We start from the raw sequence: 57,671 nt of genomic DNA on the forward strand, positions 1-57,671 counted from the left end.
CGTGCAGAGCGCGAGGGTGATCAGAATCGACTCGGTGGTACCCAAGCCGTGCCAGACGAAAAGTGAAACCACCAGCGCGTTCGCCAGCGAGGCGGTGGATCCGACGGAGAGATCGAACCCGCCGATGGTCAACGAGATCGACACGCCAATGGCAATCACCGTCACGATGGCAATCGAGCGCAGAATGTTGATGATGTTGTTCGGATCGAGGAAGCTGTCCGACGCCAGGCCAAAGACGGCCACCAGCGCGACGACGGTCAACAGCATGCCCCACCTGTAGAGAAAATCGAAAATCTGCTGGCGGCCAGACGCCGCCGCGTTCACTGAAAGGGCCTTGCTCACGACGCCGTTCCTCCGGTTGAATAATAAAGTAGTGTCTCTTCGCGGGCCTCGGCCCCGGCGATTTCCGCCACGATGCGCCCGTCCCACAGCACGCAGATGCGGTCGCACAACCCGACCAGTTCGGCAAATTCGCCCGAAGCGTAAATCACCCCTTTGCCCTCGCGCGCCAGGCCGTCAATAAGCTGGAACAGATCGGTTTTGGCCTTCACGTCCACGCCTTTGGTCGGCTCGTCGAAGATCAGCACGCTGGCGTCATTGCGCAGCCATTTACCGATGGCAACCTTCTGCTGGTTGCCGCCGGAGAGACGGCGCAGCACCTGCCCCGGCCCACGCGCACGCACGCCGACGCGGGCTATCACCTCTTCCGCCCAGCGCCACGCCTGACGATGGCCAAACAGGCTCCAGCGCGAGAAGCTGTTATCCGCCGTTACCGCCAGGTTCATGCTCACCGGTTCGTCGATAAAAATGCCCTCTTTGCGCCGCTCCTCCGGCACCAGCGCCAGACCGCGCAGCACGGAGTCGGCCGGGTCGCACGGCTGCCAGGATTGATGATTCAGCTCACCGCGCGCCACGCGGCTTTTGGTGGCGCCAAACAGCGCCTTGCAGAGTTCGGTTTTCCCCGCGCCCGCCAGCCCGGCAATCCCGAGGATTTCGCCTTTGCGCAGGTGCAGGGAGATATCTTTCAGCAGCGCGTCGTCATGCAGACCTTCCACCCGCAGCAGCGTCTCTTCGCCGTGCGGCGGACGCGCGGGCGGATAGATATCGCTCAGCACGTGGCCGAGCATCTTCTCGACGATCGCTTCGCCGCTAAGATCGGCCATCGGGCCGGACTCGATCAGCTTGCCGTCGCGCAACACCGTCAGGGTGTCGCAGATGGCCTTCAGCTCGTGAATGCGGTGAGAGATAAACACCACGCCGATGCCCTGCTGCTTTAAGCGTCTCACTACCCCAAACAGGCGCTCGCTCTCATGCGCGTCCAGCGGCGCGGTGGGCTCATCAAGAATCAAAAAACGGCAGTGATGGGACAAGGCGCGTGCCAGCAAAATCTGCTGCTTTTCGGCCAGCGAACAGCCGTCGATGGAACGGCGAACGTCCAGCGTCACGTCGAGCTGCGCCAACGCCTGTCTCGCCTGCTGGCGGATCGCGCGCCAGCTGAAGCGATGCCCCGGCTGCGCCAGCTGGTCGAGCATGATGTTTTCGGCGATGCTTAACCCCGGGATCAGCGCCACGTCCACCTCCTGCTGCACGAGGTGGATCCCCAGCCGTTTGGCGTCAAGCGGTTCGCGGATGCTCACCGGCTGGTTGTTGATGCTGATCTCGCCCTCATAGTGGTCGTGCGTGCCGCACAGCACCGCCATCAGCGTCGATTTCCCCGCGCCGTTGGCGCCGGTCAGCGCGTGTACGGATCCGCCGGTTAAGGTGAAATTCACGCGCGACAGCGCCTGAAAGCCGGAAAAGGCCAGGCTGATACCGCGCATCTCAAGGCGACTGAAAACCATCCGCGTAAATCCTTCATTACTCTTCTGATTTATCGAATTTTTCACAGCTCCGGTTGACTGACAACGACGGAAAAGGCATAAGTTAAAGCGAAATATTATTAGCCATCCGGATGTCCAGACATAACATCGGGTTAGCGCTTCCGCAAAAAGGACACCATCATGAGCAACACCGATATCCGCGTCGTGCCTGGCCCGGCGAACTACTTCTCTCATCCCGGAAGCCTTGCGCGGCTGGATAATTTCTTTACCCCGGAACAGCTTTCCCGCGCGGTGTGGATTTACGGCGAGCGCGCTATCGAAGGCGCGCGCCCTTTCCTGCCGGAGAGCTTTAACGCGCCAGGGGCGAAACGCCTGCTGTTTAAAGGCCACTGCAGCGAGCGCGACGTCACCCATCTGGTGAATGAATCCGGCAGCGACGCCAGCGTGGTGATTGGCGTCGGCGGCGGCGCGGTGATGGATACCGTCAAGGCCGTGGCGCGCCGCTTAGGGGTGCCGTTCGTGGGCATCCCCACCATTGCCGCCACCTGCGCGGCGTGGACCCCGCTCTCCGTCTGGTACAACGATGCCGGTCAGGCGCTGCATTTTGAGATCTTCGACGACGCCAACTTCCTGGTGCTGGTGGAGCCGCAGATCGTCCTTAACGCCCCGGCGGAGTATCTGCTGGCGGGCATCGGCGATACGCTGGCGAAGTGGTACGAAGCGGTGGTATTGGCACCTGAGCCGGAGAACCTGCCGCTGACCGTGCGGCTGGGCATCAACGGCGCGCTGGCGATCCGCGACGTGCTGCTGACGCGCAGCGAAGAGGCGCTGGCCGACCAGCAGCGCGGCGAACAGACGCAGGCGTTTCGGGACGTGGTCGATGCAATCATCGCCGGCGGCGGAATGGTTGGCGGCCTGGGCGAGCGCTACACCCGCGTGGCGGCGGCGCATGCGGTACACAACGGCTTAACCGTGCTGCCGCAGACGGAAAAATACCTGCACGGCACCAAGGTAGCCTACGGGATTCTGGTGCAGAGCGCCCTGCTCGGCCAGGACGACGTGCTGGCGCAGCTGGTCGCGGCGTACCAGCGTTTTAACCTGCCGACCACGCTGCGCGAGCTGGACGTCGACATCAATAACCGCGACGAGCTGGATCGGGTCATAGCCCACACCCTGCGCCCGGTGGAGTCGATTCACTATTTACCTGTTACGTTAACGCCTGACGTTCTGCGCGCCGCGTTTGAGAAAGTGGAATCCTTCAGCCGTTAATCGCCCCGACAGGCTATACCTAATGATGATTCTTACCACTCTCGTAAAGAGGTCATCATGCAGATCGATTTAACAGGTAAAAAGGCGCTGGTTACCGGTGCCAGCCGCGGGCTGGGTCGTGCGATTGCCCTGTCGCTGGCGCGCGCCGGTGCGGATGTGATTATTACGTATGAAAAATCTGCCGATAAAGCCCAGGCGGTCGCCGATGAGATTAAGGCGCTGGGGCGCCACAGCGAAGCCGTGCAGGCCGACAGCGCCAGCGCGCAGGCGATTCAGGATGCCGTCACCCATGCGGCGCGTTCTCTTGGCGGGCTGGACATTCTGGTCAACAACGCCGGGATCGCGCGCGGCGGCCCGCTGGAGTCCATGACGCTGGCGGACATTGACGCCCTTATCAACGTCAATATTCGCGGCGTGGTGATCGCCATTCAGGAAGCGCTGGTGCACATGTCCGACGGCGGGCGCATTATCAACATCGGAAGCTGTCTGGCAAACCGCGTGGCGCAGCCGGGCATTGCCGTTTACTCGATGACCAAATCGGCGCTGAATTCCCTCACCCGCGGGCTGGCTCGTGATTTAGGGCCGCGCGGCATTACCGTTAACCTGGTGCATCCCGGCCCCACCAACAGCGATATGAACCCGGAAGACGGGGAACAGGCTGACTCTCAGCGTCAGCTTATTGCTTTGGGTCATTACGGTCAGCCGGAAGACGTCGCGGCGGCGGTCACGTTTCTTGCCAGCCCGGCGGCCGGGCAGATCTCCGGTACCGGCCTGGACGTGGACGGCGGTTTGAACGCCTGATCGCAATCTCCCTGCAAGCCTCTGTCGCCCGGCAGAGGCGTTTCCGAGCGCCCTCGACGGTTCGCGTTTTGCCGCTTTCTCCGGTTATTTTACCGCTCTACAGTATCCCATTAGAAATTCGGAATTTATCTAATAGCCTTATTATTTCCTTATACTTTGTGTGGGCGTACAGTGGAGGTACGGATGAAGATTGTCTGGTCAAATGGTGCAAAAAAGGCATTTTCCAGAATTGACGAGCGATATCAGCGTCGAATTGAGGTAAAGCTCTCCGAGCTGGATGACAGCTCGGCTCCCCGACCCGATATCAAAAAAATATCGACGACAGAAAATCATTTCCGGCTTCGCATAGGCGATTACCGCATCGTCTATACGCTTCGGGACGATCCCGATGACCATTGTTTTGTTTTGGCCGTCAAGCGCAGAACTTCAACGACTTACCTGCATGAGGAGAGTGCCAACTATGGCTGTACAGCTAATCAAGGACGATAATGGGAAAACGCAGTACGTCGTTATTCCCTATCACGAATATTTTCGAATGCTCTTACAGATGGCAGAAATTGACGACGAAACCGATGACGATCTGGAGGATATTGAGGTCGAACACGATAGTCTGGATGACGTGGAATTGCCGGGAGAAGTATGCAGCATCATGACCTGGCAGAACGTCAGCCTGCAGGCCGCGTGGCGTATCCTGCGCGGCATGTCCCAGCAGGAGGTGGCGGAAAAACTCGGCATCACCCAGTCCGCCGTGTCGCAGCTGGAAGCGCTCGACTTCCGTCCGCAAAAGCGCACCCGTGAAAAGCTGGCGGCGATCTACGGCTGCAAGCAGGAACAGATCAGCCTCTATTTACCGAAAGAGGGTTAACAGCACTTCGCCCCGCCCTTGCCGCCGTAGCGGGCATCCTGGCGGTCGCGGAAAAATTCTTCGTAGGTCATGGGCGTCTGGTCCGGATGGTTAACGCGCATATGCTCGACGTAATTGTCGTAGTCCGGCACGCCAATCATCATCTTGGCGGCCTGGCCCAGGTACTTACCTGCTTTGGAAAGGGTGTCGAACATAATCAGTGTCTCGTTTGTTTCCGGCCCTCTCCCGAAGGGAAAGGCCGGAGAAGAAATGTGTGCCGGGTAAGGCGAAGCCGCCACCCGGCACACAGGTTAGTGCGCCCCTTTCGCCTGGGTCACAATCTCTTCCAGGTTTTCAGGCATCGGCTCGTACGGCGTCTCTTTCGCCGTTGGCTTATCGTTTTTCAACGCCGCCAGCGCGGTCTTCAGAGAATACAACGCCAGCACCACGACCACCACCATAAAGAAGATGGTCAGCCCGGCGTCCAGACGGTTGTTAAACACCAGCTGAGACAGCTGGGACTCGGTGTACTGCGCCGGGATCTTACCGCTGTCGATCATCGCCTGGAACTTGTTGGCGATCGCCAGGAAGCCCACCTTATTGTCCGGGCTGAAGGCCTTCTGCCAGCCCGCCGTCAGGGTACAGATCAGCAGCCACGCGGTTGGCACCAGTGCCACCCACGCGTAACGCTGGCGCTTCATCTTGAACAGCACCACCGCGCAGAGCATCAGCGCCATGCCCGCCAGCATCTGGTTGGCGATACCAAACAGCGGCCACAGGGTGTTAATTCCGCCCAGCGGATCAACCACGCCCTGGTGCAGGAAGTATCCCCACGCCAGCACGCACAGCGCCGTCGCCAGCAGGTTAGCCGGGAGCGAATCGGTACGCTTCAGGTTCGGGGAGATCACCCCCAGCAGGTCCTGCAGCATAAAGCGCGCCGCGCGGGTACCCGCATCTACCGCCGTCAGGATAAACAGCGCCTCGAACAGGATGGCGAAGTGATACCAGAACGACACGTCCATCAGCCCGCCCAGCGCGCCGTGCAGGATGTAGGCCATCCCCACTGCCAGCGTCGGCGCCCCGCCCGCACGGGAGATAATCGACTGCTCGCCCACTTCACTGGCGATGCTCGTCAACGTATCAGGGGTAATCGCAAAGCCCCAGCCGCTCACTACCTGCGCGGCGGACGCCACCACGTCAACGGTACCAGCCGGTGCCAGTACCGCCATCGGGCTGTTCATCGCGAAATACACGCCCGGGTCGATGATGCAGGCAGAGACCAGCGCCATGATGGCGACAAAGGATTCCATCAGCATGCCGCCGTAGCCGATCAGGCAGGCCTGATTTTCATTCGCCAGCATCTTCGGCGTGGTGCCGGAAGCGATCAGCGCGTGGAAGCCCGACACCGCGCCGCAGGCGATGGTGATAAACAGGAACGGGAAGAGGTTGCCGGTCCAGACCGGGCCGGTACCGTCGATGAATTTGGTTAACGCAGGCATGGTCAGGGTCGGGCGCATAATCAGAATGCCGATCGCTAGCCCGACGATGGTGCCGATTTTCAGGAACGTAGAGAGATAGTCACGCGGAGCCAGCAGCAGCCATACCGGCAGCACCGCCGCCACAAAGCCGTAGCCCACCAGCATCCAGGTCAGCTGGACGCCGGTAAAGTCGAAGAACGGCGCCCAGGTCGGGCTTTCCGCCACCCAGCCGCCGGAGATAATGGCGAACACCAGGAATACCAGGCCAATTACCGACACCTCACCAATGCGGCCCGGGCGCAGGTAGCGAATATAGATCCCCATAAACAGCGCCAGCGGAATGGTGAAGGCAACGGTATAGGTCCCCCACGGGCTGTGGGTCAGCGCTTTCACCACGATCATCGCCAGCACCGCGAGGATGATCACCATGATCATAAAGGTCGCCACCAGCGCAATTACCCCGGCGGTTGCCCCCATCTCCTCTTTCACCAGCTCACCCAGCGAACGCCCGTCGCGGCGGGTCGAGACGAACAGCACCATAAAGTCCTGCACCGCGCCCGCCAGCACCACGCCCGCGAGGATCCAGATCATCCCCGGCAGGTAGCCCATCTGAGCCGCCAGCACCGGCCCCACCAGCGGACCCGCTCCGGCAATCGCCGCAAAATGGTGACCGAACAGCACTTTTTTGTCGGTCGGCACGTAGTCCAGCCCGTCGTTATGGCGGACGGCAGGCGTCATGCGCGTAGCGTCAACGGCCAGAACGTTCTTGGCGATATAGCGGCCATAAAAACGGTACGCGATCAGATAAATGCAGACGGAGGCGACGACGATCCAGAGCGCATTGATCTGTTCCCCCCGGTTGAGGGCGATATAGCCCAGGGCAAAGGCTCCCACAACGGAGAGCCCTGCCCATATAAGGTATTTCCCTGAGTTGTTCATAGTTGTTGTCCGTTGTTGTGAAACAGTGAGATGTTACATTTTGTTTCTAGAACAACCGGAAAAATTTAACAACTTTGAAACGCAATAATGCGTGGTCAAACCAGAGATTTACACCACAGTGTTAAGCCGATCACTTTGATCTGCCTGGCTTAGCCCAACACCATCGTGCTCAACCGACAGGTGCAGCACCGCCGCCCCTGCTCGTCGAATACCACAATCTCCCAGCTCTGGCTCGAACGCCCCAGATGCAGCGGCTGGCAAACGCCGCGCACTTTGCCGTGAGAGACCGCACGATGGTGCGTGGCGTTAAGCTCCGTCCCCACCACGCTCTGCCCGTCGCGGGTCATCAGAAAACCGGCCATCGACCCCAGCGTTTCCGCCAGCGCCGCCGACGCGCCGCCGTGCAGCAGGCCAAACGGCTGATGGGTGCGCGCATCCACCGGCATCTCCGCTTCCAGCGTGTCGTCACCGATACGGGTATAGACAATGCCGAGATGCGCCACCAGCGTATTCAGGCTGGTTGCGTTCAGCTCCTCGAGCGGTAAATGACGTTTCCAGATCATCTTACGCTCCCAGCGTGGAGCCGCCGTCCACCACCATATCCTGCAGGGTGATATGGCTGGCGGCATCGGATGCAAGGAACAGCACCGTGCTGGCTATCTCCTGCGGACGAGCTATTTTGCCCAGCGGAATGCCAAGCTTGAACTGCTCGCCAAAGCCGCGAATACGCTGCTGCTCCGCGTCGTCGCTTTTCCACAGGGTGCGCTGCATATCGGTGTCCGTTGAGCCCGGCGACACCAGGTTACAGCGCACGCCGCTGCCCGCCAGCTCCAGCCCGACGGTCATAGCCAGGCTTTTCAGCGCCGCCTTCGACGCGCCATAGGCGCTCATGCCGATGCGCGGCGTGTGCGCCGCGTCGGACGCCACGGTGACTATCGCCCCGCCCTGCTGACGGCGGAACTGGCCCATCGTCTGCTGGAACAGGTTGAACGCGCCGCCGACGTTAACCGCGAAGGTCTGCTGCCAGTCCTCCTGCGAAAGCTGGTCCGTCGCCCCCATGCGCAGAATGCCCGCCGCATTGACCAGCACGTCCAGCCGTTCAAGCGACGCCAGCGCGCGCCCGCACACCTCATGCACCTGCGCGGCATCCGCCACGTCCAGGGTTTCAGTGGCGAACGGATAATCGCCCAGCGGAAACGCCAGATCGAAGCCGGTCACCCGTGCGCCCGCCTCAACAAACGCCAGCGCCGTCGCGTAGCCAATCCCCTTACCCGCGCCCGTCACCCAGACGGTTTTACCGGTGAAATCCAGACCCATCACTTCACCTCGCGGGAGAGCAGCGCCCACCAGGCGTCGATTGTGGGATTTTTTGCCAGCATCACGAAGTCGATATCGCCGTGCACTTTGCGCCAGCGGGCGGCCAGCGCCATCATGCGCACCGAGTCCAGGCCGTAGTCGATCAGGTTTTCGTCATCCATCGGCTCGTCGGACTCGTCCAGCAGCGGCAGGATCAGCTCGCGCAGCGCGGCTTTGATCGCCGGAACGGACGGCAGCAGCTCGTTGGTCATCACTACGCGGCCCAAGCGCCCTGCCACGTAGTTCAGCGACATCAGATGCTCGTCGCGGGTGAAATCCGCCAGCGCGTCGGCGATAAAGAACGGCTTGATGTCGCGCATAAAGGCATCGGTGGCGGTGGTCATGCAGCCGATGTGGGCGTAGACGCCGGTAATCAGCAGCTGGTTGCGGCCCGTCTCTTTCAGCATCTGCTCCAGCGGCGAGCGGTGAAACGCGCTGTAGCGCCACTTCACCAGCACCGTGTCCGCTTCGTCCGGGGTCAGTTCACTTACAATGCGCTGCTGCTCCGGTGAGCGGGTCAAGCCTGGCCCCCACATGTCGTTCAGCAGTGCGCGGTCTTCGTCGCTCTGCTCTTTCGGCTGGGCGGTGTAGTAGACGGGAATATTGTGCGCTTTGCAGTAAGCGCGCAGTCTGGCGATATTCGCCACCACCTGCTGCATCATCGCGCTGTTTTCGCCCCAGAAGTTCAGGAAATACTCCTGCATATCGTGGATTAGCAGCGCGGCGCACTCAGGCTCGAACGCCCAGTTCACCTTGTTGGCCGGCAGATCTGCGGCGGTCGGCAGCGCGTAAGCGGTTAATTTTGGAATGGCCATACTCTGTTCCTCAGCCCCGGGCGCGTTCAGCAAGCCACAGGCGCAACTGTTTCTTATCGACTTTACCGACCGGCGTTAGCGGGAGCGCATCCACGCTCTCCACGCGGTCCGGCAGCTTGAATTCGGCAACGCCCTGCTCGCGCAGGAAGCGGCGCACCTCGACCGCGCGCAGGGGCTGTTTCACCACCAGATACGCGCAGCTTTTTTCGCCCAGCAGGCTGTCCTCCATGCTCACCAGCGCGGCGTGGATCACCGACTCGTGGCGCAACAGCAGGTTTTCAATCTCTTCGGCGGCGATCTTCTCGCCGCCGCGGTTGATCTGATCTTTCTCGCGCCCCTGCACGGTGATGTAGCCCTGCTCGTCAATGGCAATCAGATCGCCGGAGCAGTAAAAGCCGTCGGCGTCAAAGGCGCTGGCGTTGTGTTCCGGGCTGTTGAAATAGCCGCGGAAGGTATACGGCCCGCGCGTCATCAGACGCCCAACCTCACCGCGCGGCAGCGGGTTTCCGTTCTCGTCCGCCACCCAAACTTCGTCGTCCGGGCACATCGGGCGGCCCTGGGTGTTGATGATGCGTTCCGGCGCGTCGTCGAGCGCGGTGTAGTTCACCAGCCCTTCCGCCATGCCGAACACCTGTTGAAGCTGGCAGCCGATTTCCGCCGGAATGCGCGCCGCGAGCGTGGCGGAGAGACGTGCGCCCCCCACCTGCAGCAGCCTGAGGGATTTAAGCTGCGCGCTTCCCGCGCCGTCGGCAATCGCCTGCAGCCAGAGGCTCACCGCCGGAGGAACCAGCGAGGTGACGTTAATCTGATGCCGTTCAATCAGCGGGAAGCAGAGCGTGGCGCTCGGATCGTTCGCCAGCACCACGCAGCCGCCCGCGGTGAAAACGCCTAACGATCCCGGCGAACTCATGGCGTAGTTATGCGCCGCGGGCAGCGCGTTCAGGTAACGCGTATCGGCGGTGATGCCGCAAATCTCGTTGCTGCGGCGAATGCTGTAGTCGTAATCGTTGTGCGTGCGCGGGATCAGCTTCGGCGTGCCGGTGCTACCGCCGGAAAGCTGGAAAAACGCCACTTCGTCGGCGGGCGTTGGGTTCGGGATGAAATTGTCCGCCGGACGCGCAATCGCCGCTTCCAGGGCGTGTTCGTCCTTATCGCCGCGCAGCAGCACGACGCGAACCGAGCGGTGCGCATCCACAAAGGTGTTAAGAAAATCATCGCCCGCAAACAGCCCGTGGTCGCGATCGGCAATCAGCGCGGCGGGTTTGATCTGCTCCGCGTAAGCGTTCAGCTCGCTGCGCTGATGGCTAAAGAGCGCGTTCACCGGCGCGACGCCGATTTGCAGCAGCGCGAAGAAAGTGATGTAGAACTCGGCCACGTTTCCGAGCTGCACCAGCGCCGTCTCGCCGCGCTGCAGCCCGCGCGCCTGAAGAGCGGACGCCAGATTGTTTACCGCCTGATTAAACGCGCGGTAGGTGATGTGCCGCTCGCCGTCGATAATCGCCATGGCATCGCTGTCCGCACGATCCGTCAGGATGTGGGTCAGCGGCAGATCCTGCCAGTAGCCTTTTTCACGGTAGCGACGGGCGAATTCCTCAGGCCAGCGGGTAAAGGGAATAGTCATGAGCGTTCCTTAGTGCAGGCCAAACACGTTAAGCATGGTGGAGAGCTTCACGCCCGTCTCGCGCCACTCGCCCACCGGCGAGGAGGCCGGCACAATGCCCGCGCCGGCAAACAGGCGAACGGTGTTTTTATGCAGACGCGCGCAGCGGATGGTCACCACCCACTCGCCGTTGCCTTCGCTGTCGCACCAGCCGACGATGCCGCCGAACAGCTCGCGGTCGAACGGCTCCAGCTCGGCAATCAGCTCTTTTGCCGCCTGATGCGGGAAGCCGCTCAGGGCCGGGGTCGGGTGCAGCAGGCAGGCCAGCGTCAGGGCGTTTTCGTTGTCACGCGCGTCACCTTCAACCGGCGTCGCCAAATGCCACAGCGTCGGCGTGGTGATGAGCTGCGGGGAAGACGGCATGCTCAGGTGGTGGCTGCGCGGTGCCAGAATGGCCTTCATCGCCTGGGTTACGAGATCGTGCTCGTGACGGTCTTTTTCGGAGGCGAGCAGCTTATTGCCCGCTTCGCGATCCAATACGTCGTCCGGCTGGCGGCGCGCGGAGCCTGCCAGCGGCAGCGAGCTAAAGTGCGCGCCCTCTTTACGCAGCAGCAGTTCCGGGCTGGCTCCGAGCAGCACGCCGCCGTCCTCCAGCGGAACGTGGAAGTTAAAGCTCGCCGGGTTCTGGGCGATCAGCCGCTCCATCAGCGCACCGCTATCCATGTTTTTATCGGTGGCGATATCAATCAGGCGCGACAGCACTACCTTATTCACCTGCGGCGTGGCGGTGAGCGACGCGGCGCGCGCGACCATCTCTTCGAACACGGGCTGAGCGGGGATCTCGGTGCGCTGTTCCACCTTCAGCGCCTGCGCGCCGGAGAAATAGCGTGCGGACTGCTGACGTGCCGGACGGGAAAAGGTCTGCCAGCGCTGAGGAATAAACAGAGAAGATGGCTTGCGGGTATCGAACGGAATAGCCCCTACCATCACCGGATGAGCGATGCCGTTAGCTTTCGCATTCCGGAAGGCCTGGGCTAATTTTTGCTGGAAGTGCCCCGCCGGATCGTCGCCGCCGACGGCGGGTTCAGAGAAGCGGGCAAAACAGCCTGAGGTAGTAAAACTGCGGTAAGGCGACATAAAGAAAAAGCTGTCTGATTGCAGCGTGGTCGCGGTGTGCTGAACTTCCTCAGCCAGGGACGTGTCCATATCATCCTCCTTAAAATGATAAAAGAAGCAATAATGATTATCATTTATATTTTCGTCGGCTAACCTAATCCCACATCGCTTCGCTGTCAACCGTCGGACAAATAACTTATGCGACAAAAGCTTGCATCCCTTCGCGGCAACCATGAAAATGAGAAGCATTATCTTCAACAAAAACAGGATGTCGCGCTGTGAAATTCCCTGCCCTATTCCGTAATACCCTGCTTTTATCTGGACTTTTTGTTTTAGGACTTGCCTCAGCCGCTGCCGCCGACTGGCCGCGTCAGGTGACCGACAGCCGAGGCGTTCACACGCTTGAGAGCAAACCGACGCGCATTGTCTCCACCAGCGTGACCTTAACCGGCTCCCTGCTGGCGATTGACGCCCCGGTCGTCGCCAGCGGCGCCACCACGCCGAACAATCGTGTGGCGGATGCGCAGGGCTTTTTGCGCCAGTGGGGTGATATTGCGAAACAGCGCAAGGTTGCACGGCTGTACATCGGCGAGCCGAGCGCCGAAGCGGTCGCCGCCCAGATGCCGGACCTGATTTTGATCAGCGCTACCGGCGGGGATTCCGCACTGGCGCTGTACGATCAGCTCTCCGCCATCGCCCCAACGCTTATCATCAACTACGACGACAAGAGCTGGCAGGCGCTGCTGACCCAGCTGGGCACCCTCACCGGGCAGGAAAAACAGGCCGCAGAGCGCATTGCCGCCTTTGATAAACAGCTCGCGCAGGTGAAACAGCAGATGAGGCTGCCGCCGCAGCCGGTGAACGCCATCGTCTACACCGCCGCCGCGCACAGCGCCAACCTGTGGACCGTAGAATCGGCGCAGGGCAAGCTGCTGCACCAGCTGGGCTTTACGCTGGCGGAGCTGCCCGCCGGACTGCACACCTCAAAAAGCCAGGGCAAACGCCACGACATCATTCAGTTGGGAGGGGAAAACCTGGCGACGGGGCTGAACGGCGAAGGGCTGTTTGTGTTTGCCGGCGACCAGAAAGACGTGGATGCGATTTACGCCAACCCGCTGCTGGCGCATTTGCCGTCGGTGAAAAACAAACGGGTCTGGGCATTGGGAACGGAGACGTTCCGCCTGGATTATTACAGCGCGATGTTGGTGTTAGACAGATTGAATGCATTGTTTAAGTAGGCATTTCCCCTCCCTCTCCCTGTGGGAGAGGGCCAGGGTGAGGGCGTCAGGCCGCCCCGTCGTTCAACACAACCTCCTGCCTGAACCGCCGCAACTCCACCAGCGCCACTAACAAAATCCCGCCAACCATCGCTAACGCAAACCCGCCGCAGCTCGCCGAGGCCACCGGGGTCATCATCGCGCCCAGCCCGCCGAGGATCGCCGCGCCAATCGCATCACCCGTCACGTTCTGCGCCGTCCACAGGCCGTTAATGCGCCCGAGCATCCCTTCCGGCGTCTGGGTCTGGATCAGGGTGTACTGCAGCAGCGAGCTGATGGCGCTCAGCCAGCCGAAAATCACCAGACACAGCACCCCGAGAGCCCACACCGGCATCAGGCTGAAGAAGCCGATGGCGATAAACGAGGCCAGCGTGGCAAGCAGCATAATCAACCCCGGACGCGCGCTCTGCGCCAGGTTGCCGCTGGTCAGCGCCCCGCACGCCGCGCCGAGCGGAATGGCGGCGTACAGTAGACCAATCTCCGAGGCGCTCATCTGCCACGCTCCCGCTAATGCCGGGTAGAGCACGCGCACGGCGCTCGCCATGGTCAGCAGGCCGCCGAGCAGCGCAATCCCGCCAATCAGCGGGTTGCTGAACAGGAAACGAATCGCGACCATCAACGATTTCAGCGGATGCTCGCGCGGCTGCGGCGGAGGCGGCAGCAGCGGCAGACGCAGCAGCGTCAGCGTGGTGATGAAGGTTCCCGCCGCCGCCAGCCCGTAGTTCCACGCCACGTTGCCGGTCGCCAGCAGCAGGCCGCCCACCATCGGCGAAATCACCGAGCCCAGACGCACGGTGAGCATGGTAATCGCCCCCGCCTGCATCAGGTTCTCGCGCCCGACCAGCGCGGGCGTTGCCGCAAGAAGCGCCGTCACGCCCAGCGAGGCGAAGAAACCGTCCCACAGCCCCAGCGCGTAAATCGCAATCAGCGACGGCTCCGGCAGCATCGCGTTCAGACACAGCCCGATAAAGCCCACGCCGCAGGTGCCGCGCGCCAGCAGGATCAGCTTTTTACGCTCGTAGCGGTCCGCCAGCACGCCGCCGACCATCAGGCCGATGAACATCGCCCCGCCGGTTAAGGTGACGGATAACCCCACCAGCCAGCTGGAGTGCGTCAGGGTCTGGATCTGTACCGGCACGGCGACGCCGAGCAGCCCGAGGGACAAAATGGAGATAAAGCGAGCGATAAAAACGGCGCGATACGCCGGGTGCGCTTTCAGCAGGCTGAGGTTGAGCAGCCAGGATTTTTGATTCATGACAAAGCCTTGAGTCTATTTCTACCCTTTCCATGGGCGCACATGCTAACATAGCCAAATAAGATAGATAACGATAATCACTATCATTATCAAATCATGGATGTTGCTATGTCGTTTTCCTCTTCTGCGGTGCGCGCCGTTGCCGTGCCCGTTTTACTGCTGCTCCTGAGCCTTGCGGCTGCACTCAGCCTGCTGGTCGGCGCGAAGCCGCTGCCCGCGTCCGTTATCGTTGATGCGCTCTCCGGCACCTGCCAGAGCGCCGACTGCGTCATCGTGCTCGACGCCCGACTGCCCCGCACGCTTGCCGGACTGCTGGCCGGTGGCGCGCTGGGCCTTGCCGGTGCCCTGATGCAAACCCTCACCCGTAACCCGCTGGCGGACCCCGGCATTCTCGGCGTTAACTCCGGCGCCAGCTTTGCCATCGTGCTCGGCGCGGCGCTGTTCGGGTTGACCTCACCCTCTGAACAGCTGGTGATGGCCTTCTGCGGCGCGCTGGCCGCCTCGCTGGTCGTCGCCTTTACCGGCAGCCAGGGCGGCGGGCAGCTGAGCCCGGTCCGCCTGACGCTTGCGGGCGTGGCGCTCGCGGCGGTGCTGGAGGGCTTGTCCAACGGCATCGCTCTGCTCAACCCGGACGTCTACGACCAGCTGCGCTTCTGGCAGGCCGGCTCGCTGGATATCCGCACCCTTGAAACCCTAAAAGTGGTGGCGATCCCGGTCATTATCGCTGCCGCCGTGGCGCTGTTTTTAAGCCGGTCGCTCAACAGCCTGAGCCTTGGCAGCGACACCGCGACCGCTCTCGGCAACCGCGTCGCGCGCACGCAGCTGATTGGTCTGTTCGCCATCACCGTACTGTGCGGCAGCGCGACCGCCGTGGTCGGCCCGATCGCCTTTATCGGCCTGATGATGCCGCACATGGCGCGCTGGCTGGTGGGGGCGGATCACCGCTGGTCGCTGCCGGTGACGCTGCTGGCGACCCCTGCCCTGCTGCTGTTTGCCGACGTGCTGGGCCGCCTGCTGGTGCCCGGCGAGCTGCGCGTCTCGGTGGTCAGCGCCTTTATCGGCGCGCCGGTGCTGATCTTCCTGGTTCGCCGTAAACGCGGAGGTGGCGCATGATGGCCCCGTCCCGTCGTTTACTGACCAGCGTCTCGCTGCTGCTTATCGCCATTCTGCTGCTGGCGGTCTGGAGCCTGCGCAGCGGCGCGGTGACGCTCGACTTTACTCAGGTCTTCAACGCCCTGCTCGGCAGCGCGCCGCGCAACATCACCATGGTGGTGACGGAGTGGCGACTGCCGCGCGTGGCGATGGCGATTCTGGTCGGTGCGGCGCTCGGCGTGAGCGGCGCAATATTCCAGTCGCTGATGCGCAACCCGCTGGGCAGCCCGGACGTGATGGGCCTCAACACCGGCGCCTGGAGCGGCGTGCTGGTGGCGATGGTGCTGTTCGGGCAACATCTGACGGCCATTACCTTTACGGCGATGGCGGGCGGCATTCTGACCTCGCTGCTCATCTGGGCCCTGGCCTGGCGCAACGGAATTGACACCTTCCGGCTGATCATTATCGGGATCGGCATCCGCGCGATGCTGATGGCGTTTAACACCTGGCTTTTGTTGCAGGCTTCTCTGGAAACCGCACTCTCCGCCGGGCTGTGGTATGCAGGCTCCCTCAACGGCCTGACGTGGGGCAAAATCTGGCCCGCCGCGCCGCTGATTTTGCTGATGTTTATCGGCGCGCTGCTGCTGGTGCGCCGTATGCGTCTGCTGGAGATGGGCGACGATAGCGCCTGCGCGCTGGGCGTGGGCGTAGAACGCTCGCGCCTGATGCTGATGCTGGTCGCCGTACTGCTGACCGCCGCCTCCACCGCGATTGCCGGGCCAATCTCGTTTATCGCCCTCGTAGCGCCGCACATCGCCCGGCGACTTAGCGGCACGGCGCGCTGGGGATTAACCCAGGCGGCGCTGTGCGGCGGGCTGCTGCTGCTGGCCGCCGATCTCTGCGCCCAGCGGCTGTTTATGCCTTATCAACTGCCGGTGGGCGTGGTGACCGTCAGCCTCGGCGGAATTTACCTCATCGTCTTGCTCGTTCAGGAGTCACGCAGGAAATGACAGACACAACCACCCGCTTGCGCGGCGAAAACCTCACCCTCGGCTACGGCAAAAAAATCATTGCCCGTGACTTATCCGTTGCCATTCCGGACGGCCACTTTACGGCCATTATCGGCCCGAACGGCTGCGGAAAATCGACCCTGCTGCGCACGCTGAGCCGCCTGATGACGCCGGCTGAGGGCAGCGTGTTCCTTGACGGGGAGCAGATCCAGCGCTTCGCCAGCAAGGAGGTGGCCAGACGCATCGGTCTGCTGGCGCAAAACGCCACCACGCCGGGAGACATCACGGTGCAGGAGCTGGTCTCGCGCGGACGCTATCCGCACCAGCCGCTATTTACCCGCTGGCGTAAAGAGGATGACGAGGCGGTGAACCGCGCGATGCAGGCGACGGGTATTACCGGGCTCGCCCAGCAGAGCGTGGACACCCTCTCCGGCGGACAGCGCCAACGGGCGTGGATCGCGATGGTGCTGGCGCAGGAAACGTCGATCATGCTGCTGGACGAGCCGACGACCTGGCTCGACATCAGCCATCAGATTGACCTGCTGGAGCTGCTGAGCGAGCTGAACCGCACGCAGGGGTATACCCTGGCGGCGGTGCTGCACGACTTAAACCAGGCGTGCCGCTACGCCACGCATTTGATTGCGCTTCGCGACGGTGAGATCGTGGCGCAGGGCGCGCCGAAAGAGATTGTGACGCCGGAGCTGATCGAGCGGATCTACGGCATGCGCTGCATGATTATTGACGATCCGGTGGCGGGTACGCCGCTGGTGGTGCCGCTTGGAAAGCGTTCGGTCTGATGCCCTCACCCCGGCCCTCTCCCACAGGGAGAGGGAGCAAACCCAACAAACATCAACCACGGTTCCGTAGACCGGGTAAGGCGCAGCCGCCACCCGGCGCTTTTGACGTTATCCCAATATCTCCCTCAACACCGGCCCTATCTTCTCAAACGCCTGCGGTGAAATGATGTCCACGTGGGCGCAGTCCTGGCTGTACACCTCAAGCTCCGCCACCCATGGCGCCCAGGCGACCTGCGGATCCATCGTTCGCGTGCGCTCAGCGACAAACAGCGTCGCTTTGCCGTCAAAGCGCGCGCTGTGCGCCGTGGTGAGCAGCCGCACCGCGTCGGCGTAGTTGCCCTCTATAGCGTTAAACAGCTCGCTGGAGCCCTGTCCCTGCTGGGCAGCAATAAACGCCTGACGCTCGCGCTCGATCTCCGCCAGCACTTCCGGGTCAAGGCCGTTGGCCTCTTTCTCCGACCAGTTCTGGGTTTCCGGCGGCCAGGTGTCCAGCAGGCCGAGGAAGGCCACCGCTTCTCCCTGCTCGCGCAGACGGGAGGCAATACCCTGCGCCAGCGTGCCGCCGAGGGAATAGCCGAACAGATAATATGGCCCCCGCAGCTGCTGCTTACGCAACGTATTAAGATGATGCTCAATGACCCCATCCAGATCAGCGCACTGCTGCATCGGACCGTCCGGACGCGGCGACTGAATGCCGACAATGGACCAGCGCGGGCTGAGGTAGCGCGCCAGGACGCTAAACTGCCAGGCAAAGCCGGACGCCGGGTGGAAGCAGAACAGCGTCGGCCCGTCGCTTTCGCGCAGCGGCAGAAGGGTTTCATACCCCAGACGCTGCGCCTGCTCGTCGCTCATCTGCGAGTCCAGCAGCGCGCTGAGCTTGCTCACCGAGGAGGCGACCATAATCTGCCCCGGCGTAACCTTGCGCTCGAACGCGCGGCTAAGCTGCGCCGCCAGGCGCATCGCCAGCAGCGAGTGTCCGCCGAGGGCAAAGAAGTCGGTCTCAATGTCGTTGACCTCGCAGCCCAGCAGCGCGGAAAATGCCTGCGCGACGGCGATTTCGGATTCGCTTTCCGGCACGCGGCCAGAGGTTTTACTCGTCAACTCCGGCAGCGGCAGCGCCTTGCGATCCAGCTTGCCGTTCGCGCTGAGCGGCAGCGCGCTGATTTGCAGCAGCACCACCGGCACCATGTGCGGCGGCAGCTGGGCTTTGAGCGACGCAAGCAGCGCGTCGCGGTCCAGCGGTAAGCCGGATTCGGAGACGACGTATCCCACCAGCTGGCGGGCATCCCCGCCGGTGGCCGCCGCCTGGTTGAACACGCAGGCGTGGGCGACGGCCTGGGCCACGTCCGGCAGCGACAGCATCGCCCGGTCGATTTCGCCCAGCTCGATGCGCTGGCCGCGAATTTTTAACTGGTCATCGCTGCGGCCGAGATATTCCACCGCGCCGTTATCCAGCCAGCGGGCAACGTCGCCGGTGCTGTACATCCGCTCGCCGGGGGCAAACGGGTCGGCAATAAAGCGGCTGGCGGTGAGGTCCGGACGTCCCAGATACCCCTGCGCCAGCTGAATGCCGGTGAGATACAGATCGCCCGCCACGCCGAACGGCACCGGGCGCATCATCGCGTCCAGAATGCGCAGTCCCGTATTCCACACCGGGAAGCCGATCGGCACGCTGTTGCCCTCAACCGCCGCCAGCTCGGGGCCATACGCCGGATACCAGCTGACGTCCACCGCCGCTTCGGTTGGGCCATACAGGTTGTGCAGCGGCGCATGGGTGAGCTGCTCCCACTCGCGGCACAGCTCGGTCGGCAGCGCTTCGCCGCTGCAGAACACCTGCTTAAGCGTTCTGCAGCAGTCGACGTTTTCCGGCGTCAGCGAGGCGACAAACGCCGCCAGCATCGACGGCACGAAGTGGGTGGTGGTCACGCCGTGCCGTGCGAAGAAGCTCTGCATCGCCTGCGGATCTCGGTGCGCGTCCGGCTCTGCCATCACCAGCTTCGCCCCGGCGATAAAGGGCCACCAGAACTCCCATACCGACACGTCAAAGCTGCACGGCGTTTTCTGCGCCACCACGTCCGTCGCGTCCAGCGGGTAGTGGTCCTGCATCCACTTCAGGCGGTTAACGATGGCGGTATGGCCGACCATGACCCCTTTTGGACGCCCGGTCGAGCCGGAGGTAAAGATGATGTAGGCCGTCTGCTCCGGCTTGGCCAGCCGCAGCGGTTCAGCACCCGCGGCCGGTAACAGTGTGTTGTAACTAAACGTCTCGACGGACAGATCGCTAAATCGCGGAAGCTGTTCGTCAGTGGTAATAAGCAGGGACGGCTTCGCGTCCTCGAGCATCATCCGCAGACGATCGTCCGGGTAGCCGGTATCCAGTGGCAGCCACGCGGCACCAGCCTCGACGATGCCGTGCAGCGCCAGCGTCAGGAACACCGAGCGCGGCAGAGCCACCGCCACGCTGTCGCCCGGCTTCACGCCGCGCTCGCGCAGCAGGTTTGCCAGCGCGATGACCTGCTCGCGCATCTGGCGATAGTTCAGCTCAACGCGCGCATCCGCCAGCGCCGGGGCGTCCGGCGTTTTGCTCGCCTGCTCCGCCACCAGATCCGCCAGCGTGGTGGCCGGCAGCGCCAGCCCGGTATCGTTGATGCGCGCAAGCATCTGGTATTCCTGCTCTGAAACGGTTTCCACCTCGCCGCAGCGCAGGTCCGGGTTGGCCGCAAACTGCATCAGCATCGCGTTCAGGCGCGCAACGTGACGCGTCAGCGTCGCCTCGTCGTAGCGCTGCTTACTGGCGAGGATCTCAATGCTCAGCCCACCCTGCTCGTCCGGGAACAGCGCCAGCTCGAGATCGTTTACCGGGCCGGTCGCCAGCGTGTGGGTGATGGCCTCCACGCCGTCGATATCCAGCTGATAATCAAACACCTTCACGTTCAGCACCGGGCCAAACAGGGCTTCGTCGCCTGCGGCACGCCCGCTGTCGCGCACGATCTGCTCGGCGTCGTAGCGCTGGTGGCGGCGCATTTTTTTCAGCTGGTTGGCCAGGCGCAGCGCCAGCTCCGGCAGGCTCTCCTGCGGGTTGATATTCACCGCCAGCGGCAGGACGTTGAGCACCGGCCCGGTCGCGGTCAGCGCGGCGGAGCCCATTCGTCGCATAAAGATAAACCCGGCGGCGTAGTCCAGCCGTCCGGTCAGGCGCCCCAGCCACAGCGCCACCAGCGCAAGGGCCAGATCGGTACGCTGCGCCTGTCCTGCCGCCTGCGCAAGCTGGCTGAAGGCGCGACCGTCGGCAGCGATTTTCAGGCGCAGGATATCGGTAGTAGCGGCGCGTCCCGGCAGCGGTGCGGAAGAGAGCGAGACCGGAGAAGGAAGCTGCCTGCGCTGCTCGGCCCAGAAAGCGCCGTCGCGCTGATACGCCTCGCTGTCGCGATAGTGCTGATACTCCTCCACCACTTCGGCAAATGGCGTAAACGGGGAGTCAGGAGTCGGTTCATCCTTTTTCCACGCGGCGTAAATCGCGGCGATCTGGCGGGTAATGGCCGGGAAGCTGAAGCCATCCACCACCAGATGGTGATAGCGCTGATACCAGTACCAGTGGCTTTCCCCCACCTGAATCAGCTGGTGAAACGCCAGCGGCTGACCGCTGTCGACGCGCAGGTTCTGGCGGAGATCGGCCTCCATCAGCGCCACGGCAGCGTCGTGAGAGGTAACGCGAACGATGGACGGCTCCGGCAGAATGAGGGTGTCATCCACCCACTGCCACACCTCGCCGTTATCCTCGGCAAAACGCATTCGCAGGGTATCGGCCTGCATCATGCCCTCAGCGATGGCTTTTGCCAGCAATGGCGCGTCGATATCGCCTTTCAGCTCGGTGTAGTGCGCCACGCTCCAGGCGTTTGGCAGGTAGGACAGCTGTTCCGCCATCCAGATACCCGGCTGGGCGGCGACGAGAGGAAGCCGTTTCATGCGCTCCCCTCCGCAAAATGGGACGGTTCAAGCGTGCGCCAGTTCCCGGCGAGCCACTGCTGGCACGCCTCCTGAGACTGGGCCTCGCACACCACGCGCCACCCCGCCGGCAGTTCGCACTGCTGCGGCCACAGGCTGTACTGCCCACGGTCGTTTTGCAAAATGGCGAACTGTCCCTGCGGATTATCGAAAGGATTGCTGAATTCCATACAGACTCCGTTATTGAATAAGCGGCTGCCAGAGGGTCATTAGCCCCTGCGTCAGCCCACCGCGCCAGCAAAGCGCGTCGTGTCCGCCGTCAACCTGACGCCAGTAAACCTGCTGCGCGCGGAGTTCGGCGTAAATCGCCTGGTTCGCGCGGAAGATAAGCGGCTCGTTACGCCCGGCCTCAAGGATGATGCGCAGCCCGCGTGCGGTTTTTTCACCCGCTTTAAGCTGTTCGATGAGCAGCCCGTCCTGCTGCCCGCCGCGGTGCGGCCACCAGTAGGATCCGGACTGGCTGAGGATGCAGCCAAAGCGCTGCGGCCAGTTGAGGCCAGCATAAAGTGAAGAGAGTCCTCCAAAACTTTGACCCGCCACCACGGTACGGTCGGCGCGGTCGCTAAATGGCGCGAGATGTTTTACAAGAGGGAGAAGTTCTTCCTGTACCGCCAGCCAGAAATCGGGATTACAGGGCAATTCGCGGCTGCGATGTTCCATGTCGATCGCATCGATCAATACATAGACCGCAGAGGGCAGTTTGCACCCGGTGGTGAGCGACGCCAGCGCAGGCCAGACGGGCATACTTTCGGCCCAGAACTGCCCGTCGAGCAGCACCGCCAGCGGACGTTCCGGGCCGTCATCCCCGGGGGTGAAAATCCAGACGCGACGGCGGTTTTTCAGGCGCGCGCTTTCCCATTCAATGCAGATCGGCGCCTTGAAGGGCGTTTTGGGCTGATTCCAGCCGGGCTGAACGGGCGCGTCCGGCATCTCAAGCGCCGAGACGGCATGACCGCGCCCGCCGCGCCAGCTCTGCGGATTCAGCGGGTCGGAAACCGCGTGCGGCAGCAGCCTGCGCCAGCCTTCTCGCAGCGCCATGCGGTTCGGCTGCTGGCCTTCAAACACGGTATCGGCAAAATCGTTTTCATTTACGGAGGGGATAAAACAGTAGCTGCCGCGCCATTCCGGGCTGAACTCGCCCTGCCACTGCCAGACGTCGGTATCCGGAATGCGTTCAAGAGATTGCGGGCGGGCATTCTGATGATGGTCGGTCACGCCGGTAACGTAGAGCCAGACGCGTTTGACCGATGAGGTTTTCTGCGTGCCTGCCGGATCCCGCCACCAGAAGGTGACGCGACAGTTCTTCTTCAGACGTTCCCATTCAGGTCCGTTTTTCGACTGCCACCACGCTTCACTTCCGGTTGTTAACGTCGTCACCCTTATAACCCCATGTTTAACAGACTTTTTTGTTTTAGAGCAAATTTTATTGATAATATTATTGATAACTATTTGCATTTGCAATAGCGTAATGCCCGCGCTGTGGGAAGCGCGCTCATTAAATAACCATAAAAGCGGGACGTACAATGAATAAGAAGATTCACTCTCTGGCCTTGCTGGTCAATTTAGGGATTTATGGTGTCGCGCTGCCCGCCGTGGCAGACGACAACACCGCCTCTGCGCAGCACGAAGACACTATGGTGATCACCGCCGCCGAGCAGAATTTACAGGCGCCGGGCGTGTCGACCATCACCGCCGACGAGATCCGCAAAAACCCGCCCGCGCGCGACGTGGCGGAAATCATCCGCACCATGCCGGGCGTTAACCTCACCGGGAACTCCACCAGCGGCCAGCGTGGAAACAACCGTCAGATTGACATTCGCGGCATGGGGCCGGAAAACACCCTGATCCTGATCGACGGCAAGCCGGTCACCAGCCGCAACTCTATTCGTCTGGGCTGGCGCGGCGAGCGTGACACCCGCGGCGATACCGGCTGGGTGCCGCCGGAGATGATCGAGCGCATCGAAGTGATCCGCGGTCCGGCCGCCGCGCGCTACGGCAACGGCGCGGCAGGCGGCGTGGTGAACATCATCACCAAAAAATTCGACGACCAGTGGCACGGCTCCTGGAACACCTACCTGAACGCGCCAGAGCACAAGGACGAAGGTTCCACCAAACGCACCAACTTCAGCCTGAGCGGCCCGCTGGGCGGCGATTTCAGCTTCCGCATGTTCGGTAACCTGGACAAAACCCAGGCCGACGCGTGGGATATCAACCAGGGTCATCAGTCCGATCGTACCGGTGCCTACGCCAACACCCTGCCGGCTGGCCGCGAGGGCGTGGAAAACAAAGACATCAACGGCGTGGTGCGCTGGGACTTCGCGCCTATGCAGTCCCTGGAGTTCGAAGCGGGCTACAGCCGCCAGAACAACCTCTACGCGGGCGACACGCAGAACACCAACAACGACAGCGCGCTGGTGAAGAAGAATTACGGTAAAGAGACTAACCGTATCTACCGCCAGAACTTCGCGGTGACCTGGAACGGCGGCTGGGATAACGGCATCACCACCAGCAGCTGGGCGCAGTACGAACACACCCGCAACTCCCGCCTGGGCGAAGGTCTGGCGGGCGGTACGGAAGGCTTGTTCAACAGCAATAAATTCACCGACACCGACCTGGCCGACGTGATGCTGCACAGCGAGATCAACCTGCCGATTGATTTCCTCGTCAACCAGAACCTGACGCTGGGCACCGAGTGGAACCAGCAGCGCATGAAGGACTCCACCTCCTTTACACAAACCCAGCAGGGCGGCACCATTCCTGGCATGAGCAACGACCGCAGCCCGTACACCTCGGCGGAGATTTTCTCCCTGTTCGCCGAAAACAACATGGAGCTGACCGACAGCACCATGCTGACCCCTGCCCTGCGCTTCGACCACCACACTATCGTCGGCAACAACTGGAGCCCGTCCCTGAACCTGTCGCAGGGTCTGGGGGATGACTTCACGCTGAAGATGGGGATCGCCCGCGCCTATAAGGCGCCGAGCCTGTACCAGACCAACCCGAACTACCTGCTCTACAGCAAAGGCCAGGGCTGCTACGCCAGCTCCGACGGCGTGGGCTGCTACATGATGGGCAACGATGACCTGAAAGCCGAAACCAGCATCAACAAAGAGATTGGTCTGGAGTGGAAGCGCGACGGCTGGCTGGCGGGCGTGACCTGGTTCCGCAACGACTATCGCGACAAGATTGAAGCGGGCTACGCGCCGATCGGTCACACCTCGTCCGGTAAAGTGAAGACGGATATCTACCAGTGGGAAAACGTACCGAAGGCGGTGGTCGAGGGGCTGGAAGGCTCCCTGAACGTACCGGTCAGCGACACCATTAACTGGACCAACAATATTACATACATGCTGCAGAGCAAGAACAAGGAGACCGGCGATCGTCTGTCGATTATTCCGGAGTACACGCTGAACTCGACCCTGAGCTGGCAGGTTCATCAGGACGTGTCGCTCCAGTCGACCTTTACCTGGTACGGCAAGCAGCAGCCGAAGAAGTACAACTACAAAGGTCAGCCGGTGACCGGGTCTGAGAAAGACGAAGTCAGCCCGTACAGCATCGTTGGCCTGAGCGCGACCTGGGACATGACCAAAAACGTCAGCCTGACCGGCGGCGTGGATAACGTCTTTGACAAGCGCCAGTGGCGCGCAGGTAATGCCCAGACCACCGGTAATGCCACCACCGGTGCGTATATGTACGGTGCGGGAGCGTATACGTATAATGAGCCAGGCCGTACCTGGTACATGAGCGTGAATACGCGATTCTGATTCAGGCAGTAACTCCCCCCTCTCCCCATGGGAGAGGGCCGGGGTGAGGGCATCAGGCCGCACAATTCTGAAGGGAAAAACATGCACACAACCCACACCACGTTCATTCTTGCCGGCCACACCGTCCACCACGTCACCTTCGCCCCCACCACCTTCACCGATGCCGATCTCCTCTGGCTCCCCCACCACGCAGAGCTTTCAAACGCCGGAAGCAAACGCAAAGCCGAGCATCTGGCAGGCCGCATCGCCGCCGCGCATGCGCTCGGTGCGATACATGAACGCGCGATCCCCGGCATCGGCCCCAGCGGCGAACCGCTCTGGCCGAAAGGGGTTTCGGGGAGCATTACCCACAGCGGCACGCAGGCGATGGCGGTTGTCGTCCCTCATCCAGATGCGCTCGTAGGTATTGATTGCGAAGCCATTCTTCCAGACCACGAAGCCCGCGAAATCCAGGACGGCATCATTGATGCGCAGGAGGCGATATGCCTGACGCACTCGTGCTACCCCTTTGCGCTGGCGCTGACGCTCGCTTTTAGCGCCAAAGAGAGTTTGTTTAAAGCCCTCTTCCCGAAGGTAAATACTTACATGGGGTTTGAGTGGGCGAGAGTCACTGAGTTATCGGAAAAAACAATCACGCTGGCGCATTCGCACCCTGCTGGAGACTATCCTGAAGGTAAACGCTTCAACCTCGTCTGGCAGCATAATGATGGGAACGTGTGGACGCTGCTAAAAGTCTGATGGCGCTGCGCTTATCAGGCCTACGGTAAACCGATTTTGTAGGCCGGGTAAGGCATCGCCGCCACCCGGCTTGAGGGCGACGGCGATGCGTTTATAGGTTATTCAGCTCAAATCTCAAACATCCGGGAACATCACGCTATTCCCCGGCGCTTCCCTGTGCAGATGGATAAAGTTCAGGTGCCGTTCATACTGGTCCAGAATGTCCGTAATCACCTGCTCCTTGCTGTAGTCCATCAAATCATTCCCCTGGCTCCCTTCCAGCAGGAAGGTCTCAAGCCGGTAGTAGGTCGATTTCCCGCTGCGCGCCCGGTAGGTAAACCCGGGTACTGAATACTGCTGCGGCCAGATCTGATAAACAAAGTTCTGCTCGTCGCCCATGTGCACCAGCAGATCCAGGTGCCCCAGGGTCTCTCCCTCCTCCGGCGGCAGGTTTTTCAGCTCCACGTAGGCGCCACGCAGCTTCAGCTCCTGCGCAACCTCTTCCATTGCCGGGAAGCAGACCGTCTCCATCATCTGTTTGGTGTAGCGCGTGCCCGGATAGTTCATCAGGCGCGAGAGGCGTTTCTTCCAGCTCAGCCTGTCCTGCGCGCCCATCGGACGCGGCGCGGTGTCGCGACTCGCGCTGACGCGGCGGTAGTCTTCCACCTTGAGCGATTTATACAGCCCGGCCATCACGAAGAAGATGACGAAGCTGAACGGCAGGCCCATGATCACCGTGGTGTTCTGCAACGCCGAAATGCCGTTGGTCATCAGCATGCCGAGCGTCAGCAGGCCGATGGCGACGGACCAGAAGATGCGCAGCCAGTTCGGCGCGTCGCTGTTGATGTCCTTCAGCTTCGAGGTGAAGTTGCCCAGCACCAGCGCGCCGGAATCTGCCGAGGTGACGTAGAACAGCAGGCCGGTGATGGTCGCCACGGAGGCGCTAAAGGTAAACGCCGGGTACTGCGCCAGCAGGCTGTAGAAGCCGCGCTCCGGGTGCGCCATCGCTTCCTGCGCGAAGGTTGCATTGCCGTGGATGATCTCATGCAGCGCGCTGTTGCCGAAAATCGACAGCCACAGCAGGGTAAAGGTGAACGGGATAATCAGCGTGCCCATCACGAACTGGCGGATGGTGCGGCCACGCGAAATACGCGCCAGAAACAGGCCGACAAACGGCGACCACGCCACCCACCACGCCCAGAAGAACAGCGTCCAGTTGTTCATCCACTCTACCGGGCGGTCGAAGGCGAAGCTGTTCAGCGTCATGCCCATAAAGCGGTTTACGTAGTCGCCCACGTTGAGCACTAAGGCATTGAGCAGGAACGAGGTATCGCCCATAAACAGCACGAACAGGATCAGGCCCAGCGCCAGCGCCACGTTCAGCTCGGAGAGCACGCGGATGCCTTTATCGACGCCCGACGTCACCGAGATGGTGGCGATAATGACGGAGAGCGCAATCAGCGCCGCTTTGGCCGCCATCGAATCCGGGATATCAAACAGCACGCTCAGCCCGTAGTTGAGCTGCACCACGCCAATCCCGAGGGTCGTCGCGATACCAAAGATGGTGCCGATCACCGCCGCAATATCGACGCTGTGGCCAATCGGGCCGTTAATCTTTTTACCGAAGATCGGGTACAGCGCGGAGCGGATGGTGAGAGGTAAATTATAACGATAGCTAAAGTATCCGAGCGCCATGCCCATCAGGGCGTACATCGACCAGCCCGTCAGGCCGTAGTGGAACAGCGTCCAGACCATCGCCTGGCGCGCGGCCTCCATCGTCTGCCCTGCCCCTTCCGGCGGCTGCATATACTGCGTAACCGGTTCCGCCACGGAGAAGAACATCAGGTCGATGCCGATGCCCGCGGCAAACAGCATCGCGGCCCAGCTCAGCAGGCTGAACTCGGGCTTGGACTGCTCAGGCCCGAGCTTCACCGAGCCGAAGCGCGAGCAGGCAATGCAGACCACGAAGACGATATAGAGCGTCGCGGCCAGCAGATAGTACCAGCCGAAGGTCTTCGACACCCAGTTCAGGGTGCGCCCAATCCACTCGGCCGAAAAATCACGAAAGAAGATCGTCGTCAGGGAAAACAACAAAATCAGCCCGGCGGAAGTATAAAAAACGACCGGGTTGATTTTGTCTTTTTCTCTGTCCTGTGAAAGGTCTGTCATCCAGTATCCCCACTGTTTTTGTAACTATTAAAAACCAAATCCGCAACAATTAAGACACATTTTATATTGAACGTCCAATCAAAAACCGCTTTAATGTATAACCAACGCTGATGAATGGAGTGGCAACAATGCCCAAAGTGGGGATGCAGCCGATCCGGCGCAGGCAGCTGATCGACGCCACGCTGGAAGCAATAAATGAAGTGGGAATGCATGACGCGACGATCGCGCTGATCGCCCGTCGGGCGGGCGTTTCCACGGGGATCATCAGTCACTACTTCAAAGACAAAAACGGTCTGCTGGAAGCGACCATGCGCGACATCACCGGCCAGCTGCGCGACGCGGTTTTGAGCCGCTTACGCGCCCTGCCGGACGGCAGCGCGGAGCAGCGCCTGCAGGCAATTGTCGGCGGCAATTTTGATGAAACCCAGACCAGCGGCGCGGCAATGAAGGCCTGGCTGGCCTTCTGGGCGAGCAGCATGCACCAGCCGATGCTCTACCGCCTGCAGCAGGTGAGCAGCCGTCGTTTGTTGTCAAACCTGGTGTACGAGTTCCGCCGTGAGCTGCCGCGCGAGCAGGCCGAAGAGGCGGGCTACGGCCTGGCGGCGCTGATCGACGGGCTGTGGCTACGCGCCGCGCTGAGCGGCAAGCCGCTGGATAAGACCCTGGCGCAGTCGCTCACCAGCCACTTCATCAGCCAGCATTTACCGACCGAATAACCGAGGAGAATTTATGTCCCGAATGGCAGAACAGCAGCTTTATATCAATGGTGGTTATACCTCCGCCACCAGCGGTCGCACCTTCGAGACCATCAACCCGGCCAACGGTGAAGTTCTGGCGAGCATACAGGCCGCCGGGAGAGAAGACGTCGCTCGCGCCGTGGAAAGCGCAAAACGCGGGCAAAAAATCTGGGCGGCGATGACCGCCATGGAGCGCTCGCGCGTTCTGCGTCGCGCCGTCGATATCCTGCGCGAGCGCAACGATGAGCTGGCGAAGCTGGAAACCCTCGATACCGGTAAAGCGTTTTCTGAAACCTCAACCGTCGATATCGTCACCGGCGCGGACGTGCTGGAGTACTACGCGGGGCTGATCCCGGCGCTGGAAGGCAGCCAGATCCCGCTGCGTGAGACCTCGTTCGTCTACACCCGCCGCGAGCCGCTGGGCGTGGTGGCGGGTATCGGCGCGTGGAACTACCCGATCCAGATCGCCCTGTGGAAATCCGCCCCGGCGCTGGCGGCGGGCAACGCAATGATCTTCAAGCCGAGCGAAGTGACGCCGCTCACCGCCCTGAAGCTCGCAGAAATCTACACCGAAGCGGGCCTGCCGGACGGCGTGTTTAACGTCCTGCCGGGCGTGGGCGCGGAGACCGGCCAGTACCTGACCGAGCATCCGGACATCGCGAAAGTCTCCTTCACCGGCGGCGTCGCCAGCGGCAAAAAGGTGATGGCCAACTCGGCGGCCTCGTCCCTGAAAGAGGTGACGATGGAGCTGGGCGGTAAATCCCCGCTGATTATTTTCGACGACGCCGATCTGGATCTCGCGGCAGACATCGCCATGATGGCGAACTTCTTCAGCTCCGGCCAGGTGTGCACCAACGGCACCCGCGTGTTCGTGCCCGCGAAATTCAAGGCCGCGTTTGAGCAGAAAATCGTCGAGCGCGTGGGCCGCATCCGCGCGGGCGATCTGTTCGACGAACGCACCAACTTCGGCCCGATGGTCAGCTTCCCGCACCGCGACAGCGTGCTGCGCTACATCGCCAAAGGCAAAGAGGAAGGCGCGCGCGTGCTGTGCGGCGGCGACGTGCTGAAGGGCGAAGGCTTCGACAACGGCGCGTGGGTTGCCCCGACCGTGTTCACCGACTGCACCGACGAGATGACCATCGTGCGCGAAGAGATATTCGGCCCGGTGATGTCCATCCTCACCTATGAAAGTGAAGAAGAAGCGCTCCGCCGCGCCAACGACACCGACTACGGTCTGGCGGCGGGCATCGTCACTGCCGACCTGAACCGCGCGCACGGCGCCATTCATCAGCTCGAAGCGGGCATCTGCTGGATCAACACCTGGGGTGAATCCGCCGCAGAAATGCCGGTCGGCGGCTACAAACATTCCGGCATTGGCCGCGAGAACGGCGTGATGACGCTGCAGAGCTACACCCAGGTGAAGTCCATCCAGGTTGAGATGGGTAAATTCCAGTCCATATTTTAACCGGGAGGTTTATTTGCAATTTGACTACATCATTATCGGGGCCGGCTCTGCCGGCAACGTGCTGGCAACGCGACTGACTGAAGATCCGAACACCACCGTCCTGCTGCTTGAGGCGGGCGGGCCGGACTACCGCTTTGACTTCCGCACCCAAATGCCCGCCGCGCTGGCGTTTCCGCTGCAGGGCAAGCGCTACAACTGGGCGTATGAAACCGAGCCAGAGCCTTACATGAACAACCGCCGCATGGAGTGCGGACGCGGCAAAGGGCTGGGCGGCTCGTCGCTGATCAACGGCATGTGCTACATCCGCGGTAACGCGATGGATCTCGACAACTGGGCCAAAGAATCTGGCCTTGAGCACTGGAGCTACCTCAACTGCCTGCCCTACTACCGCAAGGCAGAGACGCGCGACGTGGGGCCGAACGACTATCACGGCGGCGACGGTCCGGTGAGCGTTACTACCTCGAAACCGGGCGTGAACCCGCTGTTTGAGGCGATGGTGGAGGCGGGCGTGCAGGCGGGCTATCCGCGCACCGACGATCTCAACGGCTACCAGCAGGAAGGCTTCGGCCCGATGGACCGCACGGTCACGCCGCAGGGCCGACGCGCCAGCACCGCGCGCGGCTATCTGGACCAGGCTAAAAAGCGCCCGAACCTGACCATCCGCACCCACGCCATGACCGATCATATTATTTTTGACGGCAAGCGCGCGGTGGGCGTCGAGTGGCTGGAGGGCGAAAGCACTATCCCGTCCAGAGCGACGGCGAATAAAGAGGTGCTGCTGTGTGCAGGCGCGATTGCCTCCCCGCAGATCCTGCAGCGCTCCGGCGTGGGCAGCGCGGAGCTGCTGAAGCAGTTCGATATTCCGCTGGTGCACGACCTGCCCGGCGTGGGCGAAAACCTGCAGGATCACCTGGAGATGTACCTCCAGTACGAATGCAAAGAGCCGGTCTCCCTCTACCCTGCCCTGCAGTGGTGGAACCAGCCGAAGATTGGCGCCGAGTGGCTGTTTAGCGGCACGGGCGTGGGCGCGAGCAACCACTTCGAAGCGGGCGGTTTTATCCGCAGCCGCGAAGAGTTCGAATGGCCGAACATTCAGTACCACTTCCTGCCGGTAGCGATTAACTACAACGGCTCGAACGCGGTTAAAGAGCACGGCTTCCAGTGCCACGTTGGCTCCATGCGCTCCCCGAGCCGCGGCCACGTGCGCATCAAGTCCCGCGATCCGCACCAGCATCCGGCGATCCTGTTCAACTATATGTCACACGAGCAGGACTGGCAGGAGTTCCGTGACGCTATCCGCATCACCCGCGAGATCATGCACCAGCCCGCGCTGGACAAATATCGCGGTCGCGAAATCAGCCCGGGTATCGAATGCCAGACCGACGAACAGCTGGACGAGTTCGTGCGCAACCACGCCGAAACCGCCTTCCACCCGTGCGGCACCTGCAAGATGGGTTACGACGAGATGGCGGTGGTCGACGGCGAAGGCCGCGTTCACGGGCTGGAAGGGCTGCGCGTGGTGGATGCGTCGATCATGCCGCAGATCATCACCGGCAACCTGAACGCCACCACTATTATGATTGGCGAGAAAATTGCCGACGCGATCCGCGGGCGCGAGCCGCTGGCGAAGAGCACGGCGGCGTATTATGTGGCGAACGGGGCGCCGGTTCGTCAGGCACGACAGAAAGTCTAAAATCCTGCCCTCTCCTTAAAAGGAGAGGGTTTTCAATACTTCCCTTCATTACGATAATATTTTTTCGCCAGCTATAAGAAATAAATATTAGCCTGCAATTATTTTGTTTATTTAAAAGTCGATTGACACTGTTCCCGCAACTCAACTATGTTTAATCGAATGTCGCTCCACCTGAAATATACAATATATTCAAACCTGAAATTAAAGATATTCTTATTATTCTTTAATTTGTCCCTGCCTTTATTTTTGCATCACACAACAGTGAGATAAGATCATGAATAATAGTGCAAACAAAGTTGTTGTTATCACCGGTGCCAGCAGCGGTATTGGTGAGGCCATTGCCCTTCATCTGGCAAATAAACCTTTTTCTCTGGTGCTGGTTGCCCGTCGTATGGAGAGAATTAACGCCCTGGTGGATCGCATTATTCAGCAGGGCGGCCAGGCGATTGCCGTGAAGGCAGACGTGACCCGACAGGAGGAGGTTCAGCGCGCGATTGACGCTGCCGTTGCCGCATACCAGCGCGTCGACGTACTGATCAACAACGCGGGCTTTATGGCGATTGCCCCCCTCAGCGAGCTGAAAACCGACGAGTGGGACCGGATGATCGATACCAATGTCAAAGGCGTGCTGTACGGTATCGCAGCGGCATTCCCGGTATTCCAGCGCCAGGGGAGCGGACACTTTATTAACGTGGCCTCCGTGGCGGGTATCAAGGTCCTTGCCCCCGGCGGCGTGGTGTACAGCGCCACGAAATTCGCCGTCCGCGCCCTGAGTGAAGGCTTACGTCAGGAAGCGGGGAAAACCGTTCGGACGACCCTTATTTCCCCCGGCGCCGTTGAAAGCGAGCTGCAGTTTGGCAGCTCTGATGCCCCGAGCAAACAGTTCCTGCATGAATTTTATAAGCAGGCTATTCCGGCAGAGTCGATTGCCAGAGCCGTATTATTTGCTATCGAACAGCCTGGCGACGTTGATGTAAATGAAATAATTGTCCGTCCTACGCAGGAAGACTTTTAGCATGAGTTAAATAACGCTGAATGAGGTGTCATTATGATTAAATCATTAACGTCCATATCAGATTTAAATATGCGATCGGGTGCCGACATTCTCCTTGAAGTGCTGGAGAGTGAAGGTGTGGAATATATTTTTGGCAACCCCGGCACCACCGAACTCCCGCTCATTGATGCCCTTCTTCGCCATGAAAATATTCACTATATTCTGGCACTCCAGGAGAGCAGCGTGGTCGCCATTGCCGACGGCTACGCGAAAGCCTCCGGCAAGACCGGTTTTATCAATTTGCATACCGCCAGCGGTCTTGGGCACGGCATGGGGAATCTCATTAATTCGCGGATCATGAAAACGCCGCTGGTTGTCACCGTCGGGCAGCAGGATACCCGGCACTACGTGCGCGACCCGCTCCTGTACGATGACATTGTCTCCATTGGCTCGCCGGTGGTGAAATGGGCGCAGGAGGTCACCAGCGCCGATCAGCTCCCGGTTCTTGTGCGCCGGGCCTTTCATGCCGCCAGCTACCCCCCCGCGGGTCCGGTGCTGCTATCCCTGCCAATGAACGTGATGGAAGAGCTCAGCGACGCCGGGATACAAACGGCCTCTAAAGTGAACTACCACACCGTGGCGGGCTCGCTGGACGAACTGGCGCAGGCGCTCAGCGAAGTTACCCCCGGCAGGATCATGATTGTGGCGGGGGATGAAGTTCACTCCAGCGGCTCGACGCAGGAGATTGTCCAGCTTGCTGAAGCGCTAGGCGCCCACGTCTCCGGCTCCTCCTGGCCGTTGAATTTGCCCTTCCCCACGCAGCACGCGCTCTGGCGAGGCAATATGCCCACCACCGCAAATGAAATCGCCAGCGTCGTTAATGCCTACGATGCGGTGTTTATCATCGGCGGCAGAAGCCTGATTACCATTTTGTATAGCGAGGGCGAGGCCATTCCGGAAACCTGCGCGGTGTATCAGCTCTCGGCGGATATGAACGAACTTGGCCGCACCTACGCCACCCGCCTCTCGGTGATGGGGGATATAAAACTCTCCCTGAAGGAACTGCTGCCGAAGCTTGAGCAGCGCCGGGTGGCAAGCAAATTGACGCATCAGCGGCTGCTCAAAGCGGCACGCGCTGAACGTGAAAAAGAGTGGCAACTGCAGGAAGAGCGTCTGGCAGCCGAGCGGCTGCGCCCGGCGATTTCGCCGATGGTCGCGGCCTACGAGGTGATAAAGTCCGTTCCGCCGGGCACCACGATTGTCGACGAGGCGATAGCAACGGCCAGACACGTTCGCCGGTTTATCTCCGACCAGCAGCACCCGCGCTACTACTTTATGCGCGGCGGCGGTCTGGGCTGGGGAATGCCTGCAGCAGTAGGGCACTCGCTGGGGCTGGGACGCGAGCCGGTAGTGTGTCTGGTTGGCGACGGCGCCTCCCTGTACTCGCCGCAGGCGCTCTGGACGGCGGCGCACGAAAATCTGCCCGTCACCTTTATCGTGATGAATAACCTGGAGTACAACATCCTGAAAAACTTCATGAAAGGACAGACGGGCTACAGTTCGACAAAGCTGGGTCGCTTTATCGGGATGGATCTGATTAACCCGCGAATTGATTTCCAGTCGCTGGGCGCCGCGATGGGTATCCGCTGCTGCCGGGTGACCCAGGCCGCGGATATCGCCACGGCGGTGACGCAGGGGCTACAGTCCGGAAAAACCAATTTGATCGAAATTGCCATTTCCGCAGATTGATCGACCGTTTCAGATGTACCCTACATTAAACACTTATAACCGAAACGCCTCAAGCCGCTTAATCTGCCGCCCTTCCCCGTCAAAATTCTCCGCCGCCAGCCAGGCGCGCAGCTCGGCGTCTCTTTGCGGCCACTCGCCGTCAATAATAGAAAGCATATCGCTGTCGCGGTTGCGCCCTTTGCGCACCAGCTTCTGGCGCAGGCGTCCTTCCCAGACAAACCCCAGCCGCTCCGCCGCATTGCGTGACGCAATGTTCATGGAATCGCACTTCCACTCGACGCGCCGGTAGCCGTGCTCAAACGCATTTTTCAGCAGCAGCCACACCGTTTCGGTGCCCATCCGGGTTCCTTTCATCCTGCGCGACCAGGTCACGTGACCAATTTCCACCGACCCCAGCAGCCGCTCGTTAGCCATATAGCTCACCAGCCCCACCGCGCGTTCGGTGCGTAAATCAATAACGGCAAACGGCACCAGCTCATCGTCCATAACCTTTCCCACGATCCAGTGGGCGGTGGCTTCCACGCTCGCTGGCTGCGTGCTGGCAAGCCACGTCCAGTCGCTGTCGTCACCCAGCGCGTAGGCCTCATAGAGATCGGCCGCGTGGCGATCGGCATCCAGCGGCTCCAGGCGGCAATACTGGCCGAACAGCGGCGTGCGGGTTAATACGCGCGCGCCTCTCCAGTCCGGAACGATATCGTTAACGGTTTGACCATGTTGATTGATTTCGGGCACGGCGGTGACTCCCTGAAAGGTAAGGAGTTTGTTATAGCAGGTTAAAAAGCGGGCGAAAAGCAGCGTATTTTAATAGCCCGAGCGCATGCGATATTCCCGCAAGATATAAGCAAAGCTGAATTTCGACTTTGCGGAATGTCAGAGTCGACCTAACGTAGCGGAGCATAAAACAATCACAATATATTCTTCTCAGGGATCGCTATGACGAAAAAACTGTTGCCGTTACTGGTGCTGGCTGCGCTCTCAGGCGTTGTCCACGCCGCTACTCCGCCCAACACGCTGGTTGTTGCCCAGGGGCTGGATGACATCGTGAGCCTCGACCCGGCCGAAGCCAACGAGCTTTCCAGCATCCAGACCGTGCCGAGTCTGTATCAGCGTCTGGTACAGCCGGACCGCGATAACCCGGAAAAAATCACCCCGATTCTGGCAGAAAGCTGGGAAGCGGACGCGGCAGCAAAAACGCTGACGATCAAACTTAAGCCCGATGCCAGATTCGCCTCCGGCAACCCGCTGCGCCCGGAAGACGTGATTTTCTCTTACACCCGCGCCGTGACGCTGAACAAATCCCCGGCCTTTATTCTGAACGTGCTGGGCTGGGACGCGAGCAACATCGCCAGCCAGCTGAAAAAGGTGGACGACCATACCCTCCAGCTTCACTGGACGGCGGACGTTAGCCCGTCGGTGGCGCTGAATATTCTCTCCACGCCGATTGCCTCCATCGTCGATGAAAAGCAGGTTGCGGCAAACGTGAAGGATAACGACTTCGGCAACGCCTGGCTGAAAATGCACTCCGCGGGCAGCGGCGCGTTCAAAATGCGCGTCTATCAGCCGCATCAGGCCATCGTGCTGGAAGCTAACGAATCGGCACCCGGCGGCGCGCCGAAGCTCAAAAGCATCATCATTAAAAACGTCCCCGATCCGGCCTCACGCCGCCTGCTGATCCAGCAGGGTGATGCGGACGTGGCGCGCGATCTCGGAGCAGATCAGATAAGCGCCCTGGACGGCAAGCCGGGCGTTAAGGTGCTGAGCATTCCGTCCGCCGAGCAAAATTACCTGGTGTTTAACACCGGCAACAGCGCCAACCCGCTGCTGAACAACCCGGCGTTCTGGGAAGCCTCGCGCTGGCTGGTCGATTATGAAGGCATCACCAAAAATCTGCTGAAAGGCCAGTACTTTGTTCATCAGAGCTTCCTGCCGGTCGGCCTGCCGGGCGCGCTGGAAGACAACCCGTTTAAGTTTGACCCGGCAAAAGCGAAAGCCATTCTCGCCAAAGCGGGTATTAAAGACGCGCACTTCACGCTGGACGTGGAGAACAAGCCGCCGTTTATCACCATCGCCCAGTCGATGCAGGCGAGCTTTGCTCAGGGTGGCGTGAAGGTCGATCTGCTGCCTGCCGCCGGGAGCCAGGTCTATGCCCGCGTGCGCGCAAAGCAGCATCAGGCGGCGATTCGTCTGTGGATCCCGGACTACTTCGACGCGCACTCTAACGCCAGCGCCTTCGCGTGGAACGACGGTAAATCCAGCACCGTGGCCGGGCTGAACGGCTGGAAAATCCCGGAGCTGAACAAAGCCACGCTGGCGGCGGTAGCCGAGCCGGATCCGGCGAAGCGTCTGGATCTGTACAAGAAGATGCAGGAGCAGCTGCAGCAGAATTCGCCGTACGTGTTCGTCGATCAGGGTAAAACCCAGATCGTGGTGCGCGATAACGTGAAGGGGTATCAGCAGGGGCTGAACGCGGATATGGTCTGGTACGACCGCGTCACGAAGTAGCCCTTCTCCTTCTCCCGTGGGATAGGGTTGGGGTGAGGGCAACATCGCGCAACAGAGCCGCCTGTTTCCCCTCACCCCGCCCTCTCCCAAGGGAGAGGGGGCCGTCCGTGCTTATTTTCAGTTTTTGTAGGCCGGGTAAGGCGAAGCCGCCACCCGGCATGAAGAGATTTCCCATGCCACATCTTTCCACCCGCGTGCTTCAGGGTCTGCTGACCCTGCTGCTCACGCTCTTCGGGCTACTGCTCGTCACGTTTGCGCTCTCGGCATTTTCGCCTGTCGATCGCGTGCTGCAGATCGTCGGCGATCACGCCAGCCAGTCAACCTACGATCAGGTTCGCCACCAGCTTGGGCTGGATCGTCCCCTGCCCGTGCAGTTCTGGCACTACCTGCAAAACCTTGCCCACGGTGATTTAGGCACCGCCAGCGCCACCGGGCAGCCGGTGCTGCAGGACCTGCTGCACGCCTTCCCCGCCACGCTGGAGCTGGCGACGCTGGCGTTAATCATCGGCGCCGTGCTCGGCGTGATTGCCGGAGTGCTGTGCGCCCGCTACGCCGGTTCGCCGCTCGATCTCGCCATCAGAACGCTAACCCTGCTCGGCAACTCGGTACCGATTTTCTGGCTCGGCCTGCTGATGCTGGCCCTGTTCTACGCGAAGCTGCAGTGGAGCGCGGGTCCCGGCAGGCTGGACGATATCTGGCAGTTCACCGTCGAGCCGCGCACCGGCTTTGCGCTGGTGGATACCTGGCTTTCCGGCGATCGCGAGGCGTTCCGCAACGCCCTCAGCCACCTGGTGCTGCCGGTGCTGCTGCTGGCCTATTACTCGCTGGCGAGCATCACGCGCCTGACGCGATCCGCCTGCCTGAGCGAAATGAACAAAGAGTACATCCTGCTTGCCCGCGCCAAGGGCGCCGGGGAGATGACCATTCTGCTGCGCCACGTGCTGCCGAACATTCGCGGTACCCTGCTGACGGTAATCGCCCTCGCCTACACCAGCATGCTGGAAGGCGCGGTATTAACCGAAACCGTCTTCTCCTGGCCGGGGATCGGGCGCTACCTCACCACCGCCCTGTTCGCCGGAGACACCACCGCCGTCATGGGCGGCACGCTGCTGATTGGCGTCTGCTTTGTACTCATTAATAACCTTACCGACCTGCTCGTGCGGGCGACAGATCCCAGGGTGCGCTGATGCCGTTTTATCTTTTCTTACGCCGCCTGCGCCGCTCCCCTGCTGCGTTTTGCGGGCTGGCTACCATCACGCTGCTGGTGGTTATCGCCCTGTTCGCGCCGTGGCTGGCACCGCTTGACCCGAACTGGCAGGACGCCGCCGCGCGCCTGCAGGCACCGAACGGCCAGCACTGGCTGGGCACCGACAGCTACGGGCGCGACCTGCTTTCGCGCCTGATTTACGGTACCCGCCCGGCGCTCGGGCTGGTGGCGTTAGTTACCCTAATCACCCTGCCCGCCGGGCTGCTGGTGGGGATTTTGTCCGGCTACTACGGCGGCTGGCTGGAGCGCATCCTGATGCGTTTTACCGACGTGGTAATGTCGATGCCGCGTCTGATCCTCGCCTTCGCGTTTGTGGCGATGCTTGGCCCGGGGCTGGTCAACGGCGCGCTGGCGCTGGCCTTAACCACCTGGCCCGCCTACGCGCGGCAGGCGCGGAGCGAGATCCAGCGTCTGCGCCACAGCGACTACCTCGCCGCCGCCGAGATGATGGGCATTCGCGGCCCGCGCCTGCTGGTCGGCCATATTCTGCCCCTGTGCCTGCCGTCCGCGATTGTGCGGCTGGCGCTGGATCTTGCGGGGATTATTCTGGCGGCCGCCGGGCTGGGCTTCCTCGGTCTTGGCGCGCGTCCGCCGATGGCTGAATGGGGCGCGATGATTGCCGACGGCATGCAGGTCATTTTCGACCAGTGGTGGATAGCCGCCATTCCGGGCGGGGCGATTCTGTTTGCCAGCCTGGCCTTTAACCTGCTGGGCGACGGCCTGCGCGACGTACTGGAGCCGCAGCATGACTGAACAACGCGTCATCGTCGATGCGCTGAATATCGACTACCCCGCCGCGCGCGTGGTCAACAACCTGAGCTTTACGCTTGGCAACGAGCGGCTGGCGCTGGTGGGGGAATCCGGCTCCGGCAAGTCCATGTCCGCCCGCGCGCTGATGGGTCTGGTGCGTAAGCCCGGCATCGTGATCGCGAACCGGCTTAACGTGCTCGGCAACGACCTGCTGACCCTGAGCACCCGCCGCTGGCAGGCGCTGCGCGGCAACGGGATTGCGATGGTCCTGCAGGACCCGCGCTACGCGCTGAATCCGGCGCAAAACGTCGCCGCTCAGCTCGATGAAGCGCTGACCCTACACCAGCGCCTGCCCCGCGCCGAGCGCAGGGCGCGCATTCACGACGTCATCCGCGCCGTTGGGCTCAACGAACATGTCCTCACGCGCTACCCCGGCGAACTCTCCGGGGGCATGGGCCAGCGGGTGATGATCGCGATTGCGCTGATCAACAACCCGCAGGTGCTGATTGCCGACGAACCCACCTCCGCGCTGGACGCCCGCCTGCGCAATCAGATCCTCGAGCTGCTGGTGCAGCAGAGCGAAGAACGCCAGATGGCGATGCTGCTCATCAGCCACGATCTGCCGCTGGTGGCGGAGCACTGCGACCGCGTGCTGGTAATGTATCAGGGCGAAAAGGTCGATGAGATGGCGGCGAACCGGCTTCCGCAGGCGACGCACCCGTATACGCGCACCCTGTGGACCTGCCGTCCGAACGCCAGCACCTTCGGCCAGATGCTGCCGACGCTGGACCGCTCGCAGCCGTGGAAGGAGGCCGATAATGGCGCTCGTTGAGGTTAACGATCTCCAGGTGAGATTCGGGGAGAAAACGGCGGTGTCCGCCGTCAGCTTTGGCATCGAGAAAGGTGAAACCTTCAGCCTGATCGGCGAATCCGGCTGCGGGAAATCGACTATTCTGCGCGTGCTGGCGGGATTGCAGCGCGAGTGGAACGGCCGCATTTCGATCCAGGGAGAGGCGCTACGGCCAGGACGGCGTTTTGAAGGCGAGCTTCGCCGCAACGTGCAGATGGTATTTCAGGATCCGTGGGCGTCGCTACACCCAAACCACACCGTTGCGCGCACCCTGTCGGAGCCGTTAAACATCCACGGCGAAACGCAGATTGCCGAAAAGGTGGCGGATGCGCTGCAGCAGGTCGGGCTTTCCGCCGACGCGGGTAAACGTTACCCCCACCAGCTTTCCGGCGGCCAGCGCCAGCGCGTGGCGATTGCCCGCGCGCTGCTGCTGCGCCCGCAGCTTCTGCTGCTGGACGAGCCGACTTCGGCGCTGGATATGTCCGTGCAGGCGGAAATTTTGAACCTGCTCAACCGCCTGAAGGCCGAGCACGGCATGACCTACCTGCTGGTGAGCCACGATGCGGACGTGATTGCGCATATGTCCGACCGGGCGGCGTTTATGGCGCACGGGGAGATCCAGAGGGTGTTTGACCGCGAGGCGATGTTACGGGGTGAGCACAGGATGGGGTAAGTGCGCGCGGCGGTGCCCGGTGGCGCTGCGCTTACCGGGCCTACGTTTCGTGCCGCGTTGATGGTTTTTCGTAGGCCGGGTAAGGCGTCGCCGCCACCCGGCAAAAAAAATCACTTCAGCAGCTTCACCGTGGCATCAATGTCGATCTCATCTTCGGTGAAGATCAGCGTCGTGTTCTGGAAGGTGGTGATCGCCAGCTTCTTCACCGTGCGCATTTCGCCCGGCTTTTTCTCGGATTTCGGCTTGATGCTGTTCATCAGCAGCCCCACCGACAGCACCGCGTTCTCTTTGTCGATTTTGGCATCAACCGGCTCTTCTTCGCTGAACACCACGAAGGATTTGATCGAGGTGAGCTTTACGCGCTCGCCCGCAATATAGAGGTGCTTACTTTCAGGGATCACCTTCACCGCATATGCGGAGAGGCCTTTATTGTTGGTGGTTGGCTCGAAGGTCACCGCGGCATCTTTCTTAATCAGATCGGGGTTCGCGACCTTAATCACATGAAAATAGCGGTTGTCGCCGTTTTCATCTTTGATAAATCCAAAGCCTTTATCTTTAAACCACGTTGTGATTGTACCGTTCATCGCTGTTACCGCCTGTCAGATCGTAATGACTAAAGTTTTGCAGCGCGCAGTGTAATGCACAATGAGGGAGGAGACAAAAAAAAGCCCCTGCACGGGGGCAGGGGAAAACTCATGTCAGAGCTTATTAGAATTTAGTTGAACACCATCCCACCATCGATGAGCAGAGACTGGCCTGTCATGTAGTCAGAGTCCGGTCCTGCCAGGTATGAGACGCAGGCGGCGACATCTTCCGGTTCGGACAGGCGGCCAAGCGTAATGCGTTTGGCAAAAGTCTCGGTTCCGTAGCCGAGCGGTTTACCCGCCGCCTCGGAGACCTGACGGTCGATCTCCGCCCACATCGGCGTTTTCACGATGCCCGGGCAGTAGGCGTTAACGGTGATCCCCAGCGGAGCAAGATCCCGCGCGGCGGTCTGGGTTAGGCCACGCACCGCGAATTTACTGGAACTGTAGACGGCCAGCTCCGGGTTACCGGTGTGGCCCGCCTGGGAGCAGGCGTTAATGATCTTGCCGCCGTGCCCCTCTTTGCGGAAGGCGTCAATCGCGGCCTGGATCCCCCAGATCACCCCTTTCACGTTGATGTTGTAAACCTTGTCGACAATCTCCGGCGTGATGGATTCGATGGGGGTAGACGGCGCAATCCCGGCGTTATTCACGATCACGTTAAAGCCGCCCAGCGCGGTGCGCGCTTTCTCCACCGCCGCAAATACCTGTTCGCGGTCAGAGACATCGACCTTCACGGCGACGGCGTTACCGCCGTTACGGATGATTTCATCGGCGACGGCTCTTGCCGTCTCAACGTTATAGTCGGCGATGGCGACGGCAAAGCCATCCTTCACCAGGCGAAGCGCAATCGCTTTACCAATCCCCTGGCCTGAGCCTGTTACGAGAGCAACTTTTTGCATTTCTCTGTCCTTATGTTGAGTCACAAAATCTGGCTGAGATGGAGCTGGCCCATCAGCAGCGGGTTATCGCTGTAGTCGACGGGAATGGCCACCACGGCCGGGCCATCCACATCCATCGCCGCACGCAGCGTGGGTTCGAGCGCGTCGGCGCTCTCCACGGCAAAGCCTTTCGCACCGAAGGCGTCGGCATAGACTTTGAAATCGACCGGGCCGAACTCGACGCCGGAAAGACGCTGGTATTTTTTCTCTTCCTGAATGGCAACCATGTTGTAGCCGTTATCCACCCAGATGATGTGCAGCACGTTAGCGTTGAGGCGCACCGCGGTTTCCAGCTCCATGCTTGACTGCAGGAAGCCGCCGTCGCCGGAGACTGAAACCACCTTGCGGCCCGGGTTCACCAGCCACGCGCCAATCGCCCACGGCAGAGCAACGCCCATGGTCTGCTGACCGTTGGAGATCATCACCTGACGCGCCCGGAAGCTATAGAGGTAGCGGGCGATCCAGATGTGGAAGCTGCCCATATCCACGGTGAGCGTCACGTCGTTATTCACGATGTCCTGCATGGCGCGGACGATGCGCAGCGGATGCAGGGCAAACTGGTTGAGCGAGGCGCCGCGGCGGTCGAGCAGATCGCGCTGATGCTGGCGGTCGACCAGAATTTCGGAGGCCCGCTGGCTTAGCTCAAGCTTATGGTCGATACGGTTCGCGAGCTGATTCAGCGTTTCGGCGATGTCACCCACCAGCTCCAGATCCGGCACGTAGTTACGTTCTTCATAGGCCGGCAGCACGTCGATGTGCACCAGCGTGGCGTCGCCGCTGTTCCACATGGACGGCTCGTACTCCACCGGGCTGTAGCCGATACAGATAATCAGATCCGCCAGATGGAGCAGCCGGTCGCCCGCCTGGTTATTGAACAGACCGACGCGTCCGGCGAAGCGGGTGAAGTGCTCCTGGTTCACCGCCCCGGCGGCCTGATAGGTGCTGGTGACCGGAATACGGCTTTTCTCCAGCAGCTTGCGCAGCGCCGCGCTGTTGGCGGGCTGGCTCGCCATCAGCCCCAGCAGGATGACCGGGTTTTTGGCCTTTTCGATAAGCTTCGCCACATCATTGATAGCGGATTCCGGCGCCGGGCCCATCAGCGCGGGACCGCTGGCAGGCAAAATTACTCCCGTGGCGGGCTGGTCGACGATATCCTGCGGCAGGCTGACGAACGCGCCCCCCGGTCTGCCGTGCTCGGCGGCGCGAAACGCGTTGGAAACCACCTCGGCAATCGCGTCCGGCGCACTCACCTCCACGGCGTATTTGGTGACCGGGCTGAACATGGCGACGGTGTCCATGCTCTGATGCACCAGCTTGGCTTTATCCGCCCGCTTCACCGCCCCGCCCAGCGCCACCACCGGGTCGCCTTCGCTGTTGGCGGTAGCAATGCCGGTGATCAGGTTCGAGCAGCCCGGCCCGGAAGTGACCAGCGCCACCCCGGCCTTGCCGGTCAACCGCCCTACCGCCGCCGCCATAAACGCCGCGTTCGCCTCGTGACGCACCGGGATGATCTCGATGGAGGAGTCCAGCAGAGAGTCAAAGACCTTGTCGATTTTCGCCCCCGGGATCCCGAACACCTGCTTCACGCCCTGCGCTTCCAGCTGGCCGACAACCATATCGGCGCCGTGCGCCCACTGACGTGACTGTTTCTCACTGTTCACGGTAGTTCTCCTGTTAGTTTTCGACGGCACGGATAGCCGCATCCAGATTGCTGGGGTGAAGGTTGGCCTGTAAAAAGGCGCTGTCGGCGGGCAGGTCAATCATCAGCTTGTGAATTTCACCGAAGGTGAGCACGCCGCTCTCCAGCTGGTAGTCAAGCAGATGGCCCCCGCCCTGACGGTCGTCGGTAATGAAGTGTTCGTGGTAGCCCGCCACGTTGATCCCCTGCATATGCTGCGGCGTGCGGAACCCGACCAGCACCCCTTCGCGCTGGTTAAAGCGGAACACCGGCTGGTCGTCCAGCACGTCGGTCATCGCACGGTACGGCGGCTTCTGGCGCGGTACGGTGCGGGTGTGGGCATGGCGGAAGTTGCCGTCAATGCGCAGCGCGCAGAACAGGTTATCGGAGGGGATCTGCTGGTCGATGACGTCGTGGATCTGCTGACGGCTGACCGGCGCGTCGAAGGTTTTACGGTACTGCGGCTGGAACCAGGTCATCACCGCGAACGGCGTTTTCTGCTCCGGCTTCGCCGCCCGGGCGCTGCCGTCGGCGCGCAGCTGGTACACCTGGCTGCTGAAGGCAATCATTTCGCCGTCCAGCTCGTTAAAGGTGCCCAGACCAAAATCACCGTGTGCCAGCAGATCGGCGATGGTGGTCTCTCCTTCATACACGCCGCTTAACAGGGCGCTCATTAGCGATGTCTGATAGATCACACTGTCAGGATGCTGGGCGGAGAACCCGCGCAGGGTCTCGCACAAGCTGGCTTCACAGTCGCAGGCAGATGAATGCACCATCATGCTCGTCCTCTTCAACTTTATTTAGAAAGGTTAAATAAATGTTGACCCGATTCAGCAGAGAGTTCCAATATAGAAACCATGCTGGTTTGAGACGTTTTAGATATGGAACTTCGTTATCTGCGGTATTTTGTCGCGGTAGCACGCGAGCGACACTTCACCAGGGCGGCCGAAGCGCTGGGTATTTCACAGCCTCCTCTGAGTCAGCAGATCAAACGGCTCGAAGAGGAAGTGGGCACGCCGTTGTTCAGGCGCCTGACGCGGGGCGTGGAGCTGACCGAGGCGGGAGAAGCCTTCTACGAGGACGCCTGCAAGATCCTGGCGCTGAGCGACGCCGCGCTGGAGAAAGCCCGCGGCATCGCGCGCGGGCTGAACGGCAATCTGTCGATTGGCATCACCAGCTCCGACGCTTTTCATCCCAAAATTTTCGCGCTGATTCGCCAGTTTCAGGTGCAGAACATGGCGGTGCAGGTTCACCAGGTGGAAGCCAATATGTCGTCGCTGACGACGATGCTGGCGGAGGGTGAACTGGATATCGCCTTCGTGCGCCTGCCGTGCGAGAGCAGCAAGGCGTTCGAGTTAACCATCCTCGACCGAGAGCCGATGGTGGTGGCGCTGCATCGCGACCATCCGCTGGCTGGAAGCGGCGATCTGGCGCTGGATCAACTCCGGGATACGCCGGTGGTGCTCTTCCCGCAGGAGGTCGCGCCCGGTCTGTACGACCGGGTTCACGGCTGCTGCGAACGGGCCGGGATCGACGTGCAGCACGCGCTGCAGTCGTCACAGCTTTCGTCCTCCCTGAGCATGGTTTCCGCCGGCGGCGGGTTTGCGCTGGTGCCGAAATCCATGGCGGCCATTTCTCCGCCGAATGTCACCTACCACGCGCTGAGCTCGCCGGAGCTTTACACCGATATCGCGCTCTGCTGGCGGCGCTTTGAACGCTCGCGGACGGTGAAGCGGTTTCTGGCGATGATGAGCGAGGGGTAGCGCCGGTTTGGTTGGTGTTTTTTGTAGGCCGGGTAAGGCGTAGCCGCCACCCGGCAATGCCCTTCTGGAAGCCGCCTCGCAAAGCTGCAAGCAACCTGATGTAATTCAGGGGCATCCCTTTTCATCCCTTCTTCACGGTCGTAAAGTGCCTGCGTTGCGGCACATCCGTAACCGGGCGTAGGAACCCGTTTAATATGACTCGGCAATTATTTTTGTCGCGACAGCGCTCATCCCGTTAAAATACGGTCGCGCTGGCGGAGCAACCGAAAGGTTGGCCGTTTTGTCATGTGCGGCATTCCTACCTCCGTCAGCGCTACCACCCATGAGCGTAGGAACTTATGTGGTGGTCTGGATTTTTTTGAAAAGGAATACTACATGACAACTATCCATACCCTGACTTACGCACTTTCTGAGGAAAGCGCTGTTTATCACCTTATCCACCTGCAACTTCCCGATTCTGCGGATCTCTTCGAGTTGGCTGACGCCTGCACTGCGTATGTGAGCGTGCTGGTGGAAACTGACGATGCGGTGACGTTTGCCACACTCTGTGAGCGATTGCTGGCTGCGCTTAATCGGCTGCGGGAATGCTGCGATGACGAACTGCCTTCGTATCTGGTTGAACAGTTGATCGCAGGGGAAAAGATTACCTCCTGCGTGCCGGACTGCTGGCAGGAAACGGTGTTGCAGGTGGATTATGCCGTAGCGTTAACGCTGGCGCTGATGGGCGGGACACTTCCTGCGAGCGTGGCGAAAGAACTCGTCGGGCTACTCCATGATATGGTTTGGTTGTTAGCGGAGTTTGTGAAGGAGCCGTATATAACGGCACATTGAGGCGGGTGATGGTAGGTCGGGGATCTGCTTGGTAAGAAGCAGATCCCCGGTCTTACGCAAAATTTAATGTTGTTTTTAAATGTCTGGTAAGAGCGAGGAGCGGACGTTCAAAACGGCGATAAAAAATTGTGACGAGAAAAATAGGGCAGGATCGTCTACCGGAGCGTGGTCACTCCATTACCAACTGACGGTTGTATCTAATACTGGGGGCTGGTCACATCAGCGATCTGACCGAACAGACAATGTCAGAGGATTACGTTTGTACACCAACCGATATTGAGATCTTCCCGCTGACCAGCGCTAGGTCGCAGACCACCAGGTGTAACTGCGCCAACGTCCGCGTCAGCATATTCATGGAAGGCTGCATTTCAGAGGCGGACTGTAGCCAGCAAAGGGTTTAACTGGGATGCAGGCGACAGCGGCTGAAATGCGTACAAAAGGGGCTAAAGGTCACTCTGCTCTACTGCGCGCCGGATGATCTGGTCTCGATGAGCAGCAGGGCGTTCCTATTTTCAGCTAGGAGATCACAGATTCTGATCGCCACATCGCGTACGGTCTGGTCATGATGGCTGGCATGAAGGGGATCTATTGGAGATCCGCAATAAACAGCAGGGTGCTATTGACGGCATCCGTCAATGTGGTCTCATTTTCTTTGAGAACGTGCTCAGCTCTGTCTTTCACTTGATCCGGAGCCCGGTCGTATGTACGTTGACTTCAACATACACTTTTCTCAGTGATTACTAAGTGATCGGCTCAAGTTAGTGCTGCAGCTAATCATTCATTTTATAATTTAATTTAAACTTAAAACCGTGTGGAGAAACAATCATTCCACTATAATCATTTTCAAATGAAATCCATGAGCGATCATTATGCCGTCGGTCAAAAATTTTCTTTGTAACACTTAGCTCATTAATTAATACAGATGCCTTGGCACTATTTGAGGTTAACCCTTCAATAAGGGGAAGGATTTTATTATCTATTTGGGCGCTGAACTTTATATTCGAAACCCCTCCTTCAACTGGGTTCCTGAAATTATGACTAAACACAATTATTTCTCGCTCAAAGGATTTTAGTTCTTGAGTTGCCTGTGCAGACAATTCAAAATCGTTACCTTTAATATAATTTGACAACTCGTTCGCAGAATTATTTGCACCTGCGAGATACAATTGTTTAATCACCGCCCCACGAATGATGGCTTTAGCCAGTTCCTCGGGGGCAACCTCAGAAATAATCTCGTTAAATTCATTCCAGTCTGGATCTCGGAAATGTATTAATGCACTTTCAGGATTGTCAAACTGAGGAATAAATATCCCACCAACCAACCCAGTCTTTATTGGGCCAGTAGGGTTTTTTGTCAAATTTTCCTTCTGCTCTATGCCCTTTGTTATAGCCTTGTACAAATCCTTTATCTTATTTTGTGTTCCTTTGCATTCAAGAGCAATAACCCTTCCAAAATTATCCAAACCAATATAATCAGGTGTTTTACCTTTACCGTTTTTAGATTTCTTTAAAAGAAGGTGAGTAAGGTTTAATGTTTCCAACACGTAAATTGCATCAATGAAACCCTGAAAACTTAATGTATTGATTAATGTATACGTGGTTGAACCGACCCCTATTTCATCACTTAAAATGGTTTTTTGATGGGGATCTATGTCTTTCCATTCTTTACGAAGTCGCAAGTCAGATGAGGTTTTCGAAAAGGCAGGGAAGTATCTTAGCCATGCCCAGAAATCAGACAAATGAAAGCCAGTAAGTTTGGGGGGGCGAGTCCAAAGAGCTGTGTGAATTAGCATGCAGTTCACATCAATTTTGTTAACAGTAAGTAACGGCTTATAGTACTGTACTTGACTTTTGGGAAACGAAGAAGAATCAATAGTTACTGTGATATCTTTTTTCATTGAACATCCATTCAGTTTATCATCAAGGATTACTTATTATCTATATTTCGGCAGCCTGAAGCATTTCTTGACGAAAGTTTAGCGTTGCGATGACAGGAGTGACTAACAAAATCCCTGACGTAATTTCCCCCCAACAGTTAGCCCTTCTCCCGCTGTACATCCTCAGCATGGTACACGAACAAAACATCGGGCATGAGGCCGGTTTTCTCTATGGTTGCCAGTACGGACTGCATTGAAGCCTCGGAGATGACCTGCATCGCTTCATCACGAATTTCGACATACGCAGGGTCTTCACGGGTCACAAAAGGCTCCAGGAGGTGGGCAATGGCCTTACCATTAACAGAAAGGCTGAAAGTGCCAGTGGCATGATCCACATTCCAGATGTAGATGAGCGGCCATAAACCCAGCTCGTCGCATTCTGCCTCATTGCGGATCCCCGGCAGGTATACGGGCATAGACAGCTTTTCATCACTCAGCGTCAGCGCGATAAACTGTTTTGCCGTCAGTCGGGAAACTTGCCGGGTTTCAGCTTCAGGTTTTTTCTTTTTAAAGAATCCGAACATGGTGCTTTCCTTGTTTATGAGGAATCGGAGGGATAGTCACTGTCTTACTGAGCTGATTAATCTGCGCTTCACTGACCTCTGCGCAGACTCACGGTAACTCTCATTCAGCAAAAGTGATTTTTACACGGTTCATACTGCCAGAAACGAGAATTACTTATCGCTTTTCTTGGCTAGATAACCATATGATGACTAACACACTCCAGGCCTGGATCATGACACTATCACGAAGAAACGAGGGGGGATCCTTCGATTACACTCGCAGCATTGTTCGGCTGCCGCTGTACTAGGCTTGTAGATAGTCAATCGTCATAACGTCTCCTAACGCTCTCTTCCGCCAGATCGAACCTGATAAAGTTGTTTTCAAATCAACGATATTCAATGGCGGACCATGAGTGGTGCACGCTGCATTTCAAAGGCGACAGCCCTATGAGCGAATATTCTATTCAGAGACCAGCCGTTCATGCAGACCAGATGCCCGAAACTCTTCTTGCTGCAAACCAATCATGCCACGAATCCATTCGATATGACCGCTTTGAGCGAGGAGCGGACGTTTGATTGTTATGAAAATCGATTAGAAGCAATAAATAACCTTATCCCTGAAAAGATAAGGTTGCTTGTAATTTAAACTGAAAAATGACCTCTGATACTATTTGCTACATCATAGCGTAACAAATGACTATTTAATAACTGCTTATACAATCTTATATGTTCGAAATAAAAATACAATGGTGTTTTCTTGTAAAGCTCTTGGTATTTATATAGCTCAAGCAAGTGGGTTTTAGTTATATCACCACCGATGTTTTCTATAAATTCGGCAAGATATAACGAAAGCGATTCATCATTATTTGTGTGCTCCAAAAATAACGTATCGCTATACCTCCATGGGTTTTTAAGTATATCATACTCCGCGTGATTAAAATAACCAGATTCGATAGCAAAATCTGTTACTGGCCTGTCGTGCTCAGGATGATTATTTAAATGATCAAGTACATCAGATAGTGTTTGTATGCTGGGGTTGAATGCCTCCCTAATATTATCAAGCATAGTCATGGTATTTCTTTGTATTTCCTCATTATGATCAACCGTGCTGGAAAATTCAATTTGAGAACTTGTCGCGGATTTTAAATAATTTTCAACCACATAAAGTAATTCACTGCTATTAATTTCTTCTGGACTACAAAAATCAGCATTATCTACTAAATCTATTCCAGCATTTCGATATGACTGTGCCACCAACCGAGAGCAGAATTGTTTTTGGTTTGCAACTCTATTAAGTTTTAACTTGGCATTTATAGCATCTTTGACTGAGTATAGTTTCCCAACCTGTGAGCGTGCAAAGGTGATGATACTATGCATTTGTTCGTCTGTAAGTTGTTCCTTACATCTCAACACTCTTACCCTGTCGGGGGCTGGGAAAAGTAATCTATCAACATTTTTGGAGTATACACCACCACCATCAGAATGTATTAGCGTACCTCCGACCCATATCATGGCATGAGAATAATCACTTTTGGTGAAAGTTCTTACTCCCTTGCTTAGAGCTGTACTAGCAGAGGTTAGAACGACATCACCGATTTGAAGTAAATTACGGTCAATAATATACATAAGCAAGCCTTAAGGTTATGCACTATAATGAAATAAATACTCATTCATGTTGTTTATATAATCAAAAACTTAAACCGACTACTATAAAAACTTGCGACTAAATAACTAATCATATCCACTTTGCTCACAAAGTTAACAAATGGTTTGAGGACCATTATGGACGAAAGCGAAAAGGACCTCGGCTGAAACAGTCTTAAGTCGCATTTATTACTATTATGGTTTTGTGATTAACGGCTGGCTAGAAGCAATCATTACCTTATGCGCAATAAAATTAGCAAGGTCAATATCATGACCTATATAGGCTAATTCTTTCGCCTGAGGGTGTAGCACATCAAAATTACCATCTACACCTTTTGTATGAACAATACGGCAACGGATATTATAGAATCTTAGAACAACTTGCTCTAATAAAGCATCATCTTCAACATTAGAGTTAATTACGTGTCCAGATAGCTTCTTGGCATTTTTTGAACGAAAATAATCATCCCGCTCTTGCTCCTGTGTTAGCCATGCACGAAGGCTCTGAATATCTACACACTCAGAGATTGTCGCTTTAAGTTGAGAAAGCTCATTTCCGAATGCCCCAGAAGAAGAGTTAAACTTTATAATATGCATAACTTTAGCGAGATCCTTGTCATTATTCGCATTAAAGTTAGGATCTTTTAACACATTTCTTATTTTATTTTGCGCCGTCATTTCAGAGTAAATAGGATAGTAAAATTCAACCACCTGATAGAGAGCCAGATATTTTAGCAAGGGCATTCCGGAAGCAGTCTGCGCATACCAATACAACGAAAGCGCCTCACTGTCATACGTAAATTGGACAGGTGTGAATTCAATTTCGTCTAAAAATTTGGTGCGTTTACGCAAAGATCTAATCTTTCTCTCGAAGCTCAGCATAACTGGTTGTTCTATCTTGCAATCGATTTGGAAACATATTGCTGCGCATATTTTTTCTACTAAATATAAAGCTTGCTCGTGTTGGTTAATGTCCAGCCCTGATATTTTTATTGTTGCAGAATAATCTTTTATGCGCTCAAAGTTACGTAAAGATCTAGGAAACTGATCTCTTAATAGAGTACATAAAGTAAATACATTACTGGGACTAGATATTTCGATGTTAACTCCTTCTTTATAAGATGGAATTGATAACGAGCTGTTATTATCTCCATCAGAGTTTTGTCGCGAGAATCGCTGTAATGGAAATCTGCCGTAAGGCAGTTGTATTTCGCACTCAAGAGTGCCATTCTCAGGAGACCATAAAGCGTCATATCCCTCGACAAACTTATATTTAAAAAAATCAGGGGCACATGCTAAAATTTTATCTGCAGCTTCATCATTTACACTGAGGAGGCTTACGTTTCTACCTTTAGGTATATGGATATAAAATCCTCTGCGTGATTCACCCTCAACTGAATGCTTTATTCCATGTTCATCACAAATCAATTTGACAGCTTCGATGCTCATTTTTTCTCCTAGATATACATTATGATGCTTACATTAGAGGCACATGACTATATATTGTGCATTCTTCCGTTTTTGCTATTCATTATTTAACCAACTTAACGGTAATGTGCTTTTTTTTCAACATGTTTTCTTGATGGTACCTGAAAGGTTTTGATTAAATCGCATCCAGACGCTGGGATAACTACATTTAAGCGAAATTATACCTAACAACTTAAGATTAAATCAGTAATGGTTAAAAATAAAACAGTATAGAAAAGGCTCTATATTTTGCAACGTCCGCTCATGGCACTCAGCGGACAAGATAGCTGAGCTTAAGGTCCGCTGAGAGCGAAAAGCGGACATTAACGCCCAATTAAGGTGTGAAGCACGCAACCACGAAACTCAATTTGATTACAGTAAACACTGAAACCAACCCAAAACAAAAATGCCAAGAGTGCTGAATCACTCTTAAATTTTTTGTTAGGTGTCTTCGGTCCCATACTCAATTAGTTTCAAAATACCTTCACAATCTAACTTTGTTATTATCTCGATCGTTCTTAAATCATAAGTAGTTGGAGATAACCTCATTTCGTTAATAATTATGCCTTTACCTTCAAGCTTTTCAATTAACTTATTTTTTATTTCTTTCGGTACTTGACTACCGATAAATACTTCAGCAATTTGGTTTTTCTTTAATTTTACCAATTGGGTATCTGTATTAGAGATCAACATAACTGCACGAACTTCATCCTCATACTCCCAAACTTTTGACTTGGTCAATGTGAAACCAGGCACTTTTTTATCAATAACATTTTCTACAAAATCGAATTGTGGTGGTCGCACATTACTATACCGTACCGGAAACAATGGAAAGTATGTCTCATTACTCCTGGCCCTGACTTTTTTAAACTGGTCTGTTTCCACATGCAACACGTCATTATTTTCGATATTTTTATATGTTTTTAGTGCGATACATATTCCTTTATGATTATCACCGTAATGAGACCACATTAAAAAATTTTTATGATCTCTCGTAGCACAGAATACTGCGAAATTATCTCGAAATTTTTCAATAAACAACTTTTCAATTTCTTGCTCAGAAGTTGAAGCTATAGCCTTCTTAAAATCTTCTCCAACTTCAAGTGGTAATACTTCATTGCAATATCGTTCGATTGCCTCAGGAGCTAAATTAATTGTGGGTAAAAAGTCATACGGATCATTAAAATTTTCTGCCTTTGAAAAAAATATTCGATTATTCATCAATATATCTAGCGTGTATTTATCCAACTCCATAGTTGCAGAGTCATATAGCTTTCTATACTTAAAAATCAACGACATAGCTTTACCTAGCACAGGAGTGATGAAAACAACTTAATCATATGTTTTTATTGTAAATTTAACAAACAAAAATCCTTCCTACACACAAGCAATTTGGGTGAGATCATTCTTCTAAGCAGAACGTTGAACACATAGCATAGAAAAATGATTTTGTAGAAAAGTGTTCACCCTATTCACCTTTGCTATTTGTGTAATAAATTTCAATAGCTTAATCGGTGATCAGTTAGACCGTGACTCTTCACCACTCTTCACCCCGGGTGACACTCTTATCTCAAAGCCCAAAATCTGGCCTGAGCCTGCTCAGTGGTTTTGGGTGGCTAAGGTGCTCAGACTGAGCTGTTCACATTCAAGCAGAGAGTTAAGCCATCGTAAAATTTGTATGACGGTTATGAGCGATCAACGGACATTGCTAACAGCATTTTGTTTGAGTTAACGGGGAGCAGGTAACAGCTTCCTAAGCAGCATACGTGGACCCGTAAGATGTTTGACTCACAAAAGCGGAGAGTAGCGGAGAAAGAACAAAAGCTACAAGAGGAGAAGGCCAAGAACAAACCTCTCTCCCAGAGCCTGGTGGATTAGTTAGCACTTAAGCGGCAGACATTCATTGATGCATTGATTATGATCGGCATGTCGCGCAAAGAGGCTGAGGCTAAATTCATCGAGTATGCGAAGAATGGCGGGAAGTAATCCCACCTTTGCTTCATTTTTCAGTGTGTGCATTGTTTGCCTGATCTTGTGCTGCAGCTATTATCTGTACCGTTGCTTTGTTCTGCTCCTCCACAAGATCAAGCAAGCGACCAATCATATTTTGTGACGTGTAAAAATCTCTTAATTTTTCGTTATAAAGAGCCTTAATTATTTTTTCTAAATCTTTCTCATCATTTAGATGAGGGTTTTGCGCGTACACGCGCGCTATTTTGAGTAAGAATTCATCAATCCCAGCTTTCTGCTCCAATGATGTTTCTATACGTTGTCTTAAGTTATTATACTCTTCCCTTTTAAGCCTTACTTGTTCAGCTAGCCTACGTGAGACTAGTTGTTTTTGATGCACAGATGTGGCAATATAAGCTAAGAAACTTTCTAAAATGTTCCTGCCGATCCTCCTGCTTTCGTCTCTGAATGCCGTTATAACACCTATTATTAAAGAGTATATAGTTGAAAGCAATGGCATGATGAAGCTAGCAAAAACACCAATTTTTAATGGTTCCCAAATGAAATTTTGGGAGAAATTAGGCTGGGCTGAAATGTATATCAAAGTCATTTCTATATCGTTCTTTGACTTCAGTATAAGAATGATATTCTCCCAATTAAATATCACGAAAGAAGTAATCAAATAACCATAAAAGTTGTTCTTAATTCTATCTGAAGCGATTTCGAGACCTGTTTGCAATATTGTTTTTGATTGTTCATCACTCACGGGGGGCTCCTTAGCCGTGCTTCGAGGTTTGCTGGTGTAAGCTAAAGAGTGAACACATTTCCTCTGAGAAGATCAATTCAAAATTACACACTTCTTACACTGCCCCTTTAACAGTCGGTCTATGAGGATTCTATGGACCATTTGATGAGTGGGTTGTAGATAAGGACGTCCGCCAGCAGGAATGAGTATAGAACGATGAGAGCACGACGTCGGATACGTCAGCGAAGGTTGAAGCGCGAGAAGAGAGCGTTAATTCACATGCATCTGGATAGTCCGCTTTTTCTGAGGTCCAACAGTCGACGGCCGACAACGAGAGTGTTTGACCTGCTCCCCATTGGTCAACGCAGATTGTTGCTAGCTACTTCCGCTGTTGGCACAAAGCGGACGTTTCTTTCACAGTCACCTCATAAAGTGTTCGCACACATTAAATGAGCGCCTTCATCACGAGCATATGAACACTGCACTCCATCAATGTTTCTACATTATCAACCCACCAACCATCACCTATAATGTTTCCTGTCTGGAAACAAGGGGGCAAGGATGCACGTAGTCTCAAGAGCGCCTTTCGACGCGGCCACCAGACAATTTCCAAATCAAGCACTCGCCCTGGACGATCTTTACCGGGTACTAAAAAAGGAGCACTACCCAACACCAGACGACATGCGAAAGCGCTTCCCCAGCCTAGACAGGATGAAATACCGGGAAAAATGGTGGGTCATTGATGTAGGTGCGGGCATTTAAAAGTGATGTTTTTTGCTGATTTTGATCGGGGAAAGATCTTTATCAAACACATCAGCACTCACGCAGAGTATGACAAACTCACGGACTTCTATCGGAGAACGAAAGAATGAACTATGCAGGAGCCAACTCACACAGAGCGATTTTGAGAATGAGATAGGCAAGAAATCTTTGGTGAGTCGAATCCTCAACGGACAGCGCACGTTAACGCTGGATCATATGCGCGCGCTGGCGAAGCGTTTTGGCGTGCCGGTGAGTGTATTTGTGGGGAAATGATGAGGATGATTTTTTTATATTGAGAAAAAAGTGACGCAGCCAAGCTAGCGATATCGCGGCTAAAACCTTACGGTAATTGTAGAGGCACATCACTGTCATCAAACACTTCCCTCAAATACTTTCCAAGCGTTTTAGAATCTTTTGCTGCAGGAATGACCACGTGATATTCTCTGATTCCAATTTTTTTTGCGACATCTTCATTAAGCACGATCACAAGTTTGTCTTCAGTGAGCTGAACAGAACGAATAGAGTCTGTTAACTCATATTCCGTTGACTCACTCTGAAATCCAATGCATTCGTTAACGGGTAATTCATCTTCGTCGAATCGTCCGATTATGATAAAATTTTTTGGATCATGACTGTCATCCCCTATTCCGATGGTGAAGACATCATTTTCTTCATAGCAGTTAATACACGCTGCAATAAAATTTTTAACATTACTCATCAGTTCTCCTTATCTTGCATCATTTTGCTCCTGACAGATTTTATCGTAAGTCTGGCGTTCATTAAGATGGCTGGTATCCTAAGAGTAACCTAAGATAGTACCCGCACCAATTTTTATAGATTGCTATTTTTAAAAGGTAAAGTATATATTTCCGGCATAGCGAAGCGGCTGTTGATGCTGTGATATGCTGCACCAGCTACACCCACCTTACAGCAATAGATGGGCTTCGCCAGGATCAACGCAAGTACACTTTTATTAAAAATCAAGATCGACTTTAACTACTCCTGATGCATCTATTTTATCATCCTGAGCAGTAAGCATATCAACAAACTCATCGAAGGAGTTTGTTATTTTCGTCAGCCCGGAGGTCACTACTGAATCATTGAATATTGGATCAGACTCGTGATCCCAAAACCAAATCTCTCCCGACATACCTCCCTTGAGACAAAGACAAATTTGATTATCACCAGACGAGGCTCCTATCGGTAACCATTGATCGCGAAAATCATTCCGGTATGTATCAGCCATTTCAAAGACAGTATATTCTTTACCCGATTCTGCAAGACCGTATAAAGACTCAAGCGTATCAGTTCCTTGCTCATCAGACCATGGAGATGGTTGTAACGCTTTGAAAACAACATTTACCTCAAAAAGAACAGAAACGCCAAAATGAAGTAAATAGGCACGATAACTTTCAGGAATTGGCCCTGTTGATGCTTCTAATGTATTTAAAATATTTTTCAGTTCATCTAATGGTAATATTGTCGATTTCGCTCCAAAGCGCTCTAATTTTTTCAACAATGTTCTTTCCTCCATATATCTGATTCGTAGCCAATATGGGGCACATTGGCGTGAAGCTCTCTCGGCAGAAGAATTATGGTATTCGCAATCAGATAATGTGGAGTGTGCATTTTTTCCCTTAACAAATTTTGAGCCGCTTTCTGTGTAATGCCTTTTTTCTATGCAATGGCATTATTACCAATGGTAAAATACAAGCATATCTGACATTCTGTTTATTACTGTTTATCTATTTACTAACATCTAAATGTAAAAAAAATAAGCCATGATCATATTCTGATTATGGCTTTATTTTGAAATATCATAAATCAACAGTTACATTCATTCCTGCATCAAGAGATGTCTCACATATTTTCTTGTAAAATTCAGTAAAGCCATTAGTAATTTTATAGATATTGCCGCACTCATTTTGCTCAGCGATCTCAAACTCTTGGATATCATCCTCAGCATGTAGATGTGTTCTGTCCCAATAATACACACCTTGGCTTTCACTGCCATTTAATATAAGGTAAAAGTTACCTCCAGGATCATCACCAATAATTAACT

50 protein-coding genes and 2 pseudogenes (2 of these 52 cut by a window edge) are annotated in these 57,671 nt (G+C 57.0%); 24 read left to right on the forward strand and 28 right to left on the reverse strand.

Annotated elements, in window-relative coordinates; genetic code table 11:
- On the reverse strand, positions 1-342 hold the 5' end (the start) of the coding sequence (locus tag ACOTZC_RS17805; protein WP_023310717.1) for an ABC transporter permease. The gene continues 654 nt to the left of window position 1, outside the view; 342 of the gene's 996 nt are visible here — the first part of the coding sequence; it begins with the start codon at positions 340-342; the stop codon falls past the left edge of the window.
- Positions 339-1,841, reverse strand: a complete 1,503-nt coding sequence (locus tag ACOTZC_RS17810; RefSeq protein ID WP_421635897.1) for a sugar ABC transporter ATP-binding protein — start codon at positions 1,839-1,841, stop codon at positions 339-341. The genes ACOTZC_RS17805 and ACOTZC_RS17810 overlap by 4 nt, the downstream gene beginning before the upstream one ends.
- Positions 1,842-2,000: 159 nt before the next feature.
- Here ACOTZC_RS17810 and ACOTZC_RS17815 point away from each other — a divergent pair, with 159 nt between their 5' ends.
- From ACOTZC_RS17815 to ACOTZC_RS17830, 4 genes are all read left to right on the forward strand, one after another.
- Entirely contained in the window at positions 2,001-3,089 is a 1,089-nt protein-coding gene (locus tag ACOTZC_RS17815; protein WP_047742554.1) for an oxidoreductase, read from the forward strand.
- 57 nt (positions 3,090-3,146) lie between these two features.
- Positions 3,147-3,890: an SDR family NAD(P)-dependent oxidoreductase gene (locus ACOTZC_RS17820; RefSeq protein ID WP_032661029.1), complete on the forward strand. Its 744-nt coding sequence runs from the start codon at positions 3,147-3,149 to the stop codon at positions 3,888-3,890.
- A gap of 183 nt (positions 3,891-4,073) precedes the next feature.
- On the forward strand, positions 4,074-4,379 hold the full coding sequence (locus ACOTZC_RS17825) for a type II toxin-antitoxin system RelE family toxin (protein ID WP_047173400.1): 306 nt from the start codon (positions 4,074-4,076) through the stop codon (positions 4,377-4,379).
- Entirely contained in the window at positions 4,351-4,755 is a 405-nt protein-coding gene (locus ACOTZC_RS17830) for a helix-turn-helix domain-containing protein (protein WP_421635898.1), read from the forward strand. The genes ACOTZC_RS17825 and ACOTZC_RS17830 overlap by 29 nt, the downstream gene beginning before the upstream one ends.
- Here the strand turns inward: ACOTZC_RS17830 and ACOTZC_RS17835 are convergent.
- From ACOTZC_RS17835 to entC, 7 genes are all read right to left on the reverse strand, one after another.
- Complete coding sequence (locus ACOTZC_RS17835) at positions 4,752-4,949, reverse strand: YbdD/YjiX family protein (protein ID WP_006809671.1); 198 nt, start codon at positions 4,947-4,949, stop codon at positions 4,752-4,754. The two genes, ACOTZC_RS17830 and ACOTZC_RS17835, sit on opposite strands and share 4 nt — an antisense overlap.
- A 96-nt stretch (positions 4,950-5,045) precedes the next feature.
- Positions 5,046-7,151 carry a pyruvate/proton symporter CstA gene (gene cstA / locus ACOTZC_RS17840; RefSeq protein ID WP_023310711.1) on the reverse strand — a complete coding sequence of 702 codons (2,106 nt, stop codon included), beginning with the start codon at positions 7,149-7,151 and terminating at the stop codon, positions 5,046-5,048.
- Positions 7,152-7,300: 149 nt separating this feature from the next.
- Complete coding sequence (entH, locus tag ACOTZC_RS17845; RefSeq protein ID WP_029740111.1) at positions 7,301-7,714, reverse strand: proofreading thioesterase EntH; 414 nt, start codon at positions 7,712-7,714, stop codon at positions 7,301-7,303.
- Position 7,715: 1 nt separating this feature from the next.
- On the reverse strand, positions 7,716-8,471 hold the full coding sequence (gene entA, locus ACOTZC_RS17850) for a 2,3-dihydro-2,3-dihydroxybenzoate dehydrogenase EntA (RefSeq protein WP_421635899.1): 756 nt from the start codon (positions 8,469-8,471) through the stop codon (positions 7,716-7,718).
- Entirely contained in the window at positions 8,468-9,322 is an 855-nt protein-coding gene (locus ACOTZC_RS17855) for an isochorismatase family protein (protein ID WP_421635900.1), read from the reverse strand. Before ACOTZC_RS17855 ends, entA begins: the two co-directional genes overlap by 4 nt.
- Positions 9,323-9,332: 10 nt before the next feature.
- Positions 9,333-10,943, reverse strand: a complete 1,611-nt coding sequence (gene entE, locus ACOTZC_RS17860) for a (2,3-dihydroxybenzoyl)adenylate synthase EntE (protein WP_252040789.1) — start codon at positions 10,941-10,943, stop codon at positions 9,333-9,335.
- Positions 10,944-10,952: 9 nt separating this feature from the next.
- A complete protein-coding gene (entC, locus tag ACOTZC_RS17865) occupies positions 10,953-12,128 on the reverse strand; it encodes an isochorismate synthase EntC (protein WP_045402061.1) in 1,176 nt (391 codons plus the stop codon).
- A gap of 188 nt (positions 12,129-12,316) precedes the next feature.
- On the opposite strand from entC, the gene fepB reads away from it, so the two are divergent.
- Positions 12,317-13,276 carry a Fe2+-enterobactin ABC transporter substrate-binding protein gene (gene fepB, locus ACOTZC_RS17870; protein ID WP_134866680.1) on the forward strand — a complete coding sequence of 320 codons (960 nt, stop codon included), beginning with the start codon at positions 12,317-12,319 and terminating at the stop codon, positions 13,274-13,276.
- 46 nt (positions 13,277-13,322) lie between these two features.
- On the opposite strand, the gene entS is transcribed toward fepB, so the two are convergent.
- A complete protein-coding gene (gene entS / locus ACOTZC_RS17875; RefSeq protein WP_239632086.1) occupies positions 13,323-14,570 on the reverse strand; it encodes an enterobactin transporter EntS in 1,248 nt (415 codons plus the stop codon).
- A 108-nt stretch (positions 14,571-14,678) separates the two neighbouring features.
- Here entS and fepD point away from each other — a divergent pair, with 108 nt between their 5' ends.
- The 3 genes from fepD to fepC are packed head-to-tail and all read left to right on the forward strand — an operon-like array spanning position 14,679 to position 17,469.
- Positions 14,679-15,683: a Fe(3+)-siderophore ABC transporter permease gene (fepD, locus tag ACOTZC_RS17880; protein ID WP_023310703.1), complete on the forward strand. Its 1,005-nt coding sequence runs from the start codon at positions 14,679-14,681 to the stop codon at positions 15,681-15,683.
- The gene (gene fepG / locus ACOTZC_RS17885) at positions 15,683-16,672 is read left to right on the forward strand and encodes an iron-enterobactin ABC transporter permease (protein ID WP_239633154.1); all 990 of its coding nucleotides are present in this window, start codon (positions 15,683-15,685) and stop codon (positions 16,670-16,672) included. Before fepD ends, fepG begins: the two co-directional genes overlap by 1 nt.
- Positions 16,669-17,469, forward strand: coding sequence for an iron-enterobactin ABC transporter ATP-binding protein (fepC, locus tag ACOTZC_RS17890; protein WP_239632084.1), 801 nt, complete (start codon positions 16,669-16,671; stop codon positions 17,467-17,469). The genes fepG and fepC overlap by 4 nt, the downstream gene beginning before the upstream one ends.
- A 108-nt stretch (positions 17,470-17,577) precedes the next feature.
- On the opposite strand, the gene entF is transcribed toward fepC, so the two are convergent.
- The 3 genes from entF to fes are packed head-to-tail and all read right to left on the reverse strand — an operon-like array spanning position 17,578 to position 22,851.
- Entirely contained in the window at positions 17,578-21,435 is a 3,858-nt protein-coding gene (gene entF, locus ACOTZC_RS17895; RefSeq protein ID WP_421635901.1) for an enterobactin non-ribosomal peptide synthetase EntF, read from the reverse strand.
- Positions 21,432-21,644: an MbtH family protein gene (locus tag ACOTZC_RS17900; RefSeq protein ID WP_045402044.1), complete on the reverse strand. Its 213-nt coding sequence runs from the start codon at positions 21,642-21,644 to the stop codon at positions 21,432-21,434. Before ACOTZC_RS17900 ends, entF begins: the two co-directional genes overlap by 4 nt.
- 10 nt (positions 21,645-21,654) lie before the next feature.
- Positions 21,655-22,851, reverse strand: coding sequence for an enterochelin esterase (fes, locus tag ACOTZC_RS17905; RefSeq protein ID WP_421635902.1), 1,197 nt, complete (start codon positions 22,849-22,851; stop codon positions 21,655-21,657).
- Positions 22,852-22,997: 146 nt separating this feature from the next.
- Between fes and ACOTZC_RS17910 the strand changes: the two genes are divergently transcribed.
- Together ACOTZC_RS17910 and entD are read left to right on the forward strand one after the other, a co-directional pair.
- Positions 22,998-25,238 (forward strand): TonB-dependent siderophore receptor, encoded by a 2,241-nt coding sequence (locus ACOTZC_RS17910; protein WP_325794293.1) that lies wholly within the window; start codon positions 22,998-23,000, stop codon positions 25,236-25,238.
- Between the two features lie 81 nt (positions 25,239-25,319).
- Positions 25,320-25,976 (forward strand): enterobactin synthase subunit EntD, encoded by a 657-nt coding sequence (gene entD, locus ACOTZC_RS17915; protein ID WP_045402035.1) that lies wholly within the window; start codon positions 25,320-25,322, stop codon positions 25,974-25,976.
- 114 nt (positions 25,977-26,090) lie between these two features.
- Here the strand turns inward: entD and betT are convergent, their stop codons facing one another.
- Positions 26,091-28,124 (reverse strand): choline BCCT transporter BetT, encoded by a 2,034-nt coding sequence (gene betT / locus ACOTZC_RS17920; protein WP_029741651.1) that lies wholly within the window; start codon positions 28,122-28,124, stop codon positions 26,091-26,093.
- Between the two features lie 128 nt (positions 28,125-28,252).
- Between betT and betI the strand changes: the two genes are divergently transcribed.
- The 5 genes from betI (at position 28,253) to ACOTZC_RS17945 (ending at position 34,762) form a co-directional block, all read left to right on the forward strand.
- Positions 28,253-28,840, forward strand: coding sequence for a transcriptional regulator BetI (gene betI / locus ACOTZC_RS17925; protein ID WP_421635937.1), 588 nt, complete (start codon positions 28,253-28,255; stop codon positions 28,838-28,840).
- Positions 28,841-28,853: 13 nt separating this feature from the next.
- Positions 28,854-30,326 carry a betaine-aldehyde dehydrogenase gene (gene betB, locus ACOTZC_RS17930; RefSeq protein WP_045402033.1) on the forward strand — a complete coding sequence of 491 codons (1,473 nt, stop codon included), beginning with the start codon at positions 28,854-28,856 and terminating at the stop codon, positions 30,324-30,326.
- Between the two features lie 13 nt (positions 30,327-30,339).
- Positions 30,340-32,019: a choline dehydrogenase gene (gene betA / locus ACOTZC_RS17935; protein ID WP_126302913.1), complete on the forward strand. Its 1,680-nt coding sequence runs from the start codon at positions 30,340-30,342 to the stop codon at positions 32,017-32,019.
- A gap of 274 nt (positions 32,020-32,293) precedes the next feature.
- Positions 32,294-33,034: an SDR family oxidoreductase gene (locus ACOTZC_RS17940; protein ID WP_213750967.1), complete on the forward strand. Its 741-nt coding sequence runs from the start codon at positions 32,294-32,296 to the stop codon at positions 33,032-33,034.
- A 33-nt stretch (positions 33,035-33,067) separates the two neighbouring features.
- The gene (locus ACOTZC_RS17945) at positions 33,068-34,762 is read left to right on the forward strand and encodes a thiamine pyrophosphate-binding protein (protein ID WP_421635903.1); all 1,695 of its coding nucleotides are present in this window, start codon (positions 33,068-33,070) and stop codon (positions 34,760-34,762) included.
- Between the two features lie 33 nt (positions 34,763-34,795).
- On the opposite strand, the gene ACOTZC_RS17950 is transcribed toward ACOTZC_RS17945, so the two are convergent.
- Positions 34,796-35,494: a GNAT family N-acetyltransferase gene (locus ACOTZC_RS17950; protein WP_213750965.1), complete on the reverse strand. Its 699-nt coding sequence runs from the start codon at positions 35,492-35,494 to the stop codon at positions 34,796-34,798.
- A 201-nt stretch (positions 35,495-35,695) separates the two neighbouring features.
- On the opposite strand from ACOTZC_RS17950, the gene ACOTZC_RS17955 reads away from it, so the two are divergent.
- From ACOTZC_RS17955 to ACOTZC_RS17975, 5 genes are all read left to right on the forward strand, one after another.
- Positions 35,696-37,264 carry an ABC transporter substrate-binding protein gene (locus ACOTZC_RS17955; RefSeq protein ID WP_045356507.1) on the forward strand — a complete coding sequence of 523 codons (1,569 nt, stop codon included), beginning with the start codon at positions 35,696-35,698 and terminating at the stop codon, positions 37,262-37,264.
- Between the two features lie 173 nt (positions 37,265-37,437).
- Positions 37,438-38,451 carry an ABC transporter permease gene (locus tag ACOTZC_RS17960; protein WP_023310687.1) on the forward strand — a complete coding sequence of 338 codons (1,014 nt, stop codon included), beginning with the start codon at positions 37,438-37,440 and terminating at the stop codon, positions 38,449-38,451.
- Complete coding sequence (locus tag ACOTZC_RS17965; protein WP_335264344.1) at positions 38,451-39,284, forward strand: ABC transporter permease; 834 nt, start codon at positions 38,451-38,453, stop codon at positions 39,282-39,284. The genes ACOTZC_RS17960 and ACOTZC_RS17965 overlap by 1 nt, the downstream gene beginning before the upstream one ends.
- A complete protein-coding gene (locus tag ACOTZC_RS17970; RefSeq protein ID WP_239632073.1) occupies positions 39,277-40,113 on the forward strand; it encodes an ABC transporter ATP-binding protein in 837 nt (278 codons plus the stop codon). The genes ACOTZC_RS17965 and ACOTZC_RS17970 overlap by 8 nt, the downstream gene beginning before the upstream one ends.
- Positions 40,100-40,804: an ABC transporter ATP-binding protein gene (locus ACOTZC_RS17975; RefSeq protein WP_239632072.1), complete on the forward strand. Its 705-nt coding sequence runs from the start codon at positions 40,100-40,102 to the stop codon at positions 40,802-40,804. Before ACOTZC_RS17970 ends, ACOTZC_RS17975 begins: the two co-directional genes overlap by 14 nt.
- Before the next feature lie 110 nt (positions 40,805-40,914).
- Here ACOTZC_RS17975 and ACOTZC_RS17980 read toward each other — a convergent pair whose 3' ends face one another.
- The 4 genes from ACOTZC_RS17980 to budA all read right to left on the reverse strand — a co-directional run bounded on the left by ACOTZC_RS17980 (position 40,915) and on the right by budA (position 44,783).
- Positions 40,915-41,388: a cold shock domain-containing protein gene (locus tag ACOTZC_RS17980; RefSeq protein WP_348581223.1), complete on the reverse strand. Its 474-nt coding sequence runs from the start codon at positions 41,386-41,388 to the stop codon at positions 40,915-40,917.
- A 131-nt stretch (positions 41,389-41,519) separates the two neighbouring features.
- On the reverse strand, positions 41,520-42,290 hold the full coding sequence (locus tag ACOTZC_RS17985; protein ID WP_045402003.1) for a (S)-acetoin forming diacetyl reductase: 771 nt from the start codon (positions 42,288-42,290) through the stop codon (positions 41,520-41,522).
- Between the two features lie 20 nt (positions 42,291-42,310).
- Entirely contained in the window at positions 42,311-43,990 is a 1,680-nt protein-coding gene (alsS, locus tag ACOTZC_RS17990) for an acetolactate synthase AlsS (protein WP_421635904.1), read from the reverse strand.
- A 13-nt stretch (positions 43,991-44,003) separates the two neighbouring features.
- Positions 44,004-44,783 (reverse strand): acetolactate decarboxylase, encoded by a 780-nt coding sequence (gene budA, locus ACOTZC_RS17995; RefSeq protein WP_028015981.1) that lies wholly within the window; start codon positions 44,781-44,783, stop codon positions 44,004-44,006.
- A 105-nt stretch (positions 44,784-44,888) separates the two neighbouring features.
- Here budA and ACOTZC_RS18000 point away from each other — a divergent pair, with 105 nt between their 5' ends.
- Both ACOTZC_RS18000 and ACOTZC_RS18005 read left to right on the forward strand, forming a co-directional pair.
- Positions 44,889-45,770, forward strand: a complete 882-nt coding sequence (locus ACOTZC_RS18000; RefSeq protein WP_163353541.1) for a LysR family transcriptional regulator — start codon at positions 44,889-44,891, stop codon at positions 45,768-45,770.
- 375 nt (positions 45,771-46,145) lie between these two features.
- Entirely contained in the window at positions 46,146-46,601 is a 456-nt protein-coding gene (locus tag ACOTZC_RS18005; RefSeq protein WP_133293950.1) for a hypothetical protein, read from the forward strand.
- Positions 46,602-47,371: 770 nt separating this feature from the next.
- Here the strand turns inward: ACOTZC_RS18005 and ACOTZC_RS18010 are convergent.
- The 6 genes from ACOTZC_RS18010 to ACOTZC_RS18035 all read right to left on the reverse strand — a co-directional run bounded on the left by ACOTZC_RS18010 (position 47,372) and on the right by ACOTZC_RS18035 (position 54,868).
- Positions 47,372-48,499, reverse strand: a complete 1,128-nt coding sequence (locus ACOTZC_RS18010) for a hypothetical protein (RefSeq protein WP_421635905.1) — start codon at positions 48,497-48,499, stop codon at positions 47,372-47,374.
- 137 nt (positions 48,500-48,636) lie between these two features.
- Positions 48,637-49,062, reverse strand: a complete 426-nt coding sequence (locus tag ACOTZC_RS18015) for a hypothetical protein (RefSeq protein WP_063308418.1) — start codon at positions 49,060-49,062, stop codon at positions 48,637-48,639.
- 621 nt (positions 49,063-49,683) lie between these two features.
- Positions 49,684-50,667 (reverse strand): YiiX/YebB-like N1pC/P60 family cysteine hydrolase, encoded by a 984-nt coding sequence (locus ACOTZC_RS18020; RefSeq protein ID WP_239632067.1) that lies wholly within the window; start codon positions 50,665-50,667, stop codon positions 49,684-49,686.
- Between the two features lie 213 nt (positions 50,668-50,880).
- A complete protein-coding gene (locus ACOTZC_RS18025; protein WP_239632065.1) occupies positions 50,881-52,134 on the reverse strand; it encodes a hypothetical protein in 1,254 nt (417 codons plus the stop codon).
- 459 nt (positions 52,135-52,593) lie between these two features.
- The gene (locus ACOTZC_RS18030) at positions 52,594-53,451 is read right to left on the reverse strand and encodes a DUF2971 domain-containing protein (protein ID WP_239632063.1); all 858 of its coding nucleotides are present in this window, start codon (positions 53,449-53,451) and stop codon (positions 52,594-52,596) included.
- Positions 53,452-54,151: 700 nt separating this feature from the next.
- Positions 54,152-54,868 (reverse strand): hypothetical protein, encoded by a 717-nt coding sequence (locus ACOTZC_RS18035; protein ID WP_239632061.1) that lies wholly within the window; start codon positions 54,866-54,868, stop codon positions 54,152-54,154.
- A 540-nt stretch (positions 54,869-55,408) separates the two neighbouring features.
- On the opposite strand from ACOTZC_RS18035, the pseudogene ACOTZC_RS18040 reads away from it, so the two are divergent.
- Positions 55,409-55,719 (forward strand): annotated as a pseudogene (locus ACOTZC_RS18040) (type II toxin-antitoxin system HigB family toxin).
- A 13-nt stretch (positions 55,720-55,732) separates the two neighbouring features.
- Positions 55,733-55,882: pseudogene (locus tag ACOTZC_RS18045) on the forward strand (helix-turn-helix domain-containing protein); the annotation flags it as partial.
- 67 nt (positions 55,883-55,949) lie between these two features.
- On the opposite strand, the gene ACOTZC_RS18050 reads toward ACOTZC_RS18045, so the two are convergent.
- The 3 genes from ACOTZC_RS18050 to ACOTZC_RS18060 form a co-directional block, all read right to left on the reverse strand.
- On the reverse strand, positions 55,950-56,327 hold the full coding sequence (locus tag ACOTZC_RS18050; protein WP_125366171.1) for an Imm10 family immunity protein: 378 nt from the start codon (positions 56,325-56,327) through the stop codon (positions 55,950-55,952).
- A gap of 255 nt (positions 56,328-56,582) precedes the next feature.
- Positions 56,583-57,128 (reverse strand): SMI1/KNR4 family protein, encoded by a 546-nt coding sequence (locus tag ACOTZC_RS18055; RefSeq protein WP_421635906.1) that lies wholly within the window; start codon positions 57,126-57,128, stop codon positions 56,583-56,585.
- Positions 57,129-57,426: 298 nt separating this feature from the next.
- Positions 57,427-57,671: the 3' end of an SMI1/KNR4 family protein gene (locus tag ACOTZC_RS18060; RefSeq protein ID WP_239632060.1), read on the reverse strand. It continues 277 nt past the right edge of the window; the window shows 245 of its 522 coding nt (coding positions 278-522); the start codon falls outside the window, past its right edge — the gene reads right to left on this strand; its stop codon occupies positions 57,427-57,429.

Source organism: Enterobacter cloacae complex sp. SHL009 (genome assembly GCF_049237205.1).
In the GTDB taxonomy this organism is placed as follows: Bacteria; Pseudomonadota; Gammaproteobacteria; order Enterobacterales; family Enterobacteriaceae; genus Enterobacter; species Enterobacter cloacae_M.

Bases quoted from the DNA above. Each gene is read 5' to 3' on its own strand.
- betB (WP_045402033.1), top strand. From the start codon at position 28,854: ATGTCCCGAATGGCAGAACAGCAGCTTTATATCAATGGTGGTTATACC.
- entF (WP_421635901.1), bottom strand. From the start codon at position 21,435: ATGAAACGGCTTCCTCTCGTCGCCGCCCAGCCGGGTATCTGGATGGCG.
- ACOTZC_RS18050 (WP_125366171.1), bottom strand. From the start codon at position 56,327: ATGAGTAATGTTAAAAATTTTATTGCAGCGTGTATTAACTGCTATGAA.
- budA (WP_028015981.1), bottom strand. From the start codon at position 44,783: ATGGTGCATTCATCTGCCTGCGACTGTGAAGCCAGCTTGTGCGAGACC.
- ACOTZC_RS18010 (WP_421635905.1), bottom strand. From the start codon at position 48,499: ATGAAAAAAGATATCACAGTAACTATTGATTCTTCTTCGTTTCCCAAA.
- ACOTZC_RS17815 (WP_047742554.1), top strand. From the start codon at position 2,001: ATGAGCAACACCGATATCCGCGTCGTGCCTGGCCCGGCGAACTACTTC.
- ACOTZC_RS17820 (WP_032661029.1), top strand. From the start codon at position 3,147: ATGCAGATCGATTTAACAGGTAAAAAGGCGCTGGTTACCGGTGCCAGC.
- ACOTZC_RS17945 (WP_421635903.1), top strand. From the start codon at position 33,068: ATGATTAAATCATTAACGTCCATATCAGATTTAAATATGCGATCGGGT.
- ACOTZC_RS17985 (WP_045402003.1), bottom strand. From the start codon at position 42,290: ATGCAAAAAGTTGCTCTCGTAACAGGCTCAGGCCAGGGGATTGGTAAA.
- ACOTZC_RS17835 (WP_006809671.1), bottom strand. From the start codon at position 4,949: ATGTTCGACACCCTTTCCAAAGCAGGTAAGTACCTGGGCCAGGCCGCC.
- fepD (WP_023310703.1), top strand. From the start codon at position 14,679: ATGTCGTTTTCCTCTTCTGCGGTGCGCGCCGTTGCCGTGCCCGTTTTA.
- ACOTZC_RS17900 (WP_045402044.1), bottom strand. From the start codon at position 21,644: ATGGAATTCAGCAATCCTTTCGATAATCCGCAGGGACAGTTCGCCATT.
- ACOTZC_RS17940 (WP_213750967.1), top strand. From the start codon at position 32,294: ATGAATAATAGTGCAAACAAAGTTGTTGTTATCACCGGTGCCAGCAGC.
- fepG (WP_239633154.1), top strand. From the start codon at position 15,683: ATGGCCCCGTCCCGTCGTTTACTGACCAGCGTCTCGCTGCTGCTTATC.
- ACOTZC_RS18025 (WP_239632065.1), bottom strand. From the start codon at position 52,134: ATGAGCATCGAAGCTGTCAAATTGATTTGTGATGAACATGGAATAAAG.
- ACOTZC_RS17810 (WP_421635897.1), bottom strand. From the start codon at position 1,841: ATGGTTTTCAGTCGCCTTGAGATGCGCGGTATCAGCCTGGCCTTTTCC.
- entS (WP_239632086.1), bottom strand. From the start codon at position 14,570: ATGAATCAAAAATCCTGGCTGCTCAACCTCAGCCTGCTGAAAGCGCAC.
- ACOTZC_RS17855 (WP_421635900.1), bottom strand. From the start codon at position 9,322: ATGGCCATTCCAAAATTAACCGCTTACGCGCTGCCGACCGCCGCAGAT.
- fepC (WP_239632084.1), top strand. From the start codon at position 16,669: ATGACAGACACAACCACCCGCTTGCGCGGCGAAAACCTCACCCTCGGC.
- entE (WP_252040789.1), bottom strand. From the start codon at position 10,943: ATGACTATTCCCTTTACCCGCTGGCCTGAGGAATTCGCCCGTCGCTAC.
- ACOTZC_RS17910 (WP_325794293.1), top strand. From the start codon at position 22,998: ATGAATAAGAAGATTCACTCTCTGGCCTTGCTGGTCAATTTAGGGATT.
- ACOTZC_RS18020 (WP_239632067.1), bottom strand. From the start codon at position 50,667: ATGTATATTATTGACCGTAATTTACTTCAAATCGGTGATGTCGTTCTA.
- ACOTZC_RS18015 (WP_063308418.1), bottom strand. From the start codon at position 49,062: ATGTTCGGATTCTTTAAAAAGAAAAAACCTGAAGCTGAAACCCGGCAA.
- entD (WP_045402035.1), top strand. From the start codon at position 25,320: ATGCACACAACCCACACCACGTTCATTCTTGCCGGCCACACCGTCCAC.
- ACOTZC_RS17825 (WP_047173400.1), top strand. From the start codon at position 4,074: ATGAAGATTGTCTGGTCAAATGGTGCAAAAAAGGCATTTTCCAGAATT.
- betI (WP_421635937.1), top strand. From the start codon at position 28,253: ATGCCCAAAGTGGGGATGCAGCCGATCCGGCGCAGGCAGCTGATCGAC.
- entH (WP_029740111.1), bottom strand. From the start codon at position 7,714: ATGATCTGGAAACGTCATTTACCGCTCGAGGAGCTGAACGCAACCAGC.
- ACOTZC_RS18005 (WP_133293950.1), top strand. From the start codon at position 46,146: ATGACAACTATCCATACCCTGACTTACGCACTTTCTGAGGAAAGCGCT.
- ACOTZC_RS17960 (WP_023310687.1), top strand. From the start codon at position 37,438: ATGCCACATCTTTCCACCCGCGTGCTTCAGGGTCTGCTGACCCTGCTG.
- ACOTZC_RS17980 (WP_348581223.1), bottom strand. From the start codon at position 41,388: ATGAACGGTACAATCACAACGTGGTTTAAAGATAAAGGCTTTGGATTT.
- ACOTZC_RS17970 (WP_239632073.1), top strand. From the start codon at position 39,277: ATGACTGAACAACGCGTCATCGTCGATGCGCTGAATATCGACTACCCC.
- ACOTZC_RS17965 (WP_335264344.1), top strand. From the start codon at position 38,451: ATGCCGTTTTATCTTTTCTTACGCCGCCTGCGCCGCTCCCCTGCTGCG.
- cstA (WP_023310711.1), bottom strand. From the start codon at position 7,151: ATGAACAACTCAGGGAAATACCTTATATGGGCAGGGCTCTCCGTTGTG.
- ACOTZC_RS17975 (WP_239632072.1), top strand. From the start codon at position 40,100: ATGGCGCTCGTTGAGGTTAACGATCTCCAGGTGAGATTCGGGGAGAAA.
- ACOTZC_RS17955 (WP_045356507.1), top strand. From the start codon at position 35,696: ATGACGAAAAAACTGTTGCCGTTACTGGTGCTGGCTGCGCTCTCAGGC.
- ACOTZC_RS18030 (WP_239632063.1), bottom strand. From the start codon at position 53,451: ATGTCGTTGATTTTTAAGTATAGAAAGCTATATGACTCTGCAACTATG.
- betT (WP_029741651.1), bottom strand. From the start codon at position 28,124: ATGACAGACCTTTCACAGGACAGAGAAAAAGACAAAATCAACCCGGTC.
- ACOTZC_RS18000 (WP_163353541.1), top strand. From the start codon at position 44,889: ATGGAACTTCGTTATCTGCGGTATTTTGTCGCGGTAGCACGCGAGCGA.
- ACOTZC_RS17830 (WP_421635898.1), top strand. From the start codon at position 4,351: ATGGCTGTACAGCTAATCAAGGACGATAATGGGAAAACGCAGTACGTC.
- entC (WP_045402061.1), bottom strand. From the start codon at position 12,128: ATGGACACGTCCCTGGCTGAGGAAGTTCAGCACACCGCGACCACGCTG.